We start from the raw sequence: 57,671 nt of genomic DNA on the forward strand, positions 1-57,671 counted from the left end.
GAGCGGGGTCGGGCCGGTGTACTGGCGGCAGCCGCAACGGGCCCACTCCTTCATTCCCGTGCCCATGCCGACCTTGCGCATGTGCTCCGCGTGACACGCCCCGGCTTTCCGGTCGTGCAGCGACAGATCGTGACCGCACCCGCACAACGCACTGGTCGCCGGGGCGTTGATGGCCTTGCCCTGAGCGGTGCGATGGCCGAAGCGGCCGACAATCCAGCCGATACCGAGCAATCCGGCACCGACGGCAAGGCTGAGCGGATCAAACATGAATCCACTATACGTACCTATATACGTATAGTTCTAGGAGTCCCACGCAATACCGCACGGGCGAACGCGAAAAGGGTTGATACCAGCACATTGTGACTTCACGAGGAATGTTCAACGTGAAACATGCGGGTTTCCAACCCTTCGGCGGCCCGGTGGAGCCGGGTTTCTAGCTCTCGTTCTTACCCGGCGGGAGCTCGCGCGGTCCGCGGTAGTCGATGGCCCGATGCTGCCGCGCCTCGAGCTCGCTCTGGTCGGGTGCGGCGGGAAGGCCGTAGCCGTGATCGATGTACTGGCCCGCCGGCAGCGCCGAGTAGCCGGGTGCGTATCCGGCGTGCTGATCCGCCACCGATGACGTGACGTGCTGGGCATACCGCGCCTGCGGGGCGCCCGGTGGCAGCTGGTATCCGCCCTGCGGCGCGTAGATCTGCTGCGGCTGCGCCGAATCCTCGGAGTCGACGGTCACCTTGCGCGTGCGGCGCAGCGTGAAGGTGATCTCCTCGGCCTCCTCGAACGCCTGTCGCACGGTGCGCAGTGGGCTGGTGGCGGTATCGATGGCATTGGCCACGAACGACGGCACCAGCGGTCGAATCCAGCGGGCGGCGGTATCGGTGAACGGCACCGTGCCGATAATCGGAAGTTCCAGTCCACCACCCTTGTTCGCGGGTGTCGGCTGCCCCGAGGCGGCCGGTGCCAGCGCGCCTCCCGTACTCCGCGGGGCGACGGCCCCGGGTGCGAGCTGGGCGGGCAGATTCGGCGACTGCGTCACGTTCCCCTCCTGATCTTCGGCCGATAGTCCGGCCGGTAGTTCGAGCGACCGCGTGTCTTGCAGTGCGGCGCGGTCGAATTCGCCCACCGCGCGGCGGCCGGAATCGGTGATGCCGATCTCCAGACCGCCGATGGCCGCGATGACGCGCTTGCGCTGCTGTTCGCGGTCGATGGCGATATCGGCGTGGCTGGCCAGTTTGGCCGTGGTGAGTTGTTGTTCGGCGCGCAGCTTTTCGACCTGGACCCGCGTTTCGGCGCGTTCGACCGCGATGGTGGTTTCGGCGGACTGTTCGACGCGGTCGGTCGCGGTGCGGAAGGCCACTCGCCGATCGAATGAGGTTTCGCCGCGCCACCAGCGCAGCAGCAGCGGCAGCAGGGCCAGCAGCGCCATCAGCAGGATGGTTCCGGTGCGCAGTGCGAGCGCACCCCCGTGTTCGGTGGTGTAGTCGTTCATGGCCACCCAGCGGGCTCCGAGGCCGCGGTCGCCCTCCGTGTAGGCGGCATCGCGTGCCTGTGTGAGGGCCGTCTCCTTATCGGCGACCCGGGTGTCGAGTGCTTCGATACGCCCCTCGGCGGTGCTCAACCGGCTCCGCGCGTCCGCGAGCATTTCGTTCGCGGTCCGCTCCTCGGGCCCACGCCCGGGCACCCCGGTAATCCGGTTCTGCGGGCATTCGGGATTCGGATTGAACTCGCAGCGCGCGGTCACCAGCGCGGCGTCGATATCGGTTTTCGCCTGGTTGATCTGCTGATCGAGGGTGATGCGATCGGCGCGGGCGGTATCGAGGTCCGCGCGGGCGGCGACCACGGTGGATACGGATTCGGTTCCGCGCCGGGCGGTCTCGTTCAGCAGCCGGTCCACGGTGCCGCCGAACAGTACGGTGCTCGCCAGCTCGGCGATCACCACACCCGCCATCGCGGCGACGCCGACGCGCACCCCGAATTCGGCGCGGCCCCGGCGGGATTCGTCGCGGGCGGGGGTCGGCGCGGTGGCCAGGGCCCGAGCGATCGCCCCGACCAGCAGGGTCGCGATCAATGCGATGAAGATGACGGCGAGCAGCGGCCAGCGCGCGGCCCCGGTGGCAATGGCGGTGACGCTGCCGGCGATGCCCGCGAACAGGGCCACCACCGCGCCGGTCAGTGCGTATCCGGACTGTTCGTGCCGGTCGGTGAGCTGGGCGTTACCCCCGCCCAACCAGGTGAGCAGCGCGCCGAACGTCTCTGCCGGGCGGGAGGTGTGGGAACTTTGGGCGGTCATGGGATCTCACATCCTCTAAGTCCCAGGGCGTTTCGGCATGGCGAAACTGTCGCTTGTTCGTTGTCTCAGCGTGACAGGCCGGGCCTGGTTCCACCGAGTGGGCCGGGAGCTATGTGGCCAGCCTCACAGCGGCGAGTTCCGGGCATGGTCAGTGCCGTCCGTCACCTCCGATCACCTCGGCAAATGTGACGTGACGCATATTCACTGTTAGCTGATGGTGTGCCAAATGGCACAGATCAGAAACGATTCCGTACGGTCGGAACGTTGCCATTCCCTGTCTTCCAGGCCGTCTCACATACCAGCCCCCCTGCCCGGAGAGTTAGCCACCTTACGTCCGGTTTATCTGAACTCATTGCGGGGAAACCTGTTTCGATGCAGGTGAGAGGCTCTTCCCCTACCCGATCCAGCCGTTCCCGCGCGCGACCCGCGCAACGACGGGCTAGTGGCGAACTCGACTGAAACGATGCCGCTCGCCTGCTTTACACTGGACAACGCGCAGGTAGTGGAGGATCGATGAAGAAGCCCAGCTAGACACTGTTATTAGTGCAACCTAAGTTGGTTGGGCTCAAGTCCTGACTTATCGTTTGCTCTTACGCCGAACGCGACAAGTTCGGCATTTCGCTCCACCAGCTGGGACCTGATCGGTACCCAGACTAAAGGGCGGAAAAGGCGCGGCAGGTAGCCAGCACGTAAGCGTTGGGTTACCGCCGAGCACTCGTATTCGACATCGATAACGGGTGAACAATTGGAGAGTTGACTGCACGGGACGACCATCAGCGCAGCTGGTCCTCGAAACGACCGGGCGCAGTCCGACGGAGGCATTCGACGAAGGCCGAAATTCTTCGAAGGCCTGTTTTTTGTGAAGGCAGAGGCATGACGCAACTTCCCGGCCACAGGTCCCCCACCGGCGGTGCCGGCTATGGGTACGGACCCCGCGGGCTCTATGATCCGGCGAACGAACACGACTCCTGTGGTGTCGCATTCGTCGTCGACATGCACGGCCGTCGCAGCCGCGACATCGTCGACAAGGCCATCACGGCCCTGCTGAACCTGGAGCACCGTGGTGCCGCAGGCGCCGAGCCCAATTCGGGCGACGGCGCGGGCATCCTGATCCAGCTGCCGGACAAGTTCTTCCGGGCAATCACGGATTTCGAGCTGCCCGCCGAGGGCTCGTACGCCTCCGGCATCGCCTTCCTCCCGCAGGCCCGCCGCGAAGCCGCGCGCGCCGCCTACGGCGTCGAGAAGATCGTCCGCGAAGAGGGCCTCGAGGTGCTCGGCTGGCGCGATGTGCCGATCGACGAATCCTCGCTGGGTGCGCTGGCGCGTGACGCCATGCCGACCTTCCGTCAGATCTTCATCGCCTCGCCCAAGGGCTCTTCCGAGCAGCTCGCCGGAATGGACCTGGAGCGGCGCGCCTACGTCGTCCGCAAGCGCATCGAGCATGAGCTCGGCAAGGCGGGCGCGGGCGAGGGTATCGGCAAGGAATCGGTGTACTTCCCGAGCCTTTCCGGTCAGACCTTCGTGTACAAGGGCATGTTCACCACCCCGCAGCTGCGCGCGTTCTACCTGGACCTCCAGGACGATCGCGTCGAGTCCGCGCTGGGAATCGTGCACTCGCGCTTCTCCACCAATACCTTCCCGTCGTGGCCGCTGGCACATCCGTTCCGCCGCGTCGCGCACAACGGTGAAATCAACACCGTCACCGGTAACGAGAACTGGATGCGCGCCCGTGAGGCGCTGCTGAAGTCCGACAAGTTCGGTACCGACTCCGAGGGCAACAACCGCCTCGAGAAGATCTTCCCGGTCTGCACCCCCGGTGCGTCCGATACCGCGCGGTTCGACGAGGTGCTGGAACTGCTGCACCTCGGTGGCCGCAGCCTGCAGCACGCCGTGCTCATGATGATTCCGGAGGCGTGGGAACGCCACGAGTCCATGAACGCTGAGCAGCGCGCCTTCTACCGCTACCACTCGTTCCTGATGGAGCCGTGGGACGGCCCGGCGTCGGTGTGCTTCTCCGACGGCACGGTCGTCGGCGCGGTGCTGGACCGCAATGGTCTGCGCCCGTCGCGTATCTGGGTGACCGATGACGGCCTGGTCGTCATGGCCTCTGAGGTCGGTGTCCTCGATATCGATCCCGCCCGCGTGGTCAAGAAGGCGCGGCTGCAGCCGGGCCGTATGTTCCTGGTCGACACCTCGCAGGGCCGCATCATCGCCGATGACGAGGTCAAGAACGAGCTGGCCAACGAGCACCCGTACCAGGAGTGGCTGGACCAGGGTCCGGTCAAGCTGAGCGATCTGGCCGACCGGCCGCACGAGCACATGTCGCACGACCGGGTGCTCATTCGCCAGCAGATCTTCGGGTACACCACCGAAGAGCTGAATATCCTGCTCGCGCCGATGGCCAAGACCGGCGGCGAAGCCCTGGGTTCGATGGGTACGGATACGCCGATCGCGGTGCTGTCCAACCGTTCCCGCATGCTGTTCGACTACTTCTCGCAGCTGTTCGCGCAGGTCACCAACCCGCCGCTGGATGCCATTCGCGAAGAGGTCGTCACCTCGCTGCGCAGCATGATCGGCCCGGAGGGCGACCTGCTGCACCCGACGGCCGACAGCTGCCGCCAGATCACGCTGACCCAGCCGATTCTGGACAATGACGAGCTGGCCAAGCTGGTCCACATCAATGACGACGGCTCGCGCCCCGAACTGCGGTCGGTCGTCGTGCACGGCCTGTACCCGGTCAAAAAGGGTGGCAAGGGTATTCGCAAGGCCATCGAGGCCGTGCAGAAGCAGGTCTCGGCGGCCATCGACGGCGGCGCGCGGATCATCGTGCTGTCCGACCGCGAATCCAACGAGAAGCTGGCGCCGATTCCGTCGCTGCTGCTGACCGCCGCCGTGCACCACCACCTGGTGCGCGAACGCACCCGCACCAAGGTCGGCCTGGTAGTGGAGGCCGGTGACGCCCGCGAGGTGCACCACATGGCCCTGCTGGTCGGCTTCGGCGCCGCCGCGATCAACCCGTACATGGCCTTCGAGTCCATCGAGGACATGCTCGAGCGCGGTGCGCTGGACCTCGGTACCGGCAGCATCGAGACCGACTTCAAGAAGGCCGTCGCCAACTACAACAAGGCCGCCGGCAAGGGTGTGCTGAAGGTGATGTCCAAGATGGGCATCTCCACCATCGCCTCCTACCGTGGCGCACAGCTGTTCCAGGTTGTCGGCCTGTCGCAGGATCTGTGCGACGAGTACTTCACCGGTCTGCGTTCGCCGCTGAACGGTATCGGTCTCGATGAGATCGCCGACGAGGTCGCGCAGCGGCACCGGCTGGCGTACCTGGAGAACCGCAATGAGCGCGCGCACCGCGAGCTCGAGGTCGGCGGCGAGTACCAGTGGCGTCGCGAGGGCGAGCTGCACCTGTTCAACCCGGACACGGTGTTCAAGCTCCAGCACGCCGCCCGCTCGGGCCAGTACTCGATCTTCAAGGAGTACACCAGGCTGGTCGACGACCAGTCCGAGCGCTTGGCCTCGCTGCGTGGCCTGTTCAAGTTCAAGTCCAAGGGCCGCAACCCGATTCCGATCGAGGAAGTCGAGCCCGCCAGCGAGATCGTGAAGCGCTTCTCGACCGGTGCGATGAGCTACGGCTCCATCTCCGCCGAGGCGCACGAAACCCTCGCGGTCGCCATGAACCGCCTCGGCGGTCGCTCCAATTCCGGTGAGGGCGGCGAGCATCCGGCCCGCTTCGAGCCGGAGGAAAACGGCGACTGGCGTCGGTCCGCGATCAAGCAGGTGGCATCGGGTCGCTTCGGTGTGACCGCGCACTACCTGACCAACTGCACCGATATCCAGATCAAGATGGCCCAGGGTGCCAAGCCCGGCGAGGGCGGCCAGCTGCCCGCGCACAAGGTGTACCCGTGGGTCGCCGAGGTCCGGCATTCGACGCCCGGTGTCGGCCTGATCTCGCCGCCGCCGCACCACGACATCTACTCCATCGAGGATCTGGCGCAGCTGATCCACGACCTGAAGAACGCGAACCCGCAGGCGCGGATTCACGTGAAACTGGTCGCGGAGCCCGGCGTCGGCACCGTCGCCGCGGGTGTATCCAAGGCGCACGCCGATGTGGTGCTCATCTCCGGCCACGACGGTGGCACCGGTGCCTCGCCGCTGACCTCGCTCAAGCACGCGGGTGGTCCGTGGGAGCTCGGCCTGGCCGAGACCCAGCAGACCCTGCTGCTCAACGGTCTGCGCGATCGGATCGTGGTGCAGGTCGACGGTCAGATGAAGACCGGCCGCGATGTCATGATCGCCGCGCTGCTGGGCGCCGAGGAGTACGGTTTCGCGACCGCTCCGCTGGTGGTCTCGGGTTGCATCATGATGCGGGTCTGCCACCTCGACACCTGCCCGGTCGGCATCGCGACGCAGAACCCCCTGCTGCGGGAACGCTTCACCGGTAAGCCGGAATTCGTCGAGAACTTCATGATGTTCATCGCCGAAGAGGTGCGTGAGCTGCTGGCGTCGCTGGGTCTGCGGACGCTCGACGAGGCCGTCGGCCGGGTCGACCTGCTCGACACCACCAAGGCCAAGGAGCACTGGAAGGCCAGCAAGCTGGATCTGTCGCCGATTCTGGACGATGTCGAAACGGCGTTCATGTACCAGGACCGTCGCCAGACCAAGACGCAGGACCACGGTCTGGATAAGGCTCTCGACAACCAGCTCATCACCCAGTCGCGGGACGCGCTGGAGCGTGGCAAGCCGGTCAAGTTCGAAACCAAGATCACGAACGTGAACCGCACCGTCGGCACCATGCTCGGCCACGAGGTGACCAAGCTGTACGGCGGCGCGGGCCTGCCCGACGACACCATCGACATCACGTTCACCGGTTCCGCCGGTAACTCGTTCGGTGCGTTCGTTCCGGCCGGTATTACGCTGCGGGTCTTCGGCGACGCCAACGACTATGTGGGCAAGGGCCTTTCGGGTGGGCGCATCGTGGTGCGGCCATCCCTGGATGCCCCGGCCGACTTCGTGGCGGAGCGCAACATCATCGCGGGCAACGTGATCCTGTTCGGTGCGACCAATGGCCAGGCGTTCATTCGCGGTGTCGTGGGTGAGCGCTTCGCGGTCCGCAACTCCGGCGCCACCACGGTCGTCGAGGGTGTGGGCGACCACGGCCTCGAGTACATGACCGGTGGCAAGGTGGTCATCCTCGGCGAGACCGGGCGCAACTTCGGCGCCGGTATGTCGGGCGGTGTGGCGTTCGTCTACAACCCGAACGGCACCTTCGAGAAGAATGTCTCGATCGACCAGGCCGACGCCATCGACGCGCTGTCCGGCGACGACTTCACCTGGCTGCACGACATTATCGAGGCCCATCGCAAGGAGACGGGTTCGGCTGTCGCCGAACGCATCCTGGGTGACTGGTCGCAGCAGGTGAATCACTTCGTCAAGGTTATGCCGCGCGAGTACAAGAAGGTCCTGCTCGCCATCTCCAACGCTGAGAAGTCCGGTCAGGATGTCGACGAAGCGATTATGGAGGCCGCTCGTGGTTAGTCACACCGGACCTTCGGGAGTGTCGACGAGGCGCTGCGACTATTCAAGGCCGCCCGTGGCTAACGTAGATCGCTGTAAGAACTTGCTGGTAGAGAATGTGTCAGGAGCTGTAAATGGGTGACGCACAGGGCTTCCTGAAGCACACGTCCCGGGAACTGCCGAAGCGTCGGCCCGTTCCGCTGCGCCTCATGGACTGGAAAGAGGTCTACGAGGAGAAGTTCCCGCACGAGACGCTGAAGAAGCAGGCCAGCCGCTGCATGGACTGCGGTATCCCGTTCTGCCACAACGGTTGCCCGCTCGGGAATCTGATTCCCGAGTGGAACGACCTGGTGTTCAAGGGTTCCTGGCGTGAGTCGATCGACCGGTTGCACGCGACCAATAACTTCCCGGAGTTCACCGGCCGCCTGTGCCCGGCTCCGTGTGAGTCCTCCTGCGTGCTCGGGATCAACCAGGATCCGGTGACCATCAAGCAGGTCGAGGTCGAGATCATCGAGAACGCCTTCGATGAGGGCTGGGTCACCCCGGTCTACCCGACTCGCCTGACCGGTAGGCGCATTGCCGTCGTCGGTTCCGGTCCGGCCGGTCTGGCCGCCGCGCAGCAGCTGACCCGCGCGGGCCACACCGTCACCGTCTTCGAGCGCGACGACCGCATCGGCGGTCTGCTGCGCTACGGCATTCCGGAATTCAAGATGGAGAAGCGCTTCATCGATCGCCGTCTCGCGCAGATGGAGGCCGAGGGCACCATCTTCAAGACCGGTGTGAATGTGGGCGTGGATATCACCGCCGAGCAGCTGCGCGAGACCTTCGACGCGGTGGTGCTCGCCGGTGGTGCGACCATCGCCCGTGACCTGCCGGTTCCGGGTCGCGACCTGGATGGCATCCACCAGGCCATGGAATTCCTGCCGCTGGCCAACCGCGTGCAGCTGGGCGACCCGATCACCGACGAGGAAGGCCTGCCCCGCATTCACGCGCGCGGCAAGAAGGTCATCATTGTCGGCGGCGGCGACACCGGCGCGGACTGCCTGGGCACCTCGCACCGTCAGGGTGCGGAGTCGGTCCACCAGTTCGAGATCATGCCGCGTCCGCCGGAGGAGCGTGCCGGTTCCACCCCGTGGCCGACCTACCCGCTCATGTACCGGGTGGCTTCGGCGCACGAGGAAGGCGGCGAGCGGCTGTTCTCCGTCAATACCGAGCGTTTCGTGGGCGAGGACGGCAAGGTCACCGGCCTGCAGGCACACGAGGTCCAGATGGTGAACGGCCGTTTCGAGAAGGTCGACGGCACCGACTTCACCCTCGAGGCCGATCTGGTGCTGCTGGCCATGGGCTTCGTCGGACCGCAGAAGAACGGTCTGCTCGAGGGTCTGGGCGTCGGCTACGACCAGCGCGGAAACGTCAAGCGCGATAACGCCTGGCAGTCCACCGTCCCCGGCGTCTTCGTCGCGGGCGATATGGGCCGCGGCCAGTCGCTCATCGTGTGGGCCATTGCCGAGGGTCGCGCCGCCGCCTCCGCGGTGGACAAGTACCTGGAGGGCGATACCGCCCTGCCGTCGCCGATCGCTCCGACGACGGTCGCCCAGCGCTGATCTTCGCGACGCCGGCCTGAACAGCTCGAAGCGCCCACGGACTCCGGTCCGTGGGCGCTTTGTTCGTTCGCGGGCTACTACTGAGGTTGAAGGCGTGATGTCGGAACAGCCCCCGTCATCCCGGCATGTATTTTGCCGGGATCCACTATTGCGGCGGTGTGGATTCCGGCCGTAAGCGCGCCGGAATGACGAAGGCGGCCGGGCGACATCGCAATGCCAACCTGTGCGTCAGCGCCTGGTGGCGATAACGCAGACGATGGTCGCGGTGGCTCCGGCGAGCAGTAGGACCGCGCTCGGGGAGCTGCGGTCGACGAGCACCCCACCCAGCAGCGCACCGACGGCGAGGGTGGCTTGGAAGGATGCGGTGAACAGCACCGACGCCGCCTGCGGGGAGTTGGGAAGGGCTTCGGCGAAACAGGTTTGGGTGGCGATCGGTACCGCACCGTAGCCGAGGCCCCACACCACCAGCAGCGCGACCGCCCCGATTTCCCACCGGCCCAGTAGCGGCAGGGCCACAGTTGCGACGGTGATCAGTGCCGCCGCGTAGGCGAGGGCGCTGCGCGGTCGGTGGGCGGCCAGGGTGCCGCCCACGAAGTTGCCGACCACACCCGCCGCCCCGTAGATCAACAGCGCGACGGTGATTGTGCGGGCGTCGATTTCGGTGACCTGCTCGAGGAAGGGGGTGATGTAGGTGTACGCACCGAAATGGGCGACGACGATGAGGACCGTTGCCAGGAGGGCGAATCGAGTGGCTGGGTGTTGGGCCGACGCGCGCAGGGAAGCGAAGCCGATCGACTCGTGAGCCGGTAGCGGCGGTAGTGCGATGAGCAGCAGGGCGAGGACTGTCGCGGCGAGAATGCCGAGCAGTACGAACGACATTCGCCAGCCGGACACACTGCCGATGAAGGTGCCCGCGGGGACACCGAGCACCGAGCCCAGCGGCACCGCCGCGAAGATCACGGAAGTGGCGCGGGCCTTCTTTTCCGGTGGGACCAGACGCGCGGCCAGACCGGCCGCGATCGACCAGTAGCCGCCGATGGTGATGCCGAGCAGGAAGCGGGATACCAGCAGCAGCCAGAACTGTGGGGCGGTCGCGGCGATCGCGTTGGCCAGCACCAGGAGCAGGGTGAAACCGCACAGCAACAGCTTCCGGTCGATCCGGGCGGCGGCGACCGTGACCAGGGGAGCGGCGACGGCGGCGATCAAGCCCGGCATGGTCATCATCAGGCCGGCCATACCGTCGGAGACGGTGAAATCGCCGCCGATCGAGGTCAAGAGGCCGATCGGCAGGATCTCGGTGGTGACGATCGAGAAGATGCCGAGGGTGACCGCGCCGACCGCGAGACCGCGCAGCAGTGGTGGTCTGGCAGTGGGGGAGACGAGTGCGGTGGACATGGGATTCAGTCCAGCAACTGCGTCGCGTGCGATCCGGCGGATTTCCGACGGCACCGTCCGCGCCCTGCGGCAGATTGCTATCGAGCCGGGTATGACCTGTGAGAGTTCTGTGGGAATGCTCTCGTTCGTGGCAGGGCGGGCCGGAGCGGGAATACGCTTCGGTCAACGATATTGCCGGGTTCGACGGAGATTCCTATGGAACCGCAATGGTGGCCCACACCGAATTCGCGCGCGGCCGATAATGATCGTGAACGGGCCGTCGAGGCGTTGAAGGTGCATTTTCAGGCCGGACGCATTCAGGCCGACGAGTTATCGGACCGAATAGGGTTGGCGCTCAACGCGCAAACGTTCGGAGATCTCAACCGCGCCATGGTGGATCTGCCGCCGGTCGGACTTCCCGTCGTGCCGATCGCCGGTCCGCCGCAGCATCTCCGAAAGCGCAATGGCCTCGGTATCGCCGCGCTGCTGTGTGGCTTCTTCGGATTCTTCTGCGGTATCCCGGCCGTCCTGGGTGTCGGGCTCGGTGTCGCTTCGCTGGTGGGTGACGGTGACAGCGATGACCGCGGGTTCGCCATCGCCGGCATTGTCATGAGCATGTTGTGGCTGGCGGCCTTCGCGATCCTGTTCACGTGAAGGCCACCAGCCGACTATCCGACTAGCCGATCTCGATTGTGACGGTTGTCGTTTCGGTCCGCGCGGGAAGCTTGCTGGTGTCGATCATCAGGATTTCGCCGGTGTCGGGGAGACCATTGGGCAGGGTCTTGGGCTTCAGGGTGAAGGGCGGCTGGTCGTTCGTGACGCCGTCCAGGCCGAAGTCGCTGTCATTGGCGATGTAGAGGGTGCGGCCGCCGTCGGTGGTGGCGATACCTTCGATCTTGTCGTGGCCGAAGAACTTTCCGTCGGCGTTCAATCCGGCGACGAGAGCCGCGAGATCGAGGTGCTGCTGCTTGTCGACGGGGGTGATACCCGCCTTTTGCAGCGCGGCGATACCGTCGGCGGTGGAGGTGAGGCCGACATAGGTCTCCACGCCCATCCCGCCGATCAGCAGACCGATCTTCGGGTCGTAGTGCGCGCCCGGCACCCGGGCCTGCGGGCCGATATCCGTGGCACCGGAGATATCGACGGTCCACAGCTTCTTATCGGCTTTGGGAGCCGCCTTGCCGTCGCGTTCGCCGACCACGAAGGTGGTATCGCTCAGGGCGGTGATCTCCGAGACGCCCAGCTTCGACTTCGGATTCTCCAGCGGGTACGCGAATTCCCGGACCGCCCGCGACTTCAGTTCGATGGTGACGATGCGGGTCATGGGCACCTCGCGGGCCGATTCCAGCCCCGGGGTACGCAGACCGCTCTGGATAACGCCCACCAGGGTGGTGCCGTCCGGAGTGACGGTCAGGCCCTCCATGCCCTGGTTCGGGGTGCGCTGGGACAGTTCGGCGGGTAGGCCGTTACCGGGGGAGAGGCGTTCGATCTCGGTGCCGGTTGCGTCGAAATGCACCAGGAACGGGCCGTATTCGTCGGAAACCCAGAAGGTGCCGTCGGGCAGCGCGACCAGACCCTCGGGATCGAGACCGTGATCGGTGGCCGGCTGGGGCGTGCCGCTCAGGTCCCGCATGGTCTCGCCGGTTTCCGCGCCGGTATCGATGACGCCGTTGAACGCGACGCCCGCGCGATTCTTCAGTTCGATGGTCGAGATCAGTTCCGCGCGATTGTCGACCAGGCGAAACCTGCCGATCTGCGGCACGAATTCCGGCATGGGGACGATCTTCTCGTTCTTGGCGGGACCGTCCACATTGGGGCCGCGGTCGGTGAGGCCGTAGAACTCACCGGGGGCGCCCGGCACCGGGGTGAGCGCGGAACCGAACGCACTGCCCTGGACCTCGACGCCGCCGAACGTGCCGAGGGCGGGAATGTCGGTGGTGAACAGGCGAACCGCGTCCGTAGTGGTGACGGTGAGCGTGTCGGTGCCGGTGTAGCCCGGCTGCGGCGTGTAGACCAGCGAACCGTCCACACCCCGAGCGAGGGTGCCGTGCTCCGGATCGGTGATGGCCACCGCCGCCGTACCGCCGGTCTTGGCGAGCAGGTCGTCGATGGTGATCGTCAACGGGTGATCTTTACCAGCGGTGAAATCCGCGCTGTCGTCGGAGGAGCAGGCGGCCACGACGGCCAAGGTGCAGATCAGAGTGGCCGCGGTCGTGGCGCGGGCGGCATGGCGAATTCTCACCAGCGTTGCCTACCGTGCCGAATCGACCGGCAGGTGGCCCTCGCCTGAACGTTCGGGGACAGCGTGTTCGATAGCACGCGGATCCTCCTGTTGTTCAGCGTCACTCCCGCAAATCGGACGTTTTGCGGGAGTTGGTGAGCGGGTACGCCTAGGGGGCTTTATCCTAGTCACCGGTGTGTCGCCGATCTCGTCGGTGCGGTCGGGCTGGTGTATCCAAGAACGGGCGGGGCTACCTGCGTTAACCCGGCGTGCACCGGAGCGTCATTGGACGCATGCACCATGATCGGGAAATCGGGACTGGATTGTCATGTCCCGGGCGGGCTTGAAGTGGAGCAGTATGCGGTTGAAGAAGATTGTCGCCGCTGCGGGGGCAGCGGCGAGCGTGTTGTCCGGCGTCGTGCTCGGTGGAAGTGGTTCCGCGATAGCGGATCCGGGCTGCCCGAGCCTCTATGTGGTTGCGGTTCCGGGTACCTGGGAGACCGGGTATGAGAAGGGCGTACAGCCCGGCATGTTGACCGGCGTAACCCGTGGTCTGCCCGCGAAGGTGGATTACGTCACCTACGCGGCGACCGCCTTCCCCTGGGAGGGCAATGTGTACGGGGCCTCCAAGAAGGAGGCCACCGATAATGCTCGCAATCTGGTGCGCGCCATGGCGTCCCGGTGCGGCGCGACCAAGATCGCGTTGGTCGGCTACAGCCAGGGTGCGGATGCGGCCGGTGATCTGGCCTCGGAGATCGGCAGCGGTCTCGGACCCGTCTCGCCGGATCGCCTCGCGGGTGTCGGACTGATCTCCGATCCGCGGCGTTCCATCGGCGATGTTCAGGTCGGCCCGCCCGCCCCGGGCGCCGGCGCGGGCGGCCCTCGGGTCGGCGGCTTCGGGTTCATCAGTGATCGGGTGCGCACCATTTGCGCCATCGGTGATCTGTACTGCTCGACCGAGGAAACCGATTTCGTCACCCGTTTCGCGGGTTTCCTCGCCCAGACCTCCAACCCCACCCCCACCAGCATTTGGCGGTACCAGTTGGAACTGGGCGCCATCATGACCGACCTGATGTCGCACGGCGGCCTGCCCGCGCTGCAGTCGCAGCTCACCGAGGACGCCAATCAGCAGCGCGCCAAGCAGCTGGAGAAGTTCTACGGCTCGGGCACGCACCACCTGTACGGCAGCTACCCGGTCGGCGGCGGCCAGACGGCCATCAGCTGGATGCACAACTGGATCGCGGGCATGGCGTAGGCACAGGCTCTGTGATCTCGAAGGCCGCTCCCTGACGGGAGCGGCCTTCGCTGTGAAATGGGGTTATGCCTAGGAGCGGAGGCTGCGGGGGAGGAGGTCCCAGACGTGGGCGTTCTCATTGATGGTGGCGGCGGTGCGGCGGCCGGTGCGGGAGAACAGGATTCGGGTGACCGAGCAGTAGTCGATCGGGAAGGTGAGGGGGCGGTCGAGGCCCAGGACGTCCTGGAGGAGGACGTTGATTACGCCGCCGTGGGCGAAGGCGACCACGGTATCGGCCGGGTCGGTGGCGGTGACAATGTTGTCCACCGCGGCCAGGACGCGGGCGCGGAAGGCGTCGCCGTCGATTTGTTCGGGTAGGTGTCCGGCCTTGATGCGGTCGTAGACCTCCTGGAATTCGCGCTGGGCGTCCTCGATGGGGATGTAGACCGGGAGGTCGCGGTCGTATTCGGCGAGGCCGTCGAAGAGGTCGATCTCCAGGCCCAGCTTCTCCGCCGTCGGACGCGCCGTCGCCCGCGCGCGCAGCTGCGGGCTGCTCACCACCCGCGTAATCCGATGCGGTGCGAGCACACCCGGCACGCGCCCGGCCTGCTGCACGCCGATCTCGGTGAGGTCGGGATCGGCCGGGGCGGAGGTGCCGAGAATGCGCTGCGGCTGGGCATGGCGGACGAGGATCAACTGCACGCCACCACTGTGCCGCACGCGGTGGGGGCGGCACAGCCGGGGTGGGGCCGGGCTTACTGTGCGGTACGGGGCTTCACGAGCGGGAACGGCAGGGTTTCGCGAATGCTGCGACCGGTGAGCAGCATGACCACGCGATCCACCCCGACACCGAGTCCGCCGGTGGGCGGCATGGCGTGTTCGAGGGCCTGGAGGAAGTCCTCGTCCAGTTCCATGGCCTCCGGGTCGCCGCCCGCCGACAGCATGGACTGCTCGGTGAGCCGTTTGCGCTGTTCGATGGGATCGGTCAATTCGCTGTAGGCGGTACCCAATTCGACACCCCAGGCCACCAGATCCCAGCGTTCGGTGACACCGGGTACATGCCGGTGGGCGCGGGTCAGCGGCGACACCGAGGTGGGGAAGTCGATATAGAAGGTGGGTTCCTCGGTCTTGGACTCCACCAGGTGCTCATACAGCTCCAGCACGAGTTGTCCCTCGTCCCAACCGATCTGGAACGGCACCCCGGCCTTGTCGCACAGGATGCGCAGCCGCTCCACATCCAGATCCGGCGTAACGGTTTCGCCCAGCGCCTCCGAGATCGCGCCGTGCACCGTCTTCACCGCCCAGTCCCCGGAGATATCCACCTCGACGAGCTCCGCGTCGGGTCCGGGCCGCAGCGCCACCATCTTCCCATTGGCCGCCACCGCCGCCGCCTGAATGAGCTGACGGCAGGCGTGCATCATGCGCTCGTAATCACTGTGTGCCTCATAGACTTCCAGCACGGTGAACTCGGGATTGTGGCTGTAGTCCACACCTTCGTTGCGGAAGACCCGACCGAGTTCGAACACCTTCTCCATACCGCCGACGCACAACCGCTTCAGGTACAGCTCCGGCGCGATGCGCAGATACAGGTCCAGGTCGTAGGCATTGATATGGGTGGTGAACGGGGTGGCGTTCGCGCCGCCGTGAACCTGTTGCAGCACCGGGGTTTCCACCTCCAGGAAGCCCCAGCCGTTCAGGGTGTCGCGCAGCGACCGCATCACCGCACTGCGCTTCTTCAGCAGATCCCGGGCCTCGGTATTGATGGCCATGTCCACGTACCGTTGCCGCACCCGGGCTTCCGGATCGGCCAGACCCTTCCACTTATCGGGCAGCGGGTGCAGGCATTTGCCGATCATCCGCCAGTCCTGCGCCAGCAGCGACAGTTCGCCGCGGCGGCTGCGGCCGATCTGCCCGCTCACCTCGATAAGGTCACCGAGATCGAAGAATTCGTCGAAGGCGGCGGCCCGTTCGGAGCCGACCCGGCCGCGGTCGATCATCAACTGGATCTCACCGGACCAGTCCCGTAGCAGCGCGAAGACCACCCCGCCGTAGTCGCGAATCCGCAAGAGCCGTCCGCACACTCGCACCGTGGTGCCCTGGGGTGAGCGGCGTGCCGCGTCGATGGTGTGGGTGGGCGGATAGGCCACCGGATACCCGTCGATACCCAGCGCCGCCATGCGCTCGAGCTTGTCCATCCGCACGCGCACCTGTTCGGGGCGGCGCGGCCCCTGATCCGCGGTATCGCGCTCGGCCACATCGGGGGTGCTGCCGTCGGCGTGCAGTCCGGACATGGTGTCCGGTACCGACGGTTGCAGACCAGTGTGCGTGGAGGCGTCGGGAGTTTTGCCGATACGCGGTAGGAAGCCCTCGGCGAGCGCGCTGGCCAGCGCCACCCGCGGCAGCTGGCGTCGGTCCTCGAACATGGAGAAGCGCGGCACCCAGACGGGCTGATACTTCACATTCGACCGGTACAGCGCCTCCAACTGCCACCAGCGGGAGAAGAACATGAGCACACTGCGCCACAGCCGCAGTACGGGTCCCGCGCCGATTCGGCCGCCCTCCTCGAACACCGCTCGGAAGACCGCGAAATTCAGCGAGATCCGGGTAATGCCGTACTGCTCGGAGTTCAGTGCCAGCTGCGAGATCATCAGTTCCATGATCCCGTTGGGGCCCTTGGGGTCTCGGCGCATGAGATCCAGTGACACGCCGGTGCGGCCCCACGGGATCAGCGACAGCATGCCGAGCACCCGGCCCTCGGAGACGGCGGCCTCGGTGGGGGCCCGGCCATTGCCGGAGCGCAGCGGTTCCACCGCCTCGACCAGCAGGCAGTCGCCGTCGAGCGGATCGCCCAGGCGGCCCAGGGCCATGGAGAAACCACGTTCGGTTTCGGTATCGCGCCAGGTGTCGGCGCGCGCGATGGTCGCCCGCATCTCGTCCGGCGAGAGTTCCGAATGGCGGCGCACCCGCACGACGACGCCGTGTTTGCGCAAACGGTTCGCCGCCTGCCGCACCTGTTTCATATCCGGTCCGGCCAGCGAGAAGGTGCGGGTCTCCAGAATGGCCTCGTCGCCCAACCGCAGCGCTGACAGTCCGGCCCGCCGGTAGGCCGTCGCGCCCGCCTCACTCGCGCCCATTACCGCCGGGGCCCAGCCGTACTTATCGCACATCCGCAGCCAGGCGTCGATGGCGTGCGGCCATGCCTGCTGCGCACCGATCGGATCACCGGAGGCCAGGCACACACCCAGTTCGACGCGATAGGTGAGTGCGGCTTTACCGCTGGGCGCGAACACCACCGCCTTATCGCGGCGGGTGGCGAAGTAGCCGAGCGAATCCTCCACATCGGAGCTCTTCAGCAGTCCGCGCAGCGCCGATTCGTCGATTCCGGTGAGCGCGTTGGCCGCTCGCTGCGACCGGAACAGGACGACCACCGCCGCCACCAGGGCCGCCGCGCCGAACAGGCCGAGCAGCAGGTTCACGAAATGTGGTGGATGCCCGTCGAAATTCTCATTGCTCACCAGAATGGTGGCGGTGACCCGCGATACGGACCACAGCGGTCGCTGCACACCGCCCGGCAGACTGCCCGGGAACAGTTCCACCAGGCCCCAGCCGACCACACAGCCGAGTGCCAGACCACCGGCCAGCACGCCCAGCGCGCGCCGCGCCGCGCCGCTGCGCACCCGGGTATAGAACTCCGGCCAGGCCGCGATCAGGACGGCGATGACGGTGCAGTGCACGATCAGTGCCGCCAGGGCGTGGTAATCGCGCTCCCCGATGAAGTCCAGCCAATTCGCCAGCGCGTACACCGCCATGTAGCCGACCAGCACCCACCACGCTATGCGTTTGCGGCTGGCCGTCGCGCCCGCCAGCAGCCCGACCATGAGCGCCCAGACGAGACTCGTGTCGGGGGCATCGAAGTAGTAGATGTCGATGTAGTGCCGCAGCCCGGATGTCAGATAGCGCAGGCCGGGCGAAATACTCCACAGCCCACAGAACACGGCGAACACGCCCAGTACGAACCCGGTGATATGTGGCACCTCACCGAACCGGCCGTGCCCGCGGTGCGGAACTTCCGGTGACCGCGCATCAGGTCTGTGCTCGGTGTCCTGGTGTTGCCGGTCCTGCGTCGAAGTCACCGCACCAGTGTGTCCTGTACGAGGCGCTCCTGTGGAGAAGGGCGGTCATCCGTGTCTTGTGAACCGCATCCGAACACCCGGTAGCGAAGCTGGGGCAAATTTGGAACAGGAGGTCCGACGGGTGAGGATGGACCCATGGCCGATCCATTCGATGTGCCGATCTCGGATGAAGTCATTCGACTCGGCCAATTCCTGAAGCTCGCGAACCTCATCGATTCCGGTGCGGAGGCCAAGACGGTCATCGCCGAGGGCCTCGTCCGGGTGAACGACGAGGTCGAGTTGCGGCGCGGCCGTCAGCTGTCGGCGGGTGACGTGGTCACGCTCGCCGGGCACCGGGCCCGGGTCGCGAACGGCTGACGGCCGTAACCGGTAGCTAGCTCTCGGCGCGCACCACGACACCGTCGTGGTCGCTGTAGAGCATGTCGCCCGGTACGAAGGTGACGCCGCCGAATTCGACCGGCACATCCTTATCGCCGGATCCGGTCTGGGTGCTCTTGCGCGGGTTGGTTCCCAGCGCCTTGACGCCGATATCGAGGGTGCGCAGGATGGCCGAATCGCGCACAGCCCCATTGACGATGACACCGGCCCAGCCGTTGTCCACGCCACGGCCCGCGATAATGTCGCCGACCAGTGCGGTGTGCACGCTCGCACCGCCGTCGACGACCAGCACCCGGCCCTCGCCCGGTTCGCTGAGTGTCTGCTTGACCAGCAGGTTGTCCTGGAAGCAGCGGATGGTCACAATGCGTCCGGCGAAGGCTTCGCGCCCGCCGAACTGGGTGAACTGGGTATCGCAGCTGCGGATCTCGGGGCCGATCTCATCGGCTAGGTCAGCGGTGGCAACATTCGCGGAATCGGTCACGAGGGCTATTTTGCCTCTCGGTTACTCGCGAGTATCCACGGCCCCGGAAGTTGGACGGGGTCGGCTTCGTCGGCGACCGTCCGGGTTGGCGGAATCAGGCGTTGGCGTCGGCGGAGTGGAATTCGGCGATCTGGGTGATCAGATTATTGGTCGAGCTCTTGACGGCGAGCTTCACGAACGGCTCGATGGTCTTGCCCAGCAGCTTGCCGGCGATCCCGCCCGGCACCTTGTAATCGACGATGGCGTCGACGGTGCTGGAGTTCGCGTCCTTGGCGTGGAACAGGAAGGTGGATTCGATTTCGAAGCCCTTGATGGATTTCACGCCGATGGCGAAATTCTCTTCGTGGCGGACGATCTCGATACGCGAATGCAGGGTGATGGGGCCGAGCTGAATGGTGCCGTCGAAGGTCGCTCCGACACCTTCGGTCTGCTCGGTGGTCGGGGTGAACTCGCTGATCTCATTGATGAATCGCGGCAGGTTGCGGTAGTCGTTCACATAGGCGAACGCGGATTCGGCCGGGGCGGCGCAGTCGGCGATGATCTTGACTTCGGTCATGGGCTCGACTGTAACGTGTTCTAGTTTTGCGCGCAGGGTGGCAATAGCCACACCCATTCTCAGGCCGTGACGGCGAGTGTAGCAGCGAGTCCGAAGACCACCGCCATCACCACAACCTCCAAAATGGCGCGACGTAACGAGGATTCGGCATCCATCCGATGATCGCCGGCAATGGGCACCCAGCGTTTGCGCCACCACCAGCCCAGCACCAGCAGGATGGCCAGCAGCAATGTCTTGGCGATCAGAATTCGGCCGTAACCGGTGGTCACCAAATCCGCCGGACCGCCGATTCGCACCAGGCCGTTGATGATTCCCGTCACGGTGACCGCCGCCAGCAAAGGCAGGGCCCATATCGAATACCGGGGCAGCAGTACCGCCCATTCGCCGCGCGTACGCACCACCAGTGCCAGCGCCAGTAGCAATCCGAACCAGGCGGCGGCCGCCAATGCGTGCACGGCGGCCAGTACCGAACCGAGTATCTGCTGCGACATATGCCCGGTGATCGGTCGCAGCGCGAGCGTGACCGCCGCGAATACCAGCACCAGATCCGAGGTCGCACGCTCCGGCAACCGGTAACCGAATGCGCTGTAGGCGGCCACCGCGCCGCTGCCGATGAGGATCGCGATGCCGATCTGGCCGCCGCTCACCTCGGTCAGGTACGTGCCGAACTGTCCGGCGCCGAGCTCGCCGACCGAAAGGGCGAGTACCTCGGTCGCTTCGAAGACCAGCATGGCGAATTCCAGTGCGATCCAGCATCCGGCGACAATGGTCAGGATGCGCCACGGCGGTTCCAGCCGGTCGTGCAGTCGCGGTAGCGCGGCCAGACCGAGCACCACCGCGCCCGCACAGTCGGCCAGGGCTCGGGCCGGGGCCTCCGGTTGCACCGGATCGTTCGCGGCCAGCAGCCAGGCGAGCAGGGCGCCCAGCAGGCTCACGGGGACGACCAGCAGCAACCACCGTCGGGTGGTGCCGCCGGTCGTATCCCGACGACGATCGGTGCGGTCGGACCGGCTCACGAACGCTGCTTGCCCCGCCCGCCCAGCAGTGCGAAGGCGAGTCCACCGCCGAACAGCACCACCGCGCCCACGACGAACACCCACAGCGGGAAACCGCCGCCCTCGTCATCGCCGGATCCGGCCTTGGCATTGGCCTTCGCGCCCGGCGTACCGGTGCCCTCCTTGGTCAGCGCGAAGGTGACCTTGCCGCTGACCGGGTGCCCGTCGGCCGAGGTGACGCGGTAGGCGATCTTGTATTCGCCGACCGGACCCAGTTCACCCACCGCGATGCTGATGGTGCGGCCATCGACGACCGGTTCACCCTTCGACCACAGATTGCCGTCCGGCCCGGTCACCGTCATGGACGGGTAGCTGGTCTGGAGGTCCTCGTTGAAGGTGACCGAGGCCTGCGCGGGGCCGACCTCGAGCTGTGCGCCCGCCTCCGGCACACTGCCCACCACCGCGGAGTGCGCACTCGCGGTTCCGGTGCCCAGCAAGGACATTCCGCCCACCAGCAGCCCGGCGACCACACCGGCGATCATGCGACGCATCATGAGCGACGCCCCCGAATCACAGCACCCAGACCCAGGGCCGCACCCAGCGCGCCGAGCGCCAGGCCCAGGCCGCCGAGCCAGCGCGCGGTGGTGTCGACCTCGTTGTCGTCTGCAGTGGTAGTGGTGTCGATCCGGTGGTGATCGCCGGTCTTGCTCGCGGCCAGGGCCACCGTCGGCGCGGGATGCTCGGGTTCGGCGCCGTCGGCGGTCTCCGGCTGATCCCAGGCCACGACCTTGCCGTCGCTGTAGGTCTGCGTGGCGGCGAACGTCACCGAATCCCGCTCGGGCAGTGCGCCCAGGGAGATGACGAAGCGCTGGAACTGACCCGGCCCCACCCCGGGATTGCCCGGTTCGGTGGTCCAGGTGACCGAGGTGGCCTCGCCCTTCTCATTGCGGGCCACCTCGGCGGCCCAGCCCGCGAGGGGTTCGGTCCGGGCGCTCTTCACATTCGGCAGGGTGACGGTGAGTTTCGTGGTGGACGCGGAATCCGATTCGGTCGGCACCTTGAAGGTGGCGACGGTGTAGCCGCCCTGGGTCGCGCCGGGCGCGTCCACGGTGACATGGGCGGCGGCGATACCGCTACCGAGCAGCGTGAGGCTCGCGGCCGCGGCGGCCGTGACGAGCGCACGCGGAATACAGGTGTGCATGAGGGGATGACCTTCTCTGCCAAAGGGTTCGGGTGAGTTTGCGAGTCAGCCCGTAACCGGTGGAGCACGCGGCCCGATCGCACCCACGCCGCGCAGGTGCTGAATCTGCCGCGCCGCACCGGGCCAGCGCATCGCCCCGACCCGCGGCGGGTCGGTGACGGGCCGGGTGGTCACCACCCGAACCGCCTGCGAGACAAGGCCGTACAGCCGCTCGGCCACAAGAATCAGGAGCGCGCAGGAAATCGCCGCCACCGCATGAGCGACGATCATCAACCGATCGGGCACCAAACCCGCTGCGGCAGCACCGTGCTCATGCCCGGTAAAGAGTGCTAGCGCACTGTGGCAGGCGAGCTGCCCGGCCATGAGCCACCCGGGTACGGCCCACCGCGATCGTGTCGGCAGCACCGACACCAATATCCCCGCCGCACCGGAAATCAGCAGCAGCAGTGCGAGACCGGCCGATCCGGGCGTATCGCCACCGGCGAACCCATGCGCTGCTACGGCGAGCGTGCCGACGGTCAAACCAACCAGGGTGCCCCGGACCCAGGACAATTCAGTGCGACGCCCGGTGCTCGACGCGCCGATCAGGTGCGCTCCGCCACGCCATGGCTGAACCCCTCGGCCGGGGTGTGTCCCCCGGCGGTCGGTTCGTCCACGGTGGCGCATTCCAAGACCGTCAGCGCACGCCGAGGCGCGCGAGCACGTCCGACTCGATGCCGGACAGTTCATTGGAGATGGAGGCGTGCACCGCGCGGCGGCGCTGCACCGGCATCTGGGCGGCGGTGCGGACGGCGGCGGTGAGGCTGTCGAGCCGGTCACGGATGGCGGTCGCGAAACCCTTCGTCTCGACGTCGGTGCTCTTCTGCTCCAATTCGCGCAGGGTCGCCTCGACATTGGTGATGCGGGCCTGCAGTTTCGCGCCGGGGCCGGAGTATTCGCTGAGCTGATCCAACCCGATACCGAGCTGCTGCGCCCGGCGATTGTCGAGCTGGCCGCGAATCATGGTCGCCGCGCGATACGCCAGCGGTGCGAGCACCGGCACCAGGATGCGCGCCACGCCGAGGTACTTGCGAATCTGAGCGGCACTGAACAGGTCCCGCTCGGCCTTGGCGGCGGCCTTCAGCGCGGCCTTCTCCTCGGCCTTGAACGCCGCGATCTGCGCCTTGGCGACCTTGTCCTGCGTCCGCGCCTCGGCCCGATGCTTCTTACGCTCATTGCGGGCCCCGAGCTTGGCCTCCATACCGGCCTTGTGCTTGAGGGCCTTCGCCTCGGCTCGGCGGCTGACCCGCTTCTTGCGCTTGGTGAACAACCCCATAGATGGCCTCCGTCATGCTGGTTCGCCATGGCAGCACAGGGCCGGGGGAAATGCCTGTCCGCCCATGTCACACAGTTTGCGCCCACAGTAGCTGGTCGAGAAGAGCGTCTGCGAGCGCTGTGCCGTTTATACCTGTCCGCGCGGCCCACCCGGCGGACCGCGCGCAGACGTGCGCACTCGCGCGGCGGTATTTCGACTTCGGCCGGTGCCTCCTCCACTTCGGGGTGAGGGCAGCCCCATCCGCAAAGGGCGTCGGGGAAGCGCCTGCACCTCCATCTTTACAGCCGACGGGGCCGTACCCAGGGGCGGGCGGGCAAGGGTGTCGGGGTCTCAAGCCATACTGCTAGGCGTGGATTCGGGCATCGGCGACCGAGCGGGTCGCGACAATCACGGCACTGCCGCAGACCGGCGTGACGCCGACGCGGCGTCCGTCGAGCCCGGTTCGCGGCGCGAGTCGGGGACGGGGCGGGGCGCTTTCGTCGACGCGCGCGCCCTGATCGGGTGCCGGCATCGGTTGCACCTCGACGCGATCCATCCGGGCGCGATGTCGGGTGTCTCCGAGGACTCCGGTGTGAAGCAGCGGCGTGAAGCCGCGGCCGCGCATCGGGAATCGGTGCGGGACACCCTCGTCGAGGCCGCGCCCCACCGCTGGCTCGTCATCGACCCGACCCTGACCGCCGCACAGCGCGCCGAAGCCACCATGGGCGCCTGCGAGTCGGGTGTCGAACGGATCTGGGGCGCACTGCTTCCGCAGGAACCCGATACCGGGCGGCGCGGCGGCTGCGAGATCCTGCTGCGCGACGACGACCGCGGCGGCTATATCCCGATCATCGTGGTCAATCACAAGGTCACCGACCCGCGCCAACCCGATCCGGCGGACTACCACCCGGTCACCAGCGATCTGTACCAATGGAATCCGCGCCCGGACAAGCATGTCCGCACCCGCCCGCAGCAGCGTGACCAGCAGCGCCTGGCTCACCTCTACCGCATGCTGCAACGCCACGGCCACGCCAGCCCGGCCCTGCTCGGCGGCGCGATCGGCTACCACTTCGACCGCATCCTGGTTCACGATCTCGGTCCCGTGCTCGACGACTACGACCGCCGCTACGCCGATCGGGTGGCAGTGGTGCGCGGCGAACTCCCCACCATCCCGTCGAAGGTGCCCGAATGCCGCCAGTGCGCCTGGTGGACCCGCACCGCCCCCGCCACGGCCGAACCGTCGGCGACGGAGACGGTGGACAACGCGGTCGACGCGCTCAATGGCGGTTGCGAGAAATGGCTCATCGCGCACCGCGATATCAGCCTGGTCGCACCGGGTTCGCGCGCCGACGTGCTGCGCCGCCACGGCGTCGAAACCATTGACGACCTGGCCGGATGGACCGGCGATGATCCGGATGACTGGCAGTACGAACCCTTCACCGAGGCCGTGGTCACCGCCCGTGCCTGGGCCACCGGCGCACCCCTGGTGCGGCGCGTGGACCGGGTGCAGGTCAAGCGCGCCGATGTCGAGGTCGATGTGGATCTGGAGAGCTTCCAGGAGCACGGCGCGTACCTGTGGGGCACCCTGCTCGACGGGGTATACCGCGGGTTCGTCACCTGGGATCCGCTGCCCACCCCCGACGAGGGCCGCTCCTTCGCCGAATTCTGGACCTGGCTCATGGGAGTGCGCGCCGAGGCCAAGGCGAACGGCAAAACCTTTGCCGCCTACTGCTATTCCCGTACCGCCGAGGACAAGTGGCTCTACGAGTCGGCGCGCCGCTTCGCCGGACAGCCGGGTGTGCCGACCGAGAAGCAGATCCAGCACTTCGTCGACGGCCCGCAGTGGGTGGATATGTTCCAGGCCGTCTCCGAGCAGTTCATCTGCCCGAACGGCAAGGGTCTCAAGAAGATCGCCCCCGTCGCGGGCTTCAACTGGCGCGATCCGGAGGCCGGGGGAGAGGCGTCCATGGCCTGGTACCGCCTGGCCGTCGGCTACGAGGGCGAACCCGATCTCACCCAGCGCACCCGCATTCTCGAATACAACGAGGACGACGTTCTCGCCACCAAAACCCTGCGCGACTGGATGACCGATCGCGCCGATGCCGAGGTTCCTTCCATCGCCGATTTCGCCCGTCGTACCATCACGACGTGACCGATCACGTCGAACAACTGGAGTTTCAGGCCGAGACGCATCAGCTTTTGGAGTTGATGATCCACTCGGTCTATTCGAACAAGGACACCTTCCTGCGGGAGCTGATCTCGAATGCCTCCGATGCCCTCGACAAACTGAGGCTGGAGTCGTTCCGGGACAAGGATCTCGAGGTGGATACCTCGGATCTGCGCATCGAGCTCGAGGTGGACAGGGATAGCCGCGTCCTCACCGTGCGCGATAACGGCATCGGCATGTCGCGCGCCGAAGTGGTGGACCTCATCGGCACCCTGGCCAAATCCGGGACCGCCGAACTGCGCAAACAGCTCCTCGAAACCAAGCCCGATCAGGCGGCCGAGGAACTCATCGGCCAGTTCGGTATCGGCTTCTACTCGACCTTCATGGTGGCCGACAAGGTCGCCCTGACCACCCGCAAGGCCGGTGAAACCACCGGCACCCGTTGGGAATCGGCTGCGGGCAGCTCCACCTACACCATCGAGGAGTTGGACGAGGCTCCGCAGGGCACCACGGTGACACTGCACCTCAAGCCCGCCGACGAGGACGACCACCTCTTCGACTACACGCAGGAGTGGAAGCTCCGCGAGATCGTCAAGAAGTACTCCGATTTCATCGCCTGGCCGGTCCGGATGGATGTCACCCGAACCATTATGGAGGGTGAGGGCGAGGAGAAGACCGAAAAGGAAATCACCGAAACCCAGACCCTGAACTCCCAGAAGGCGCTGTGGACCCGCCCCAAGAGCGAGGTCAGCGACGAGGAGTACAAGGAGTTCTACAAGCACGTCTCGCACGCCTGGGACGATCCGCTCGAGATCATCCCCATGAAGGCCGAGGGCACCTTCGAATACCAAGCGCTGCTGTTCATTCCGTCGCACGCGCCGTTCGACCTGTTCAACCGTGAGCACAAGCGCGGCGTGCAGCTGTACGTGCGCCGGGTGTTCATCATGGACAACTGCGAAGAACTGATGCCGGAGTATCTGCGCTTCGTCAAGGGCGTGGTGGACGCACAGGATCTGTCGCTCAATGTCTCCCGCGAGATCCTGCAGCAGGACCGGCAGATCCGGGCCATCCGCAAGCGCCTGGTCCGGAAGGTGCTGTCCACGGTCAAGGACATGCAGGGTGCCGCGTCGTCCGAGGATGGGGACAAGTCCAAGTACGACACCTTCTGGCAGGAGTTCGGCCGCGTCCTCAAGGAGGGCCTGCTCAACGATCAGGACAATCGCGAAACCATTCTGGGCGTCTCGTCGTTCGCCTCCACCAACTCCGAAGAGCAGCTCACCACGCTGGCCGAGTACGTGGAGCGCATGCAGGACGGCCAGAACGCGATCTACTACCTGACCGGCGAATCCCGGCAGCAGATCGAGAACTCGCCGCATATGGAGGCGCTGCGGGCCAAGGGCCTCGAGGTGCTGATCCTGACCGATCCCGTCGACGAGATGTGGGTCGGCGCGGTACCGGAATTCGACGGCAAGCCGTTCCAGTCCATTGCCAAGGGCGAGGTGGATCTGGAGACCGAGGACGAGAAAAAGGCCTCCGAGCAGCTGCGCGAACAGCAGGAGAAGGAATTCGCCGACGTCTTGACCTGGCTCCGGGAAACCCTGGACGAGGACGTGAAGGAGGTGCGCCTGACCAACCGGCTCACCACCTCACCCGCCTGCATCGTGGGCGATATGTACGACTTCACGCCGATGCTCGAGCGCATGTACCGCGCCTCCGGGCAGGACCTGCCGCACACCAAGCGGATTCTGGAACTCAATCCGGGGCATCCGCTGGTCACCGGCTTGCGGGACGCGTACGCCACGCATAAGGACGACGAGGGCACCGACCTCACCGAGACGGCCGAACTGCTCTACGGCACAGCCGTTCTCGCCGAAGGTGGCGAACTGAAGGATCCGGCGCAGTTCGCCCGCATCCTCGCCGAACGCCTCACCCGCACACTCTGATTCGTCGCGGGAGCGCCACGTCTCACACCGGGAACTTTCCGGTCGTGAGGCGTGGCGCACTTCACATAAGAGGCCCTTCGGTCGGTTATGTGTCCGGGGTCACTTTTGTGACGCCCGTAATGGTTTAGGGGATTCCGGGAACCCCGGTCGCGGGCGTACGTTGTACTTCTTGGTCGTAAGTTTTTCGTGTACGTGTATCTACATGCTCGCGCGGAACATTGTGCGGGCGTCGCTTCTCTTGCCGGGCAAGTAGTAAGTCGTCGTCTGGATCGATCGACCCGACCGTTGTGACCACGGCGGTCGAACGAAAACCCGGTCAGGAGAAGACACATGGTTCAAGGCACCGTCAAGTGGTTCAATGCCGAAAAGGGCTACGGCTTCATCGCTCACGAGGGCGGCGCGGACGTATTCGTGCACTACTCGGAGATCGAGGGCACCGGCTACCGCGGCCTCGAAGAGGGCGAACAGGTCTCCTTCGAGATCACCCAGGGCGCGAAGGGCCCCCAGGCATCGGCCGTCCGCAAGCACTGAGATAGCCAGCTGAAACACCAAGGCCCGCACCGGACTCCGGTGCGGGCCTTGGTCGTTCATGCTGTCAGCGCGGGGCCATGCGGAGCGCGCCATCCATGCGGATGGTCTCGCCATTGAGGTAGTCGTGCTCGGTGATGTACTGCGCGAGCTGCGCGTACTCGTCCGGGCGGCCCAGGCGGGACGGGAACGGCACGCCGGACTCGAGGCCCTTGCGGTACTCCTCGGTGACACCGGCGAGCATCGGGGTGTCGATGATGCCGGGGGCGATGGTGTTGACGCGAATACCGAACTGCGCCAGGTCACGTGCGGCCGGAATGGTCATACCGGCGACGCCGCCCTTGGAGGCGGAGTAGGCGATCTGGCCGATCTGGCCCTCGAATGCCGCGACGGACGCGGTATTGATGACCACGCCACGCTGGCCGTACTCGTCGACCGGCTCGGTCTTGGAGATGGCGTCGGCGGCCAGGCGCATCACATTGAACGAGCCGAGCAGGTTCACGGTGATGACCGTGCGGAACAGCTCCAGATCGTGCGGACCGTTCTTGGACAGGATGCGACCCGCCCAGCCCACACCGGCGCAGTTGACGACGACGCGCAGCGGCACACCCGATTCGACGACCGTGGCGACCGCGGCGGCCACCTCGTCACCGTTGGTGACATCGGTCGGGATCAGGGTGACACCGGCGGGAACGCTATCGCCGGCACGCTCGATCGACTGCGCCAGGTCGAGTCCGAACACGGTGGCGCCCAGGTCGGCGAAGCGCTTGGCGGTCGCGGCACCCAGACCGGAAGCGCCTCCGGTGACAATGGCGGCGGAGCCCGAAATCTCCACGGTGATTGGTCCTCTCCAACGTTGGACGGCCTCTCGCTGGCCTTCCGTCAATAGGCACGATAGTGGGGAGTCGCAGCGCGCCTGCGAGGGGACCACAGCAAGAAGACCGAACTGTTTGCGAACATTGGTGTTCGCCGAGTGGTACCGTCTCCGCATGAAGTCCCGCTCGGCCCGCTGGCTGTGCCCCTTCGGCCCGTCCCCCTCGGTGGTCGGCCGCCGGATTCTGGTAACCGGGGCGGCGCGCGGTATCGGCGCGGCGCTCGCCCGGCAATTGCACGCCAATGGCGCCCAGGTCGCGCTCCTGGGCATCGAACAGGACCTACTAGCGGAAGTGGCCGCCGACTGCGGTGACGCACCCTGGCGGTACTGCGATATCGGCGATCCGACGCAGGTGCAGCGGGTGGTGGAATCGCTGGTCGGCGAACTGGGTGGCTTGGATGCCGTGGTCGCCAATGCCGGTATCGCCCGGCAGCTTCCGATCATCGGCGGTGATCCGGCGGTGCTGGAGGAAACGCTCACCGTCAATGTGCTCGGCGTGTACTACACACTGCGGGCCGCCGGACCGCATATCAGCCATCCGAATGGCTATGTGCTGCTGGTGTGTTCGTTGGCCGCGGCCATTCACCTGCCCCTGGCGGGGGCCTACAGCGCCTCCAAGGCCGCCGCCGAGGCGCTCGGCAACACGCTGCGAATCGAATTGCGGCACACCGGAGCCCGGGTCGGCATCGCCTACTTCGCCGAACTCGACACCGATATGACCGCCACCGGTTTCGGCACCGAAGCCGCCCGCGCCATTCTCGGCCGCTCCACCGTGTCCGGCGTCGCCCCGCTCGGCCCGGCCATCGACGGTATGCAGCGCGCCCTGGCTCGCCGATCGCGGCGGGTGGTGTCACCCTATTGGGTGGGTGTGGTGGTCTGGTTCCGCGGCATCGGCCAATGGGCCGTCGATATGGCACTGCGCGGCGGCGTCGGCCCGGGCACCGAGATCGCCCGCACCGAAGTGGTTCCCTTCACCACCGATCAGCCCGCCCGCCCACGCAAACTGAAACGCCTCGCCTGACGACGGAGCCCGCATGACCGATTCGGCAGTCACCGCCCGCCTGCCCCGCGGCCGCCACGGCCTCCCCCGCGAGACCGTGGTCCGCGCGCAGCGGGATCGCATTCTGCTCGCCATGGCCGAGGCGATGGCCGAAAACGGTTATGTCGGAACACCCGTCGCATCCATCATCAAACGCGCCGGAGTGTCCCGGGAAACCTTCTACGAGCAATTCCGCTCCAAGGAGGACTGTTTCGAGGCCGCCTACGAGCGCGCCGTGGAACTGCTGCTCACCGGGCTGCTCGAAGTCACCGGCAATGCTCCCGATGACGAATCCCCGCAGCAGCGCATCGCCCGTGTCCTCACCGCCTACCTCGACGGCTTGGCGGCCCATCCCGCCTTCGCCCGCCTCTTCCTGGTCGAGGTCTACGCCGCCGGAAACGAGGCCATTACCCGCCGCACCACCCTGCAGGACACCTTCGTCGCCATTGTCGCCGATATTCTCGGCGCGGAAACCGAATCCCAGCGCTTCGCCTGCCAGACCCTGGTGGCCGCGCTCAGCGCCATGGTCACCGCCCGCATCGCCACCGACGACATCGACGGCCTGCGCGAACTGCGCGAGCCGCTACTGAACATGATCGGCCGCAGCGGCGACCTGTTCGGCAGCCCGGAGCCCCCCGGCCGCTGACCTCGTCATCCTGACGGGCTCATGGTCCCTTCGTCATCCTGACGGGCACGTGGACCCTTCGTCATCCCGACGGGCGATGGTCCCTCGTCATCCCGGCGAAAAGCACGCCGGGATGACGGGCTGGAGTGCGGGGTGACGGGCTGGAGTCGCGCCAGGATGACGGGGCTCAGTCGCCCGGATGACGGGCTCAGTCGTGCAGATCGGCTGCCAGCGGCTGCGGCTCGGTCGCTGGCTCGGTAGTCCGGTTGCGGCGCAGCGCGAGCAAGACGAGCCCCGCGAGCGCGGGCAGTCCGGCCGCGGCGAGAGCCGTTGCCGGTGTGCTCAATTGCGTCACCGTGCCCAAAAGCGTCAGCGCGCCGAAGTAGAGGAACAGTAGGCCGGAGCAGACAGCGAGCGTCCGCTCCGGAATGTGCTTACCCACGGTCACGCCGACCGCGATGGCCAGCCCACCGGCCGCCACCATGCCGGCGACCGAGCCGATCCATACAGCCAGCCAGCCGTTGTTGGACGCCAGCGCCATGGTCGCGAACATGGTGCGGTCGCCGAGTTCGGCCAGCATGAAGGCCGACAGCACCACGAAGAACGCCGATCGGGAGCTGGTCTGCGGGGTAATTGGTTCGGCGTCGCCGGAATCCGCGGCGGCGCCCCGACGCGGGAGCACCTCGCGCAAGGTCCACAGGCCCACAATGATCAGGATGGCGGCGGCGAACAACGAGATCACCTCGGTCGGCAGTGCCGCACCGAGGAAGTGTCCGACGCCCACCGCGATGAGATTCACGGCCACGCTGGCGGTGGCGATGGCGCTCAGCACCACCCACCAGCGGTAGCGCAGCGCGAAGGTCAGCGCCATGAGTTGTGATTTGTCGCCGAGTTCGGCGAGGAACAGCACACCGAAGGTCAGCAATAGTGTGGCGATCATCGTTCAGCTCCCAGGGCTCGGCCTGTCGGCTGAATGGAATGGACGCCTCCAGCCGACACCGCACCGTCAATCCGGATCGGTTGTCATTGGCCGAAGGTCTCGCCCACCGAGAGTTTCGGTTCACGCAGCCGGATCCACGCCGGGACCAGTATGTCGACTGCGCGATTGGGGGCTACTCCCCTTCGCTGTCCGCCACTGTACCCGGGCAAACCGGACTACGCCAATCCGACACACTCGAAATCGCAATGCGCGCAATAAGTTTGGGCCACCGCCCCAATAGTTTCGGGTGCCCTTACGCGGCCAGCAGCATAGCCAGAACCGCGGTGTCGGGGTCGCTGATCAAATCGACACCCACGCGCGAAACCAGCGAGGTGACGGTGCCGTCGCTATCGGTTTCCACCCAGGCGGCGCGGTGATCCAGACCCAGGTGCGGCAGTCCCGGGAGTAGTACGCAGCCCGATGCCGCGCCCACGCATTCGGGCAGGGACGGCCGGGTTTCGCGCGGCGGATGCAACATGATCAAGGCCGACGGCGTACGCGTGGCAAACCTTCCGGGCCGCAACGCCCGTTCGCCCATTACCGGCCCCTCCGCGATGACGAGTCCCACCGTCCCGGGCTCTGGATCGTCGGGGAGTTCCTCGCGGGTGCCGAAGACCGTCGAGGTGGGCAGCAGACCCGGCAGGCTGGCCACCCGCACCGCCAGGACCAGCAGCTGGGCCCATTCCTTGGTGGAATCCGGCCAGCGGCCGGAGATGAGAAATCCGCGCAGTGCGCCGCTGGCCTGGAACGGCGTCACACCGACTTGGCCGTCGTTCGTATTCATTACTGCCTCCCGAGCTCCCGAAATCGGGGCGGCCCTGCACGTGCTGCCTGGGAATACCAGGTTGTACCCGAACCGAACTGGCACACAAGTACCAGAGAGTGCTAGCAGTACGGCGGCTCGACGGGCAACGCGCGACTGGATGGACAGCACAGCTCTGCCGCGGGAATGGCAAAGGCCCGCGAACCAAGTGGTTCGCGGGCCCGAAAACCTCACCTATGAGGGCGTGCGCCCCCGCGGCATCAGCCGAAGACGAGTCCCTTGCCCTGCGAGACGGCGCGGGCGAAGCGGTCCTGCACGTCGGCCCAGTTGACGACGTTCCAGAACGCGGTCACGTAGTCGGCCTTGACGTTCTTGTACTGCAGGTAGAAGGCGTGCTCCCACATATCGACCTGCAGCAGCGGGATGATGCCCAGCGGCACATTGGCCTGCTGGTCGTACAGCTGGAAGGTCAGCAGCTTCTGGCCGAGGGTGTCGTAACCCAGGACGGCCCAACCGGAACCCTGCAGACCATTGGCGGCCGCGGTGAACTGCCCGCGGAACTTGTCGAACGACCCGAACTGGTCGTCAATCGCGGCGGCCAGCTCGCCGACCGGCTTGTCGCCGCCGTTCGGGGAGAGGTTCTTCCACCAGATGGAGTGGTTGGCGTGTCCACCGAGGTGGAACGCCAGATTCTTCTCGTTCAGGAAGATGGAGGCGTGATCGCCGGACTCACGAGCCGCTTCCAGCTTCTCCAGAGCGGCATTCGCGCCCGCGACGTACGCGGCGTGGTGCTTGGTGTGGTGGATCTCGTTGATCTGCCCGGAGATGTGCGGCTCCAGGGCGCTGTAGTCGTATTCCAGTTCTGGCAGCGTGTAAACAGCCACGATGTCCCTTCCTCAGTGTCGGGGCTGGTGTGCCCTCGCAAAAACTATCGAATGCACCCAACCATCATTCGTACACCCGCTCGGTTGCAACCTGGGGCGCTCCCCCCGGCATTCCCGTCTCCCCGAATATTTAGCGCCCGGCGGAGAGCCGTTGACAGTCGTGCACGCGTGCCGGCGGTTGGGTGCCGAGCCGATTTTGGGTGTCCCCGGCGAGTTACCCCGATTCTTACGAGATCAGTCGTTGCGTTTCCATGACCGATTCCTGGGGCTGTCGGACCGGTACTCACCCGCCTAGCATCTACCTATGTCGTGGTACGACGAACTCGTAGGGCGGGTGCGACTCCCGCAGCCGGTCATGGTGACGCCGGAGCAAGCGCTGGCCGGGCGGTCGGAACCGCTGGTGGTGCCGGAGAAACACTATGTCAGCGGGCACCCGCTCCGGCCGCCTTTCCCGGAAGGTATGCGGCTCGCGGTCGTCGGGATGGGCTGCTTCTGGGGTGCGGAGCAGGGGTACTGGCAGCTCGACGGTGTGTACAGCACCGCCGTCGGATACGCCGGGGGATACACCCCGAACCCCAGCTACGAGGAGACGTGCAGCGGGCGAACCGGCCACACCGAGGCCGTACTGGTGGTATTCGACCCCGAGGTCATCGACTACGGCCGAATCCTGAAGCAGTTCTGGGAGAACCACGATCCGACGCAGGGCATGCGGCAGGGCAATGACCGCGGCTCCCAATACCGTTCTGCCATCCTGACTCTCGACGACGGACAGGCCGAACTCGCGCACGAGACGGCGAGCGCCTACCAGAAACGATTGACCGAGGCCGGATTCGGGGCCATCACCACCGAGATCACCCCGCTGCCAGACCCTTCCGCCTTCTACTACGCGGAGGGCTACCACCAGCAGTACCTGGCCAAGAACCCCGGCGGATACTGCCCAGACCACGCCACCGGCGTCAGCTGCCTCCCCCGCCTCCCCGGGACTTCAGCGCCCGGCTGAGGGTCGCTGACCGTTGTGCACGCGTGCCAGCGGTTTGGGTGCCGAGCCGATTTCGGGCGTACCCGATGAGTTACCCCGATCCTTACGAGATCAGTTGTCGCCGAGTGGTCCCCGGCAGCTCGACCGAGCTGCCGGGGACCACTCAGCGCTTGGTTGCGACCCTAGAGCGGCGGGACGATATCCGGGCGCATGGTGCGGGGATCGCACCTGTTGTGCGCCTCCCACCAGCGCACGCCGCCCGCGATGAAGTCGGGGACGGGGATCTCGCAGCCGTGGTTGTCCTGAATGCTGACCTGCTCGAACCAGATTCGGATATCGAGTTCACGCGGGTCGACGCCCTCCTCCTGGGAGAACTCCAGGACGTGCGTCGGTGGGCGATCGCTGATGGTGGTGTCGAAGCTGAGTAGATCGCGCCACAGCGCCCAGCTGCTGTCGTCGAGATCGAAGAATTCCCAACCGTGCAGTGCGGCACCGCCGAAGCTGCGTACGGCGTCACCCAGGTTGTCGAGGGTGAGTGGGAGAATCTCCGGCTCCAGGGCGTCCCACTGCACGCGGCGGAACGACGTGGCGACCCGGCTGACGCCGGAGAGGGTGAGGAAGACATCGCAGTCGGCGGGCGGTGGCCCGTCGATCGGCAGTGTCAGTACATCGAGTTCCAGCTTTAGCTGCGCGTTTGCGGGTTCGACCTGCATGCCGAGGCAGGTCGCCTCCGACAAGGCGGTATTGAGTCCGGTGGTGTCCAGTCCGTCGAGTAGCCCCCTGCTCGTGTTCATAGCGTCAGGCTACCGAGAATGCCTGCTCGAACCAGGGATTTTGAGGGAACCGATCAAGCGGGCGGCGCGTCCAAATAGATGTCCGGCCGGTTGCTCCGGCATGTGGAGGGGATTTACCGGGGCGGCCGGCCGGACAATTGAGACAGGTCTCAACCTGTGGATCAGGTTGTGGATTATGTGGATAACCCGCCCGCTCGGGGCCGGTACCGGACGCCCGAGCGGAATGGAACTGCCCGACCGCCGCATGCCCGTGGCAGGATCGACAGTGTGACAAGTCCGGACATCCCCTCGGTATCGATCGACGCGGTGCCCGCGCAATTCGATGACGCGCAGCCGCGGGCGGCGACCGGCGCCGTGCCCGGCGTGCTGCTCGACGTCCGCGAGGACGACGAATGGCAGCTCGGACACGCACCCGGAGCCATTCACATCCCCATGGTCGATGTGCCCGCCCGGATCGACGAACTCGACTACGACACCCAGATCTACGTCGTCTGCCGCCAGGGTGGACGGTCCATTCAGGTGGTGAAGTACCTCGAGCACGTCGGCTTCGAGGCCGTGAACGTGGCCGGCGGGATGGTGGCGTGGCAGCAGGCCGGGCGACCGCTTGCCGCCGCGGGTGACCACCAGGCGAAGATCTACTGATGAACGGGGGAGACCGGTGAGTGTGCCGTCCCGGCCGCGATCGGATACGCGATCGCCGGTGGTGCAGCCCTGTGCCCGCTGCGGCGCGCGCTGGACCGTGCAGGGCACCCCGCTGCACTGGTGCCCGCGTTGCCGCGGGGTGCTGCTCTCACCCGCGCCGATCGACTCCCCAGCCGGACGGCGCAATTACCGGTGGGTGGCTCGACCGCCCGGCCGCAAGAACCGTCCCGCGCAGGCCGCGCGGCGGCCGGTTTCCTGGTCGACGCCGCGCTATCCGCAGATTCCGCGCTGGGGACTACACGAAATGCCCCCGCGCGATGCCACCGCGCAATCAGGACGGCTCGAACGGCTGTCCGCCCACGTCCCGCTACTGCTGACCCTGACCGCGGGCATCTTCATCGCCGCCGGTCTCGCCGAATTCGGGCGCTACGCCATCCTGCTGCGCAATCGCACCCGGCTCATCGAACCCTGGCTGCTGACGACCTCCGATGTCACGGTGTACTTCACCGCCCTGCTCGCCCTGGTATCGGCGCTGATCACGGCCGTCGCGGTGGTGGGTCGGCTGATCGAGGTCCGGCGCGCGGCGTATACCGCTGCCGGGAAACGAGATCCGCGTTCGCCGACCACGCTGGCGCTGGGTTGTCTGGTGCCGGGCGCGAATCTGCTGTGGCCGGGCGTCTTCCTGACCGAGGTGGTGCGGGTGCGGCAGGATCCGCGTCTGCTGAAGCCGGTTCGAATCTGGTGGGGCGTCTGGATTTTCAACGCCTTCATGGTGGTCGGTGCGCTGCTGTGGCGGATTCCGGGCACGCTGCAGGCCCAGGCCGACGGGGTGCTGTGGACCGCCGTCGCCGATCTGGTCGCCGCCGCCGTCGCCGTGCTCACGCTGTGGGTGGTGCGCGGTGGTGCGGGTCTGGATCTGCGTGGACGCCCGCATTCGATCAAGCGGTGGACCATCGCGACCACACCGGCCGAACCCGTGATCGAACCCGTCCGCCCGTGTGGATCCGCCGAACGCGCGCCGCTGGCTGCCGTCGGGAATGATGAGTCAGACGAAACCGACAAGGCGGGTGAGCTCGAAAATCCGGTCGGGACGCCGGAATCCGAGCAAGAGGAGGTAATGGCGAAGTGAGCCAGGCCAGTCGTGCGCCGTTCGTGGTCGCGCATCGGGGCGCCTCGGCGGCGCGACCCGAACACACCCTCGCCGCGTACGAACTAGCACTGCGGGAAGGCGCGGACGGCGTCGAATGCGATGTGCGCCTGACCAAGGACGGCCACCTGGTGTGCGTGCACGACCGCACGGTCGACCGCACCTCCTCCGGCACCGGCGCGGTCAGCGAAATGACCCTCGCCGAACTCGAAGCGCTCGACTACGGGGCCGATGGCGAACCCGCCGGACTGCTCACCCTGGCCCAACTCATCGAGCTGGTGCTGGACTGGAAGAGCCGCCCCACCAAACTTTTCATCGAAACCAAGCACCCCGTCCGGTACGGCGCGCTGGTCGAAACCACGCTGCTGACCGAACTGCAGCGCTACGGCATCGCCGCCCCCGCCTCGGCCGACCATTCCCGCGCCGTGGTGATGTCCTTCGCCGCCACCGCGGTCTGGCGCATCCGCCGCGCCGCGCCGCTGCTTCCCACCGTGTTGCTCGGCGAATCGTCGCTGTACCTCTCGGGCGGCGCGGCCACCACCGTCGGCGCCACCGCCGTCGGCCCTTCCGTCCGGACCCTGCGCGAACATCCGGACCTGGTCGACAAGGCCGCCGCCGCGGGCCGCGCCACCTACTGCTGGACCGTCGACGATCCCGATGACATTCGCCTCTGCGCCGATCTCGGCGTCAGCTGGATCGCCACCAACCACCCCGGCCGCACGAAATCCCTACTCGCGGCGGCCTGATCGCGCATCGGGGGTGCACGACCGGCCGCGGCGACTGGCACAACCGAGTGGGGGATTCGATATGCGAAGGCTACGAGGGTTTTTCATCGAAACGGCGTTTATAATGCTGGCGGCGCTGGCCACCTCGGTGATCCTGTCGTTCGTATTCGAGGTCGATGGAACATGGCTGACCGTCGTGTCGGTATCGGTGGGCATGATCCTGGGTAAGACGGTCAGCGCCGCCGTGTGTGCCCGCCCAGCCGGAGCGAAGCGGAGTGGGCCGCCACCGGCCGTGTAGTTTTTGGACCCATGGGTAAGAGCAAGCGCAACAGTCCCAAGCCGGATAGCAATCGGGCGCAGAAGCTGGCCGAGCGCCGCGCCGCGCAGGAGCAGGCTGCCAAGACGGTCACGCGGCCGTTCGAGGGGCTGGCCGCGGAATGCGATCTGGTCGCGCTACGGGAGTTCGTGCCGTCGGCGACCGCGACACTGAAGCTGTCGCCGAATATCGCCCCGGAGCGCCCCGTCGTTCTCGCCACCGTGCTGCCCGGTGCCGTCGCGGCGCTGGTGCGCGCCGGGGACGAGCCGACCGGATTCGTCGGTGTGCAGGTGCAGTTCCAGTCCGCCGATCCGTCCGCTGATCTGGCCGGTTCGATTCTGTGGACGCAGTCCGCCGAACCGGGTGAATCGCTGGCGCACGCCACCGTCGACGGGGTGCCGGGCCTGGCCGATGTACTCGATCCGGGTGCGGCACTGGATATCACCGTGCATCAGGACTTCAACTGGTGGGTTCCGGAGGGTGTCACCCCGGACCCGCAGGTGGCCGCCACCATCGAGCAGGCGAATCAGGCGATTATGACCTCGGCGCGCCTCGAGCTGGGCGCGGACGCCGTCGGCGCGGCCTGGTGGGTGGACGCGGGCGAGAAGGCGCATCTGCGCTGGGTGCGGCCGGAGGACGAGGACGCGCTCATGCTGGCGCTGGCCCGGGTGCACGCCGCCGGTCACCTGCATCTGGGTGAGGGTTCGCGGTTCGCGGGTTCGTTCCGTACCCATGGCGTGCTGGTGCCGGTATTCGATCTGGACCCGGAGCGGCACGCCAACGAATGGGTGGCCGGTGCGACCGAATTCGGTGCGCGGCTGTCGGCGGCGCTCGCGAATACGGAGCCGATGACCAGTGCCGAGCGGCGCTCCCGCGACGGACTGCGTTCCCGGCAGGTCACGCTGCGCTGAACCGCAGGTCGCAGACGTGTTTCCAGGCCCGGAATTTTTACCGGAGAATTTTTTGAAAAACCCTCATTTCTAACCTCTGTCTCGGTTAGGTTCTCATCACCCCTCGAGGTCGGGGGCGGTGAGAACCCCTCACCGAGTTGGTTAGAGATTGAGGAAATATCATGGAAGCGATCCTGGAACTCATCACCGGTCTTCTCGGCAGCCTCAGCGCTGAGTAAGCAAGGCCTACCATCAGGTAGATAAAACGGCAGGCTCGGTCCAGCGCAAGGGACCGAGCCTGCCGTTCTGCTATTCGTTCGGGAAAGTCCCGAATTAGAGGTGGCCACCCGCCGTGGACGGCGCGCCGGAGGCATCCGACGGACCACTCATCTCGCGGGAAACGAAATTCTCCAGGTCGAACAGATTCGAGGCGGCCCGCTCGGCGACATTGACGAGGGTGGTCATATGGGCGACCTCCTCGACCTGCTCCTTCAGGAACCACTGCATGAACTGTTCGCCCAGGTAGTCGCCCTCTTCGCGGGCGGTGCTGGCGAGCTGGACGATCTGATCGGTGACCGCCTTCTCCTGCGCCAGCGCCAGTGCGAGCGCTTCCTTCGCATTCGAGAATTGCGACTTCGCGGCGTCGACGTCGGAGAATTCGACATTGATATCGCGATCGAGGAAGTACTGCACGATCATCATTGCGTGATTGCGCTCTTCCACGGCCTGCTTGTAGAAATGCTTCGCCAGCACGGGCAGATCCGCATTGTCGAACCACACCGCCATGGCGATGTACTGGTGTTCGGCGTTGAATTCGTTCCGGATCTGGTCGTGCAGCAGTGCGTGGAACTTGCTGCGCTGAGTCTTGGCTTGGCTGGACATAGACATGACATTAACGCTGGTCAGACTGCCTGTCATCCAAGTGCAGCCTTATTGAGTGCAGCCTTATTGAGGCAAGTATTGCCTCAATAAGGCTGCCCTTATTGGGTCTAATCGGCGGTTGTGAGCAGTTCGCCGGGTATCGGTTTGTCGTCGGCGAGGGCCTCGAAGAACTGACTCGCCCTCTCCTTGTCCCACAACAGCACATTGCCGACATCCGTGTCGATGAATCCGCCGATCGGCACCGTGGTGGCGATGGGATCGGCGCGCAGGGCCCAACCCAGGCGGGCCAGATCCCAGACATGCGCGCCCCTGTCGACCTTCAGCGACTTGGTCAAGCCCTGTAGCAGCGGCCACGCCCGGAACGGGTTGGCGAGGGTGCTCGCGCCGGTCGCCTTCTTCAGCAGGGCGGCCATGAACAGGCGCTGATTGTTCATACGATCCAGATCGGCCAGCGCGGTCGCGCGACTGCGCACGAAGCCCAGGGAGTTCGCGCCGTTGAGGTGCTGGCAGCCCGCCGGGAGATTGATTCCCGCGAGGGGGTCGTCGATGGCATTGGGCAGGCACATATCGATACCGCCGACCGCGTCCACGATATCGGCGAAACCACCGAACCCGATCTGTGCGTAATGGTCGATCCGCAGGCCGGTAGCGATCTCCACGGTCTGAGTCAGCAGTTGGGGGCCGCCGAAGGCGAAGGCGGAATTGAGCTTGTCCCTGCCGTAGCCGGGAATGCTCACGTACGAGTCGCGCGGCAGGCTCACCAGCGTGGGGGAACCGGACTTCGGAATGTGGATCAAGATAATGGTGTCGGTCCGTTCCGAGCCGACCTCGCCACCGGTCGCCAACTCCCGCTCTTGCTCCGGAGTCAGCCCGGACCGGCTGTCCGAACCCACCAGCAGCCAATTCGTTCCGGGCGTGTCGCCGACCCGATCCGCGTAACCCGGGAGCGCGTCGATGCGGACCAGATTGTTCTCGACATAGAAGGCCGCGGCGAACGGGAGGATGAGCAGCAGGATCAGTAGCGCCAGGAACCAGCGGCCCCAGTGGCGTTTACGTCTGGGGCGCGGCTCCCGCGGTGGTTTGCCGCCGCCGCGTTTGGTGCGCGGCAGGGACGGTGGGGGTGGCGTGCCTTCCCGGTAGGGGCGCGGACGCTGGGTGGGGGCATGCGTGGGTGCGCCCGAATCCCGGTCCGCCGCACCGAGTTTGCGAGTGGCACGGTTCTGGACCGGCATAGCCGCGCGCGGCGGCTGTCCCTGGCCCCGGCGACGGTCGGCCTCCGGGGGACGCGCGTTCGGGTTGCGCTGCGGCTGCGGATTGCGCGCGTTCGGGTTGCGCGGGGGTGGCGGGTTGCGTGGCGGCTGTGGGGCGCGCGCCGGATTCTGGCGTGGCGGCGGCGCCGGATTGCCGTACCTGGATTCGCCTGGATGTGGCAGCGGTCGCTGCGGATGTGCCGGGGGCTGGCCCGCCCGGCCCGGCGGTGGCTCCCGGCGCATCCGTGCATTGTGCCGGGGGTCGTCGCCGTTCATCACTGAGACTGTACTTATTCACCGACCCGGGCGGTTCATCTCGATGTCGTCACGGCAGCCAGGAGACCTGTCCACGCAAGAACGTGTACCCGATATAGGCGACCGTATCGATGAGCGCGTGTGCCAGCAGCAGCGGCCACAGCCGCCCGGTGCGTTGCCAGTATCGGCCGAATATCACGCCCATCACCAGGTTGCCGATACCCCCGCCGAGACCCTGGTACAGGTGATAGCTGCCCCGCAGCACGGCCGACGCCACCAGTGACCGGTTCTCCGACCACCCCAGCGCCCGCAATCGCGAAATCAGCCATGCGACAACGAGAATCTCCTCGGCCGCCGAATTCGCCCACGCCGACAACACCAGTACCGGCAGCCGCCACCAGTGCTCCAGCGAACTGGGCACGATGGTCACGCTGATTCCCATTGCGTGCGCTACCAGGTACAGCGCCAAACCCGGCAGCCCGATCACCGCCGCCAGGACCAGTCCGGGCAGGACGTCACCGCGCCACCGCATCCGGGCCAGTCCGATCGCTCGCGGCCCGATCCCGCTGCGCCACAACAGATAAAGCCCCAGCGCCGCCCACCCCAGCAGGCGCGCCACACTCAGCAGCTGAAATAGCAGGTCGATAACCGACTGTGCCGCCCGTGGCGCGTTCAACGCCACGGTCTGCCCGCCGACCCCACCCGGCGACAGCGCACTCTCGATGAGCGACAGCGCCGCATTGGCCCCACTCAGCCCGAAGGTGACCACCAGGACGACAAGAATTTCGAGCCGTATAGCCCGCTTCTCCCGCTCGGACGCGGGCGCTGGCCACACGGGCGGGGAATCAGCCGAAACCATGCTGGCCAATGTAAGCGCCGGGTGGTGTCCGCCCGGCACCGGCGGAGCCGAGGCAATCCCCGCCATAGCTCTCGCCCAGGGGCAATCGGACCGATCCGCTGAGAAGGTCAGCGCGCGCGGCGCAGGCCCGTGCGTACGCCGCAGCCCGCCAGGGCGCGGACGGCGCGGCTGAGGGCCTCGATGTCGTCGGCGGGGAACTCGAAGGGGAGGCGGATGTCATGGTCCTGCTCGGCGGCTTCGACCCGGAGCGTGACGCCGTAGCGGTCGATGGCGAGGGGGTGGATGAGCGAGCCGCGGCGCAGGTGGGCGGGGATGCGGCGGGCGAGTTGGTCGATGACATCGCCGTGGTCGGCCTGCAGGTGTTGCAGCCAGGCGCCTTCCATTTCGCAGAAGGGATCGGGGCGGGCGGCGCGCAGGCCGTCGCGGTCGACCGCTTCCGCGCCGGTGGAGTCGGCGAGGACGGCGGAGTCCACGACCAGGCGCAGCAGGGTGGTGGTGTGGCCGACATCGAGGAGATTGGGGTGCGGGTGGTCCTCGGCGACATGGGTGGCCAGGGCGCGCTGGGCATGGGCGGGGATGGCCCGAACCCAACCGCGCAGCCAGACGAGGGCGCGTACGGGTTCGCGCAGCACCAGGGGAGCGTGGTCGGTGAGTTCCAGAACCGCGGGGGAACCGACGCTGCCGCCATTGGCGACGAGCATGGCGGCGGTGGAGGTCATGGGCACCGCGATGACCGCGTCGCCGCACTGGCGCAGCAGGTGCACCGAGGTGGGGATGGGGTCGAGGCCGGGCAACGCCAGCATGGCCTGCTCGGCGTGGGAGCAGGCGCTGTGCACGCGTTCGGCGGTATTCGGGGCGACTGCGGTCGGTGCCGGGTGGGGCATACACACCTCCGATAGGAATTAGGTAACCCTAAGCTAAGTGACGCACGTCGCTAGCGCAACTGGTAGCCCGGTGGAACCGGTGGCAGACGCTGTGGTGGATGCGATGGGTGTGATCGCTACGGTGAACCCGTGCCGCACGATCCCCACCCCGCGCCCGAGCCGATTCCGCTGTCGCTCTCGGTGCCCCCGCGCCCGGCTCGGGGGCTCACCGACGGCTTGGTTCGCGCTGTGTCGAGCGAGCCGGGGTCCCAGGTGTTGGATCTGGACGCGTCCGATACCTCCGTCGCCGAATTCCTGGTTCGGGTCGTCCATTCCGAGGGCGGTTTCGTGGCCCGGACCTCCTCGGGCGAACGCGCGGTCGCGATTATCGCCGCCACCGTCGCGGCCCTCATGGGCGAGGACATTCACGCGGCACTCACCGCACCCGATCTCGCCTTCCTGATCGGTCTGAAACCACCTGCCGTGGAAGCGCTGCGCGAGGTACTGCTCGCCATCGAGACCGATGATCAGGCGGGGGTCAACGCTGCGCTCGCGGTCCTGACCACCGCCGCCCGGCAGTAGGGGTTCCACCGCGGATCTCGCGATGGCTGGGCGTGCCGGTGATCGCCAGTGAATGGCTACAAGATCGCCGTCGGTAGGTGCCGCAAGAAAAGTTGCCTGGTCAGCCACTCGTTAGGGTTCGCGTGCTCGCAATCGCGGAAGTGATGCGGCGCACGCAAGTAATCTCGTTACCGTGCCGCGCATTGCGTACTTCGGGCCGTCGGGAACTTTCACCGAGATGGCCCTCGCGAAATTGGAGTCCGTCGGAGCTTTCGACGGGCCGGTCGAACGTGTCCCCGCACCCAGTCAGGCGGCGACCATCGAGCTGGTTCGGGCCGGGAGCGTCGAGGGCGCGGTGGTACCCATCGAGAGTTCGGTGGAGGGTTCCATCGCGGTGACGCTGGATGCGTTGGCGCTGGGACCGCGGGTGCAGATCGTTGCCGAGACCGAGCTCGATGTGGCGTTCACGATTGTCGGGCGGCCGGGAATCGAACTCGCCGACGTGAAAACGGTCGCCGCCTATCCGGTTGCCGCCGCCCAGGTGCGAATGTGGTTGGCGCACCGGCTGCCCGAGGCGGAGATGTTCACGTCGGCATCGAATGCGGCTGCCGCCGAGGATGTGGCGGCGGGCCACGCCGATGCCGCCGTTTCCACCGCTTTGGCCGGGCAGCGGCTCGGGTTGGCGGTACTCGCCGACGGGGTGGCCGACCATGATCAGGCCGTTACCCGGTTCGTGCTGGTGACTCGGCCGCAGGCCGCGCCGCCACGCACGGGTACCGATCGCACCTCCATCGTGCTGGAACTCGCCAATGAACCCGGTTCGCTCATGCGCGCCTTCGCCGAATTCGCTACGCGCGGTATAGATCTCACCCGCATCGAGTCTCGGCCGACCCGTACCGGCATGGGCACCTACCGGTTCTATCTGGACTGTGTCGGACATATCGACGACGCCGCCGTCGCCGAGGCGCTGAAGGCGCTGCACCGCACCGCCGCTCGGATTCGCTTCCTCGGATCCTGGCCCGCGACCTCGGCGTCCGGCGCACCGCCGCCGTCGGACGAACCGGCGGCGGCCTGGCTGGCCGATCTGAAGAAGGGGGTGGCGGACCTGTGACAGGGAAACTGATCCTGGTACGACACGGCGAGACCGAAGGCAATGTCGCGAAGATTCTCGATACCCGGCTACCGGGACTGCCGCTGACCGAACGCGGTGTGGCACAGGCGAAGACATTCGGTGCCGCCCTGACCACCCGGCCGCGGCGACTATTTTCCTCCGAGGCGCTGCGCGCTCGCCAGACCGGCGGCTGTATCGAAGCCGCCACCGGGGTGCCGCTGGAGGTGCTCGAAGGATTGCAGGAGGTGCAGCTCGGCGACCTGGAGGGACTGAACACCTCGGACGCGCACGAAATCTTCCAGGATGTCTATCACCAGTGGCATGTGGGAGATCTCGGCGAGCGGGTACCGGGCGGCGAAACCGGACACGAGGTGCTCGAACGCTACGTCCCCGAACTGGAACGCCTACGCGCGGAGTACCTCACCGGGGGCGATGCCGGTGATCTCATCCTGGTCAGCCACGGCGCGGCCATGCGCCTGGTATCGCGTGAACTGACCGGTGTGCCAAGACTTTTCGCGGCCAATAATCACCTCGACAATACCGAGACGATCGAACTGCTACCCACCGCGCACGGCGGGTGGGAGTGCACACGCTGGGGGCGCTACACGCCGCCGTTCGGCGAGGACATCTCGCCGATCAGCGACGACCCGATGGGGTAGAGCCATTACCCGGTCGGGAACTCTTGCCGCAGCGGCAGTTCCGCGATCAGGTCACTCAGCGCACTGCGCAGCCGGGCCGGGGCGCCGCTGCTGAACGATGTCCACTCGGTGCCGTCGTCGGCGCGGCTGGCTGTCGCGAGGAAGCGGCCGTGGCGGGTGTTGTAGACGGCAATGTGATTATCGGCGACATCCCGGGTGCCGTCGCCGTAGCGCACGGCGACGATCTCGGCATGTGAATACACCTGCACCAGGGCGGATGCGAGGGCTTGGGCATCACGGGGCGGATTGCAGACGCGGGCAAGGCGGTTCGCGGTCTCATTCGCGTCGCCGGTGTCGTCGAAGATGGGGACCAGATCTTCGGTGGGGGCATTCGTTCCGCCGAGTTCGAGCGGTTCGAACGGGCCGAGCGCAGCGATCACGGTGCCCGGAAGATCATGTCCCGCTTCAGCTATGACGTAGGAATCCGGTCCGCGCAGCGCGACCACCTCGAAGTCGTCGCCCTTGGCCAGGCAGCAGCGGTTGACCTGCTCGTTCACATACCAGCGCAGGGCTAGTACCCAGTGCGGCCGGTTCAGGACCCGAAGCCGTTGCGCCAGTTCCGGATGCACCGCATCGCCATCGAGTAGATCGCGCGCGGCGAGGGTGGCGGCCGCCGCCTGCATGGCGCGGTCGTGATCGGCGGCATTGTCGTAGCGGCCGAGGGCGTTCAGCACCACCGGCAGCTCGTCGAGTTCCAGTTTCTCCAGCAGGAACTGCATTTCGTCGAGCGAGACCGTAACCGCCCCCAGCAGGGACGGTCCCCGGCCAGCGCCGAGCACTGTCACCGGGCGGGCTCCGGTTCGGCCCCGATAACGGCGGGCGCGATGACCCGGCCGTCCGCGAAATGCTCGACCGAGCGCCCGTAGGTATTGCCGTCGCGGGTCTGTTCGTCCTCGTCGTTCGCCTGGTTACCCAGTAGCGGGTTGACGGCGTTCGCCGAACGCACCGGTGCGGCCCCATCCACCCGGGCCGGGGCGGTGGCCTCGACCATCGGTGCGGCGGAAGGCGTTGCGCCACCACCGAATCCGGTACCCGCGCCCCAACCCTCCGGCACCCGAAGTGCTCCGGCCCCATTGCCGATGCTGATATTCGCGCCACCGCCGAACGACACGGCATGCGTTGCCACGGCGGCCCCGCCGGCTCCGACGCCGATGGCGGCCATTCCGGCCTGCCCACCGGTCGGCATCGAGTTCACCCCCGCCGCGGGTGCGAAAGCATTGGTGGCCGCCGAGATAGCGGTTCCGGCCACATTGCCCGCGGTGCTGACACCGGAGGTCGCCACCGTTGCGGCGAACTGCGCACCCTGCGATACCGCGCTCATCACGCCCGGATTATTGGCCAGTGCGGCGGCAGCGGCCAGTGCGGTCTGCACCGGGTTTCCACCTTCGCCGAATGCCTGCGCCGCGGCGGCCGGATCGGCCGATCCCGCACCGAGGGCAATGGGCGGCGGCACGAAGAATTCACCGGGCGTGGTGACGAGGGCGGTGGTGGCGGCCTCATAGGTCTCCATCACCAGCGCCGCCCGAATATCGAGTGCGAGCTTGGCCGCCTCGGCCGCTTCGGCGGTGCCGTTCAGCGCGCCGCCAGTGGAATACGCCGCGACCCGGGCGGTTTCGACTACCACGATCTCGGGCAGACTCGGCATGGCGATGGATGCCACGGTGTACGCGGTGGCGTTGGCTGCGGTTTTGGCGGCCAGGGTGGCCGCCATGACGCCCTGCTGTTCGGCCCACACCGTGAATCCGCCGAGGCGGCCCAGCACATTGAGTCCGTTGATGCCCTGTAGTCCGACGCCGACCTCGGCCATGACCCGCGCGACGGTGGCGGTGGCATCCACGTACGCGGCGGTGAGCGCGCCCCACGAACTGGAGGCGGCGGCAATGGGGATGGCGTGTGCGCCCGCGTTCAAGGTGATCGAGTTGATCTCGGCCATGCGCGGCAGCCAGAACACGCCGGTGATTCCCAGGGTCATGCGTCTTCTCCCCTTCAGACCTGAATCGAGGCGATGCCGACGGCGCGGATCGCGTCCTGCGCCAGATATTGCGCGAGCTGACTGCGTAGCGTCGCCGCGGCGTGGTGCAGTTCCAACACACCCTGCGCGACAGCACGGTCATGGCTCAGCGCGGCATGGTTGAAATGGCCCGCGGCCAGGAATGACACTTCCTCGGTACCCGATGGCAGCACGTGGGTGGCCGGTCCGGCCGCCGCGGCGACGGCGGCCAACCGCTCGGCGAGTAGGTCGAGCTCTGCTGCCGCCGCGAGGACAACTTCCGGCTGCACGAGAACGTGACCCACCATGCTCGAGCGCTCCTTCCGCGACTGGCACCGAGAGACCCCACCGGTCCCGTCGAAAGATTGGACGCGCCGCACCCCCGATCGGTTCCAGCAAATCTCGAGCATCCGTGCGGCGTCAGCCCCATCCCAGCTGATGAAGGCGGTCGTCGTCAATCCCGAAATAGTGCGCTATCTCGTGAATCACTGTGATTGCCACCTCCTCGACCACCTCTTCTTCGGTGTGGCACATGCCGAGGATGGGCTCGCGGTAGATGGTGATGGTGTCCGGTAACGCGCCGCCGTAGTGGCTGAAGTCCCGATCGGTCAGCGCGATCCCGTAGTACAGGCCGAGCAGGTGTGGATCCTCTTCGCTGCGGGGTTCGATGAGAATCACCACATTGTCGATGGCCTGCGACAACTCGCGGGGAATGAGGTCGAGGGCATCGCCGACCAGTTCCTCGAAACGGTCGTCGGACATGGAGACCGGCATGGTTATCCGATCACCGCGGCTGCGGAATGACCGGCGGGGCGGCACCCGGCAGCGGTGGCGGGGTGTAGCGGCCGTTGTTCGGCGGCGGGACGGGGGCCTGACCGTCGATGAGGATATCGCCGCGCGCCGAGCCGGTGATGGCCGCGAAGCCCTCCTGGTCCGCACCCTTGCCGACCATGCAATTGAGGCTGTGGCTCCCGGCCAGCCAGCTGCGGGTGTCGAGGAAGTCCCAGAACAGGGTCAGCGTCTTGTTGCGCAGCGCGTCGGCGGAGCCGAGGTAGTTGTTGGAGTCGGTGGCGCACTGCTCCTCCATGAACTTGTCCTGCTCGTCCTTACTGGGCGTATTGCCGGAGAAGCGGGCGGACAGGTCCACGACGGAGATGATTTCGAAGGCGTGCGGCTGACTGCAATCCACCTGATCGGTGGGCAGATTGCGGTTGATGCCGATGCAGCTGCCGACCTCGTAGATCTTGGACTGATTGCTCTCGCGCACGGTGCCGGTGGTGGGCTGGGTGGCCACGCCCGCGCTGGCGGCGACCTGGAGTCCGCAGCGCAGCGTGCGCTCCCCGGCCCTCCAGCCCGCTTCGCCCGGGTTGATCAGGCCGACCACGAATTTGCCGCGCGGGTCGAGCTTGCCGCCGAGGTAGCGCTGGGCGGCGCTGACGCAGTGCTCGTCGCGCAGTTCGGAGAAGCGCAGCGAATCGGGGAAGCGTGAGCCGGAGCCGAATTCGCGACCCGGATATTTGCTCAGGTCGATATCGGCGGTGACCTCGAACAGGTGCTTACCGGCGCAGTCCACCTTCTGCAGATCGCTGGCATTGGACTTGCCCCAGGTGAGGCAGTCGCCCTGCTTGGCTGTCCCGAACGCCGCACCCGCGACCGCACCGGTCGGCTGCGCCCCACCCGGGTTGTGCGCCTCCACCTTTCCGTGGTTGAACCCGGAGACGAACAGCGTCACCAGGGCCGCCACCACGGCCCCGACCGCCACCGCGAGCAGACCCCAGCGCAGGGTCGGCGCGGATAGCGGCCCCCGATCGACGGCGGAGCGGACGGGCGTCAGCAACCGGCCGAGGGCACTCGGGGCCCGACGAACGGGCGGCTTGGACCGCTGCGGTTCTGGAGGCACATGTGAGGACATCGCGCTCCATCATTGCAGCGCGGAGCCGCCGCTCGCCACGTCCGGCTGGGACACCCGCGGATTTCCGGCGGCGCACCTGCCACTCCGGTGGCCGCAACCTCCCCTTTCCGGTGGACGCGACCCGGTAATTCCGGCGGATACGACCCCGTCATTCCGGCGGATACGACCCGTCATTCCGGCGTGCTTTTGGCCGGAATCCACCGCATAGGTTGAGGCGTAGCGGGTGTGGATCCCGGCCAAAAGCACGCCGGGATGACGAGTGGGTCTCGTGCCGGGGACGACGAATGGGGCTGCATGCCGGGATGGCGAACGGCTGCCCCTCAGAATGACGAGCGGGGGCCGCATGTCGGGATGGCGGACGGCTGCCCACCAGGATGACGAGTGGCTGCCCGCCGGGATGGACGGCTGCATGCCGGCCGAGTGGCTGCGTGCCGGGCTTGACGCGGCGCGTGCCGGTTGGCCAAGAGCTACGACGCGATCAGATCCGCCGCCTTCTCCCCGATCAGCACCGCTGGTGCGTGGGTGTGGCCGCGGAGGCTGATCGGCATGACCGAGGTGTCGGCTACGCGGAGGTTGTGTAGGCCGCGGACGCGGAGTTCGGGGTCGACTACGCCGGTGTCGTCGGCGCTCATGCGGCAGGTGCCCATGGGGTGGTAGAGGGTGTGGGAGTGGTCTTCCAGGCAGCGGCGGAGGATTTCGTCCATGGGGGTGTCGGCGGGGACGGCGGGTTGCATGAGATCGCCGATATGCTCCTCGAGGGCGGGCATATGGGCCAGGTCCACGCAGGCACGCAGGCCGGCGAGCAGGGCGGCGCGGTCGCGGCCCTCGGGGTCGGTGCAGTAGTGCGGATCGATGAGCGGTGCGGCGAAGGGATCGGCGGACGACAGTGCGACCGAGCCGGTGCTGGCGGGTCTGAGCAGGATCGCGGCGAGGGTGATGGCGTGGCCGTCGGCCTCGACGAGTCCCTCACCGATGTAGGGGGCCGGGCCGAAGATCAGCTCGAGGTCGGGCAGTTCCAGATCCTCGCGGCTGCGGATGAAGCCGTACGCCTCACCGACATTGGAGGTCAGCATGCCGCGTCGTCGTAGCAGGTAGTTGACCAGTTCGGTGGATCTCTCGGCGGTGAAGAGGCTGCCGCCGCGGGTGCGGTACACAATCGGCGCGGCCAGATGGTCGCGCAGATTACGGCCCACCTCGGGGCTGTGGTGCACCACCGGAATCCCCAGGGCGGACAGCTGTTCCGCATTGCCGACCCCCGAAAGCATCAGCAGCGCGGGACTGTTCACCGCACCGCCGGACAGGATCACCTCACGGCGCGCATGCAGCCGGTGCAGCTGCGCGCCGCGCCGGTATTCGACGCCGACGGCGCGCTTGCCGTCGAAGAGCACCCGCGTGACCTGGGCGTCGGTCATGACCTCGAGATCGCGATGGCGCTGTAGCGCGGGCCGCAGATAGGCGTCGGCGGTCCCCCAGCGCGCACCGCGCTTCTGAGTCACCATGGTCTCCGAGAACCCCTGCGGCTGATTGGTATTGGCGCGCTCGATGGGGTGTCCGGCCTCGCTGGCGGCCTGCAGGAAGTCTCGCGTGAGTGCCCGCGGACTGCGCTGTTTCGAGATATGCAGCGGCCCTTCGCTGCCCTCGCCGGTTCCGGTCGCACCCTCGACCTGCTCCATCCGGCGGAAGTACGGCAGTACTTCCTGGAACGACCAGCCGGGTCCGCCGTGCTCGGCCCATTCGTCGTAGTCGGCCGCGAATCCGCGCACCCACATCATGGCGTTCATATTCGAGGACCCGCCGAGCATTTTGCCGCGCGGCCAGTACACGCGGCGTCCGCTCAGCCGCGGCTGCGGTTCGGTGAAGTACTTCCAGTCGTTCGGCCCCTGGAACAGTTTGGAGAATCCGACCGGGATGCGAATGAACTTGTCCTTATCGGCCGATCCGGCTTCCAGCACCGCGACGCTGGTGCCGGACCGCTCACTCAATCGCGCGGCCAGCGCCGCACCGGCTGATCCCGCGCCGACGACAATGAAATCGACTGTGTCCGGGGTGGTTTCGGGCATGGTGACTCCTCGGGAACATCGCGCCTACTGGTCAGCGCCTGCCATCACTATCGGTCGGCAGGCCCGAAGCGGATCGGGAAATCGCCGAATCCATACCGCTTCTCCGGTCAACCCCTGCTGGTTCCCGAGATTGCGGTCGCGATGTCACGTCGGCCCTCGTCATTCTGACGTGCTCGTTCCCATCATTCCGGCGTGCGTCCGGCCGAAATCCGCACTCCCCGCGAATCCTGATCAGGAAGAAACGCAACAACTGATCTCGGAAGGTTCGGGGTAACTCATCGGGTACGCCCGAAATCGACTCGGCACCCAACCGGCGGCACGCGTGCACGACTGTCAACGGCTCGCAGCCGCGCGCTGAAAATTCGGGGAGGCGGGGGAGGGGAGCTCTCAGCCGGGCGCTGAATATTCGGGGAGGCGGGGGAGACTAGGCTTACTCCCCATGATCGACCTTCGATTCCTGCGGGAGAATCCCGATGTGGTCCGCGCCTCGCAGCGGGCTCGCGGTGAGGACCCGGCCCTGGTGGATGCCCTGCTCGAGGTGGACGCCGCCCGTCGTGCGGCTGTCGCCAACGCGGATGGTTTGCGCGCCGAGCACAAGGCCCTGGGTAAGAAGGTCGGCAAGGCTTCCCCGGAGGAGCGGCCCGCGCTGCTGGCTCGCGGCGGCGAGCTGTCGGCGCTGGTGAAGGCGGCGGAGGCGGCCGAGAATGCCGCGGACGCCGACCTCGAGGCCGCCCAGCGGGCGCTGTCGAATGTGGTGCAGGAGGGTGCTCCGGCGGGCGGCGAGGACGATTACATCGTGCTCGACCACGTCGGGACCCCGCGCGAATTCGATTTCGAGCCCAAGGACCACCTGGAACTCGGTGAGTCGCTCGGTCTGATCGATATGGAGCGCGGCGCGAAGGTGTCGGGCGCTCGTTTCTACTTCCTCACCGGGTTCGGCGCGCTGTTGCAGCTGGGTCTGCTCCAGCTTGCCGCGCAGAAGGCGACCGCCAACGGTTTCACCATGATGATCCCGCCGGTGCTGGTGCGCCCGGAGGTCATGCAGGGCACCGGTTTCCTGGGTCAGCACGCCGCCGAGGTCTACCACCTGGAAGAGGACGACCTGTACCTGGTCGGCACCTCGGAGGTACCCCTCGCCGGTTATCACATGGGCGAGATTCTGGATCTGAGCGCGGGTCCGAAGCGCTACGCCGGTTGGTCGTCGTGCTTCCGCCGCGAGGCGGGCAGCTACGGCAAGGACACCCGCGGCATTATTCGCGTGCATCAGTTCGACAAGGTCGAGATGTTCGTCTATGCCAAGCCGGAGGATGCGGACGCCGAACACCAGCGGCTGCTGGCGTGGGAGCGGGAAATGCTCGCCGCCGTCGGTGTGCCCTATCGCGTGATCGATGTGGCGGCCGGTGATCTCGGTAGCTCGGCGGCACGCAAATTCGACTGTGAGGGTTGGGTTCCGACCCAGCAGACCTACCGCGAGCTCACCTCGACCTCGAACTGCACTACCTTCCAGGGGCGGCGGCTCAATGTCCGCTACCGCGACGAGAACAACAAGCCGCAGACCGCCGCCACGCTGAACGGCACCCTGGCCACCACGCGCTGGATTGTGGCGATTCTGGAGAACCACCAGCAGGCGGACGGTTCGGTGCGAGTGCCCGCCGCGCTGGTCCCGTTTGTCGGCACCGAAGTCTTGGAGCCGAAGCGCTGAGCACGAAAGTTCGCACGGTAACCGGTAGTTCGCGCATCCGCCAGGCGATTCGGTCGGTTGTGTCTACCGCTGGCAACAACTGTGTCTAGGCTAGGCAGCGTGCGAGGAATCGGGTCTCGCGGCGATACCCGAACGCGGGTGCGAACCGCATCGGCGCTGGCGACGGCAATGGTCATGGCTCGGACCACCGGGGCGTTCTACGTCATGGGCGGGGTCCTGGGTCTGACGATCACTGCCATCGCTCCGGGCGATGAGGGCAATCGACCGCTGGTGGCAATCGCGGCGTTCATCGCGCTGCTACTCGGGCTCAGTCTGTTGATCTGGGGCCCGCGGATGCCGCATTCCGCGCATCACGTGTACGTGGGTGTCGCGACCGTGCTGGTGACCATCGCGGTGTACTGGTTCCCGAATACCGTCGGCGCGATCACCTTGGCGGCCTTCTATGTCTTCGTCGCCTGCGATGCGGCCATCTTCTTTTCCTGGCGCCTATTGACGGCACACCTGGCCTTCGCGGTGGTGTGCTGTCTGTGGGTGGTGCCGTCGCGCGGGTTGCCGTGGTGGTCGGGCATCATTCCGTCCGGCATTACGGTCGGAATTGGCATTGTGGTCGGCATCCTCACCCGGATGGCCGCCGATGCCGATATCGATGTGTTGACGGGTCTGTTGAATCGGCGCGGATTCGATCGGGCGCTGAATGTGGCCATCGCGCAGGCGGGTCGGACCGGGCAGGGTCTGGCGCTGGTGCTGGTGGACCTCGATCGTTTCCAGAAGATCAATGACCATCTCGGGCATCGGGCCGGTGACGCGGTGCTGCAGCGGGTGGGCGATACCTGGGCGAAGCTATTGACGCCGGACCAGCGATTGGCGCGCTACGGCGGCGACGCGTTCGCGCTGCTGCTACCGAATACCACCGAGCAGGCCGCGATTCTCCTGACCGAGCAATTGCGGGCCGCGGTGACCACCGGATGCTCCGCGGGTGTGACCTCTTGGCAGCCGGGCGAATCCGGGTCGCTGCTGGTGAGTCGCGCCGATGTGGGTCTGTACCGAGCCAAGCAGGCGGGCCGCAATCGCACGGTGCTGGAATCGTCACGCCAGCTGCCCCTCGCGGTGGAGCTGCGCGAGGCCATCGACCGCGGCGCACTGGATGTGCAGTACCAGCCGATCGTCACCCTCGGCGAGGCCGGTGCGAAAGCCGTTGGGGTGGAGGCGCTGCTGCGCTGGTCCTCGCACGCTCAGCCGGAGGTGACCACCGAGGGTCTGATTCGCGTCGCCGAGGAGTACGACCTCATTGCCGATCTGGACGAGCTGGTCTTGCGCCGGGCCTGCGCGGACGCGGCCCGATTGCAGGAGACCTTCGCGCAGCTGGATCTGACGCTGAATGTGAATGTGAGCGGTCTGGAATTGGCCCAGGCCGAATACGCGGATCGGGTCGCCGGGATTCTCGCCGACTCCGGCTGGCCGGCCGATCAGCTGGTCCTCGAGGTGACCGAGAGTGAACTGGCCGCCGAATCCGAGACCGCCATCGCCAATCTGCACAAGCTGCGCGAGCGTGGTGTGCGTATCGCCATCGACGATTTCGGCACCGGCTATTCGTCCTTGAGCCGCCTGGCCACGCTGCCGAGCGACATCCTGAAGGTGGATCAGTCGTTCGTGGCGTCCATTCGCTCCGATTCTCCGGCTCCGCCGCTGCTGGGAGTTATCGCGGCGCTGAGCAAATCCCTGGATCTGCAGGTGATCGCGGAGGGCGTGGAGACCGAATATCAGGCGGCGGTGCTGACCGAACTCGGATTCGCCCTGGCGCAGGGCTATCACTACAGCGATTCGCAGCCGGTCACCGAACTCATCAATGACCTCAACGAGCGCAGCGGGCTGGTCGGGGCGAGTAGCGAGCCCAGTACCAATGGCTGGATTCCGGTCGAAAATCCCCTTGACTGAGCCGGCGTCGGGGACGACGCTGAGATCATGCGTTTGATCCACTACGCCTGTTGATTCGTAAGCCTGGCGCGCACCCGGGTCCGGGGTACCGGACTCGCGGTGCGCGCGGTGCTGTTCCGCGGCTCCGCCGACCTCATCCCGCTCTACGCGCTCTACGCCCTGCTCTTCGCCGACCACGGGCTCAGTACCGCGCAGATCTCCGGACTGTTGGCCATCTGGTCGACGACCTCGTTCCTGTTGGAGGTGCCGTCCGGCGCGTGGGCTGACACGGTGTCGCGGCGTGGGCTGCTGATTCTCAGTGGTGTGCTGCTGGTTGCGGGCTTCGCCATGTGGACGGTGTTCCCGTCGTATCTCGGCTTCGCGCTGGGTTTCGTGCTGTGGGGTACGTCGGGTGCGCTGATGTCGGGCACCTTCGAGGCGCTCGTCTACGACGAACTCGCCGCGCGCGGGGAGACCTCGGACTACCCGCGCATCATGGGTTGCACCCGCGCCGCCTCCGAATCCGCGGCCCTGATCGCCATTGTGGCCGCTGCACCGCTGTTCGCCTGGGGCGGTTACGCATTGGTCGGTTGGACCAGTGTCGCGATCGCGGGCCTGCACGCCCTGCTGGCCTGCACGCTGCCCAGTGCGCCGAAGGTGGTGTCGGCGGAAGAGGCGCAGGAACTCGCGGAATCCGATGACGGCGCCGAATCCGCCGATGCCGATCCTGTTGGGCTGCTGGGTGATCGGGGATCGGTAGCATCCGTGCCGGTCGATGCGGGTGTGGATTCTGGCCTCGAACCCTCCGGAACGACGGGTGCGAAGGCGGCGGCTGCTGGGAAGACGGGTGCCGCGGACAATGGAATGACGGGTGCGGTGGCGGCTGAAACCACCGTCCCGGTGCGGGCGGGCGGTTCAGCCATTGCCCGCTACCTGCTCATGCTCCGCACTGGCCTCCGAGAAGCGGTGCGGGTCAAAGCCGTTCGCCACGGCGTCTTCCTCGCCTCGGTGCTGTACGGTATGACCGCCTTCGACGAGTACTTCGCCCTACTCGCGGGAGACGCGGGCGTCACCCCCTCTGTAACAGCCCTACTGGTCGCCCTCACCGTCATGGGCGCTCTCGTCGGTTCCGCCCTGGCCGGTCGCACCGAGGCCATGCGTGCGCGCACCATGGCCACCGCTCTGGCCATCGGCGGCGTCCTCTTCATCGCCGGTGCCCTACTGGCGGGCCTGGCCGTCCACCGCCCCGAAGCCGTCTACCCCCTGACCGCCCTGGGCTTCTCGGCCATCGGTATCGCCTACGGCATCGTCTACAACGCGGGCGTAGTGGCGTCGGCCCGCCTCCAGGACGCCATCGAAGGCCCGGCCCGAGCCACGGTCACCTCGGTCTCCGGCCTGCTCGAGGAGGTGTTCTCCCTGGCGGTCTTCGGGTTCGTGGCCCTGGCCTCCCTCTGGCTCCCGATCGCGCCCATCGTCGCTTTACTCGGTGTCCCGATGCTCGTCGCGGCCGTGCTGGTCCCGGCATGGCTCCCGCCGCGTTCAGGTGAGTCGCGAGGGAACGGTGCAGCTTGATCGTGCCGGGATTCAGAGTGCGTACAACGGCCGCAGCGGACCGTCGTGCACATTGCGTTGGCGCAGTTCGGTGGCCAACTTGGCGGCGGTCACGAAGTCGCCGTCGTCATGCAGCACGACGAGTCCGTGGTGCGCGGCAGTGGCACAGACTTCCAGATCGACAACCGACAGGGATTGGTGATTGCCGTGTTCTGCCGCGCGCCACTGCAATCCGGCGATCCAGTGCCCGGCTGATTTCGGAACGCTGACATCACCATGAAGGGCGTCGAACATCGCGCGGTAGTCGGCGTACTCCTTCAGGTTGCGGGCTGAACGGAGGAACTCGACTCGCTGTGGATAGCAGGAGCGCAGTTCGCCGTCGACAGTCGGCTGGTGCCAGAGTTCGTGGAGTTTCGGGTCTCGGAGCAGGCGCCACAGCGCTGAGGAATCGAGCAGGTACCCGATCACGGACGATGCGGCTCCTTCTCCGCCCTGTGGGCGGTCTCGGCGCTCTCCAGGTCCCAGGTCTGGGCCAGCTGAAAGTAATGGTCATATGCGACGGTGCGGGACAGGCGTTCGTTGTACTCCCGTAGCGCTGCGGCAACTGCGGCAGTCTTGGTTCGGTGACCACCTAGCCGCTTCGCTGTTTCGAGGGCGTCGTCGTCGATCTCGAGGTGAGTTAATGACATCGGACTCTCCTGTACAGAAGTTTGCCGCATGAGTAAGGATTATTGTACATATCGGAGTCAGTGGGCGCGGAATCTGAACGATCGACCGAGCGCCGCCGTCGTCTGCTGAACAGCGCCGGTGGTCCAGATTGGGAGATAGGGAGATCATGGTCGGCGCTTGGCGTTGACCGGCTGACCTGATCGCCAAGAGTGCGCTCGCTGTGCGCACCGGTGCCCGGTGCAGAATCGGGCGATGGTGCGACGGCGGATCGGGTTGGTGCTGGGCGGGTGTATCGGCGCGGCGGTCGCCGGGCAGGCGCGGATCAATGGGGCGCTGGGGGAGCGGTTGGGGGATGGGGTTGCCGCGGCGGTGATCAGCTTCGGTACCGGACTGGTTGTGTTGGCGGTGGCGTTCGCGGTGAGTGGGCGGTTGCGGGCCGGGCTGGGGGAGGTGTGGCGGGCGCTGGGTGCCGGGCGGCTGCGGTGGTGGCAGTTGCTGGGTGGGCTGTGCGGGGCGTTCTTCGTTGCCTGCCAAGGGCTTACGGTGGCCGCGATCGGGGTTACGGCATTCACGGTGGCGGTGGTGGCGGGGCAGTTGGTGAGCAGCCTGGTGGTGGATCGCCTGGGGGTGGGGCCGAACGGCCGGACACCGGTCACGCTCATGCGGGCCGGGGGTGCCGGATTGGCGCTGGTGGCGGTGGTGCTGGCGGCGACGGGACGGTCCAGCGACGGCGGGGCGCTGTCGATGCCCGCCGGGCTGGGCGGCCCGAAGGTGTTGTTGATCGTGCTGCCAGTGCTCGCGGGGTTGGGATTGGCGTGGCA

At 66.7% G+C, this 57,671-nt stretch carries 53 protein-coding genes (1 of these 53 running past the window's edge); 23 read left to right on the forward strand and 30 right to left on the reverse strand.

The window, feature by feature from the left end:
• Positions 1-267 (reverse strand): hypothetical protein (locus NU1_RS01595; RefSeq protein ID WP_067516595.1); only part of this gene is annotated, 267 nt, incomplete at its 3' end.
• 166 nt (positions 268-433) lie between these two features.
• Positions 434-2,287, reverse strand: a complete 1,854-nt coding sequence (locus tag NU1_RS01600) for a DUF4407 domain-containing protein (protein ID WP_067516597.1) — start codon at positions 2,285-2,287, stop codon at positions 434-436.
• 873 nt (positions 2,288-3,160) lie between these two features.
• On the opposite strand from NU1_RS01600, the gene gltB reads away from it, so the two are divergent.
• Entirely contained in the window at positions 3,161-7,828 is a 4,668-nt protein-coding gene (gene gltB / locus NU1_RS01605) for a glutamate synthase large subunit (protein ID WP_067516599.1), read from the forward strand.
• A gap of 113 nt (positions 7,829-7,941) precedes the next feature.
• Positions 7,942-9,411 (forward strand): glutamate synthase subunit beta, encoded by a 1,470-nt coding sequence (locus NU1_RS01610; RefSeq protein ID WP_067516601.1) that lies wholly within the window; start codon positions 7,942-7,944, stop codon positions 9,409-9,411.
• Positions 9,412-9,639: 228 nt separating this feature from the next.
• Here NU1_RS01610 and NU1_RS01615 read toward each other — a convergent pair whose 3' ends face one another.
• Complete coding sequence (locus NU1_RS01615; protein WP_157551934.1) at positions 9,640-10,806, reverse strand: MFS transporter; 1,167 nt, start codon at positions 10,804-10,806, stop codon at positions 9,640-9,642.
• Positions 10,807-11,001: 195 nt separating this feature from the next.
• Between NU1_RS01615 and NU1_RS01620 the strand changes: the two genes are divergently transcribed.
• Positions 11,002-11,439, forward strand: coding sequence for a DUF1707 and DUF4190 domain-containing protein (locus NU1_RS01620; protein ID WP_067516603.1), 438 nt, complete (start codon positions 11,002-11,004; stop codon positions 11,437-11,439).
• A 22-nt stretch (positions 11,440-11,461) separates the two neighbouring features.
• On the opposite strand, the gene NU1_RS01625 is transcribed toward NU1_RS01620, so the two are convergent.
• Entirely contained in the window at positions 11,462-13,027 is a 1,566-nt protein-coding gene (locus NU1_RS01625; protein ID WP_245719900.1) for an esterase-like activity of phytase family protein, read from the reverse strand.
• A gap of 337 nt (positions 13,028-13,364) precedes the next feature.
• On the opposite strand from NU1_RS01625, the gene NU1_RS01630 reads away from it, so the two are divergent.
• Positions 13,365-14,261, forward strand: a complete 897-nt coding sequence (locus NU1_RS01630) for a cutinase family protein (protein WP_084520898.1) — start codon at positions 13,365-13,367, stop codon at positions 14,259-14,261.
• 69 nt (positions 14,262-14,330) lie between these two features.
• On the opposite strand, the gene NU1_RS01635 is transcribed toward NU1_RS01630, so the two are convergent.
• On the reverse strand, positions 14,331-14,942 hold the full coding sequence (locus tag NU1_RS01635) for a histidine phosphatase family protein (protein ID WP_067516605.1): 612 nt from the start codon (positions 14,940-14,942) through the stop codon (positions 14,331-14,333).
• Positions 14,943-14,995: 53 nt separating this feature from the next.
• Positions 14,996-18,373, reverse strand: coding sequence for a bifunctional lysylphosphatidylglycerol synthetase/lysine--tRNA ligase LysX (gene lysX / locus NU1_RS01640; protein WP_067516607.1), 3,378 nt, complete (start codon positions 18,371-18,373; stop codon positions 14,996-14,998).
• A gap of 135 nt (positions 18,374-18,508) precedes the next feature.
• Here lysX and NU1_RS01645 point away from each other — a divergent pair, with 135 nt between their 5' ends.
• Positions 18,509-18,730 carry an RNA-binding S4 domain-containing protein gene (locus NU1_RS01645; RefSeq protein ID WP_067516608.1) on the forward strand — a complete coding sequence of 74 codons (222 nt, stop codon included), beginning with the start codon at positions 18,509-18,511 and terminating at the stop codon, positions 18,728-18,730.
• 16 nt (positions 18,731-18,746) lie between these two features.
• On the opposite strand, the gene rraA is transcribed toward NU1_RS01645, so the two are convergent.
• The 7 genes from rraA to NU1_RS01680 all read right to left on the reverse strand — a co-directional run bounded on the left by rraA (position 18,747) and on the right by NU1_RS01680 (position 23,299).
• The gene (gene rraA / locus NU1_RS01650; protein ID WP_067516610.1) at positions 18,747-19,232 is read right to left on the reverse strand and encodes a ribonuclease E activity regulator RraA; all 486 of its coding nucleotides are present in this window, start codon (positions 19,230-19,232) and stop codon (positions 18,747-18,749) included.
• A gap of 94 nt (positions 19,233-19,326) precedes the next feature.
• Complete coding sequence (locus tag NU1_RS01655) at positions 19,327-19,788, reverse strand: SRPBCC family protein (protein ID WP_067516751.1); 462 nt, start codon at positions 19,786-19,788, stop codon at positions 19,327-19,329.
• A gap of 59 nt (positions 19,789-19,847) precedes the next feature.
• Positions 19,848-20,804, reverse strand: a complete 957-nt coding sequence (locus NU1_RS01660) for a CopD family protein (protein ID WP_084520884.1) — start codon at positions 20,802-20,804, stop codon at positions 19,848-19,850.
• On the reverse strand, positions 20,801-21,334 hold the full coding sequence (locus NU1_RS01665) for a copper resistance CopC family protein (RefSeq protein WP_371859751.1): 534 nt from the start codon (positions 21,332-21,334) through the stop codon (positions 20,801-20,803). The genes NU1_RS01660 and NU1_RS01665 overlap by 4 nt, the downstream gene beginning before the upstream one ends.
• A complete protein-coding gene (locus NU1_RS01670; RefSeq protein ID WP_067516614.1) occupies positions 21,334-21,984 on the reverse strand; it encodes a YcnI family copper-binding membrane protein in 651 nt (216 codons plus the stop codon). The genes NU1_RS01665 and NU1_RS01670 overlap by 1 nt, the downstream gene beginning before the upstream one ends.
• Positions 21,985-22,029: 45 nt before the next feature.
• Entirely contained in the window at positions 22,030-22,506 is a 477-nt protein-coding gene (locus tag NU1_RS01675; RefSeq protein WP_157551935.1) for a hypothetical protein, read from the reverse strand.
• 154 nt (positions 22,507-22,660) lie between these two features.
• On the reverse strand, positions 22,661-23,299 hold the full coding sequence (locus tag NU1_RS01680; protein ID WP_067516616.1) for a DUF6474 family protein: 639 nt from the start codon (positions 23,297-23,299) through the stop codon (positions 22,661-22,663).
• A 493-nt stretch (positions 23,300-23,792) separates the two neighbouring features.
• On the opposite strand from NU1_RS01680, the gene NU1_RS01685 reads away from it, so the two are divergent.
• The 3 genes from NU1_RS01685 (at position 23,793) to NU1_RS01695 (ending at position 27,919) form a co-directional block, all read left to right on the forward strand.
• Complete coding sequence (locus NU1_RS01685; protein WP_245719908.1) at positions 23,793-25,430, forward strand: TM0106 family RecB-like putative nuclease; 1,638 nt, start codon at positions 23,793-23,795, stop codon at positions 25,428-25,430.
• Positions 25,427-27,388 (forward strand): molecular chaperone HtpG, encoded by a 1,962-nt coding sequence (gene htpG, locus NU1_RS01690; RefSeq protein ID WP_067516619.1) that lies wholly within the window; start codon positions 25,427-25,429, stop codon positions 27,386-27,388. The genes NU1_RS01685 and htpG overlap by 4 nt, the downstream gene beginning before the upstream one ends.
• A 330-nt stretch (positions 27,389-27,718) precedes the next feature.
• Positions 27,719-27,919: a cold-shock protein gene (locus NU1_RS01695; protein ID WP_067516621.1), complete on the forward strand. Its 201-nt coding sequence runs from the start codon at positions 27,719-27,721 to the stop codon at positions 27,917-27,919.
• 64 nt (positions 27,920-27,983) lie between these two features.
• On the opposite strand, the gene NU1_RS01700 is transcribed toward NU1_RS01695, so the two are convergent.
• A complete protein-coding gene (locus NU1_RS01700) occupies positions 27,984-28,751 on the reverse strand; it encodes an SDR family NAD(P)-dependent oxidoreductase (protein WP_067516623.1) in 768 nt (255 codons plus the stop codon).
• Between the two features lie 154 nt (positions 28,752-28,905).
• On the opposite strand from NU1_RS01700, the gene NU1_RS01705 reads away from it, so the two are divergent.
• Positions 28,906-29,811, forward strand: a complete 906-nt coding sequence (locus NU1_RS01705) for an SDR family NAD(P)-dependent oxidoreductase (RefSeq protein WP_067516759.1) — start codon at positions 28,906-28,908, stop codon at positions 29,809-29,811.
• A 13-nt stretch (positions 29,812-29,824) separates the two neighbouring features.
• Positions 29,825-30,475, forward strand: a complete 651-nt coding sequence (locus NU1_RS01710) for a TetR/AcrR family transcriptional regulator (protein ID WP_067516626.1) — start codon at positions 29,825-29,827, stop codon at positions 30,473-30,475.
• Between the two features lie 187 nt (positions 30,476-30,662).
• Here the strand turns inward: NU1_RS01710 and NU1_RS01715 are convergent, their stop codons facing one another.
• The 3 genes from NU1_RS01715 to NU1_RS01725 all read right to left on the reverse strand — a co-directional run bounded on the left by NU1_RS01715 (position 30,663) and on the right by NU1_RS01725 (position 33,080).
• Positions 30,663-31,394 carry a TMEM165/GDT1 family protein gene (locus tag NU1_RS01715; RefSeq protein ID WP_067516628.1) on the reverse strand — a complete coding sequence of 244 codons (732 nt, stop codon included), beginning with the start codon at positions 31,392-31,394 and terminating at the stop codon, positions 30,663-30,665.
• Positions 31,395-31,686: 292 nt separating this feature from the next.
• Positions 31,687-32,217 (reverse strand): peptidase, encoded by a 531-nt coding sequence (locus tag NU1_RS01720; protein ID WP_067516630.1) that lies wholly within the window; start codon positions 32,215-32,217, stop codon positions 31,687-31,689.
• A 239-nt stretch (positions 32,218-32,456) separates the two neighbouring features.
• Positions 32,457-33,080, reverse strand: coding sequence for a superoxide dismutase (locus tag NU1_RS01725; protein ID WP_067516632.1), 624 nt, complete (start codon positions 33,078-33,080; stop codon positions 32,457-32,459).
• A gap of 304 nt (positions 33,081-33,384) precedes the next feature.
• Here NU1_RS01725 and msrA point away from each other — a divergent pair, with 304 nt between their 5' ends.
• Positions 33,385-34,080, forward strand: a complete 696-nt coding sequence (gene msrA, locus NU1_RS01730; protein WP_067516634.1) for a peptide-methionine (S)-S-oxide reductase MsrA — start codon at positions 33,385-33,387, stop codon at positions 34,078-34,080.
• Between the two features lie 161 nt (positions 34,081-34,241).
• Here msrA and NU1_RS01735 read toward each other — a convergent pair whose 3' ends face one another.
• A complete protein-coding gene (locus NU1_RS01735) occupies positions 34,242-34,853 on the reverse strand; it encodes a hypothetical protein (protein ID WP_067516636.1) in 612 nt (203 codons plus the stop codon).
• 267 nt (positions 34,854-35,120) lie between these two features.
• Between NU1_RS01735 and NU1_RS01740 the strand changes: the two genes are divergently transcribed.
• From NU1_RS01740 to NU1_RS01755, 5 genes are all read left to right on the forward strand, one after another.
• Positions 35,121-35,495 carry a rhodanese-like domain-containing protein gene (locus NU1_RS01740; RefSeq protein ID WP_157551936.1) on the forward strand — a complete coding sequence of 125 codons (375 nt, stop codon included), beginning with the start codon at positions 35,121-35,123 and terminating at the stop codon, positions 35,493-35,495.
• A 16-nt stretch (positions 35,496-35,511) separates the two neighbouring features.
• Positions 35,512-36,624, forward strand: coding sequence for a DUF4328 domain-containing protein (locus tag NU1_RS01745; RefSeq protein ID WP_245719902.1), 1,113 nt, complete (start codon positions 35,512-35,514; stop codon positions 36,622-36,624).
• On the forward strand, positions 36,621-37,388 hold the full coding sequence (locus NU1_RS01750) for a glycerophosphodiester phosphodiesterase (protein ID WP_067516638.1): 768 nt from the start codon (positions 36,621-36,623) through the stop codon (positions 37,386-37,388). The genes NU1_RS01745 and NU1_RS01750 overlap by 4 nt, the downstream gene beginning before the upstream one ends.
• Before the next feature lie 61 nt (positions 37,389-37,449).
• A complete protein-coding gene (locus tag NU1_RS41050) occupies positions 37,450-37,665 on the forward strand; it encodes a hypothetical protein (RefSeq protein ID WP_157551937.1) in 216 nt (71 codons plus the stop codon).
• 11 nt (positions 37,666-37,676) lie between these two features.
• A complete protein-coding gene (locus NU1_RS01755) occupies positions 37,677-38,594 on the forward strand; it encodes a DUF5926 family protein (RefSeq protein ID WP_067516640.1) in 918 nt (305 codons plus the stop codon).
• Between the two features lie 312 nt (positions 38,595-38,906).
• Here NU1_RS01755 and NU1_RS01760 read toward each other — a convergent pair whose 3' ends face one another.
• The 4 genes from NU1_RS01760 to NU1_RS01775 all read right to left on the reverse strand — a co-directional run bounded on the left by NU1_RS01760 (position 38,907) and on the right by NU1_RS01775 (position 42,703).
• On the reverse strand, positions 38,907-39,455 hold the full coding sequence (locus NU1_RS01760) for a ferritin (protein ID WP_067516642.1): 549 nt from the start codon (positions 39,453-39,455) through the stop codon (positions 38,907-38,909).
• A gap of 107 nt (positions 39,456-39,562) precedes the next feature.
• Entirely contained in the window at positions 39,563-40,981 is a 1,419-nt protein-coding gene (locus NU1_RS01765; protein WP_067516644.1) for an LCP family protein, read from the reverse strand.
• A 49-nt stretch (positions 40,982-41,030) separates the two neighbouring features.
• Positions 41,031-41,819 carry a CPBP family intramembrane glutamic endopeptidase gene (locus NU1_RS01770; RefSeq protein ID WP_067516764.1) on the reverse strand — a complete coding sequence of 263 codons (789 nt, stop codon included), beginning with the start codon at positions 41,817-41,819 and terminating at the stop codon, positions 41,031-41,033.
• A gap of 107 nt (positions 41,820-41,926) precedes the next feature.
• Positions 41,927-42,703, reverse strand: coding sequence for a DUF2470 domain-containing protein (locus tag NU1_RS01775; RefSeq protein ID WP_067516646.1), 777 nt, complete (start codon positions 42,701-42,703; stop codon positions 41,927-41,929).
• A gap of 129 nt (positions 42,704-42,832) precedes the next feature.
• Between NU1_RS01775 and NU1_RS01780 the strand changes: the two genes are divergently transcribed.
• The 3 genes from NU1_RS01780 to NU1_RS01790 all read left to right on the forward strand — a co-directional run bounded on the left by NU1_RS01780 (position 42,833) and on the right by NU1_RS01790 (position 45,013).
• Positions 42,833-43,264, forward strand: a complete 432-nt coding sequence (locus NU1_RS01780; protein WP_067516648.1) for a hypothetical protein — start codon at positions 42,833-42,835, stop codon at positions 43,262-43,264.
• A 172-nt stretch (positions 43,265-43,436) separates the two neighbouring features.
• Positions 43,437-44,354 (forward strand): prephenate dehydratase, encoded by a 918-nt coding sequence (pheA, locus tag NU1_RS01785; RefSeq protein ID WP_067516649.1) that lies wholly within the window; start codon positions 43,437-43,439, stop codon positions 44,352-44,354.
• Positions 44,351-45,013 carry a histidine phosphatase family protein gene (locus tag NU1_RS01790; protein ID WP_067516652.1) on the forward strand — a complete coding sequence of 221 codons (663 nt, stop codon included), beginning with the start codon at positions 44,351-44,353 and terminating at the stop codon, positions 45,011-45,013. The genes pheA and NU1_RS01790 overlap by 4 nt, the downstream gene beginning before the upstream one ends.
• A 5-nt stretch (positions 45,014-45,018) precedes the next feature.
• Here NU1_RS01790 and NU1_RS01795 read toward each other — a convergent pair whose 3' ends face one another.
• The 6 genes from NU1_RS01795 to NU1_RS01820 all read right to left on the reverse strand — a co-directional run bounded on the left by NU1_RS01795 (position 45,019) and on the right by NU1_RS01820 (position 51,014).
• Positions 45,019-45,837 carry an ESX secretion-associated protein EspG gene (locus NU1_RS01795; RefSeq protein ID WP_067516653.1) on the reverse strand — a complete coding sequence of 273 codons (819 nt, stop codon included), beginning with the start codon at positions 45,835-45,837 and terminating at the stop codon, positions 45,019-45,021.
• Positions 45,834-47,024 (reverse strand): PPE domain-containing protein, encoded by a 1,191-nt coding sequence (locus tag NU1_RS01800; protein WP_067516655.1) that lies wholly within the window; start codon positions 47,022-47,024, stop codon positions 45,834-45,836. Before NU1_RS01800 ends, NU1_RS01795 begins: the two co-directional genes overlap by 4 nt.
• Positions 47,025-47,038: 14 nt before the next feature.
• Positions 47,039-47,350 carry a PE domain-containing protein gene (locus NU1_RS01805; RefSeq protein ID WP_067516657.1) on the reverse strand — a complete coding sequence of 104 codons (312 nt, stop codon included), beginning with the start codon at positions 47,348-47,350 and terminating at the stop codon, positions 47,039-47,041.
• A gap of 112 nt (positions 47,351-47,462) precedes the next feature.
• Positions 47,463-47,816: a metallopeptidase family protein gene (locus NU1_RS01810; RefSeq protein ID WP_067516659.1), complete on the reverse strand. Its 354-nt coding sequence runs from the start codon at positions 47,814-47,816 to the stop codon at positions 47,463-47,465.
• A gap of 10 nt (positions 47,817-47,826) precedes the next feature.
• Positions 47,827-48,879, reverse strand: coding sequence for a septum formation family protein (locus NU1_RS01815; RefSeq protein ID WP_067516661.1), 1,053 nt, complete (start codon positions 48,877-48,879; stop codon positions 47,827-47,829).
• Positions 48,880-49,421: 542 nt separating this feature from the next.
• Positions 49,422-51,014 (reverse strand): GMC family oxidoreductase, encoded by a 1,593-nt coding sequence (locus NU1_RS01820; protein ID WP_067516663.1) that lies wholly within the window; start codon positions 51,012-51,014, stop codon positions 49,422-49,424.
• A 439-nt stretch (positions 51,015-51,453) separates the two neighbouring features.
• Between NU1_RS01820 and serS the strand changes: the two genes are divergently transcribed.
• From serS to NU1_RS01835, 3 genes are all read left to right on the forward strand, one after another.
• Positions 51,454-52,716 (forward strand): serine--tRNA ligase, encoded by a 1,263-nt coding sequence (serS, locus tag NU1_RS01825; RefSeq protein ID WP_067516664.1) that lies wholly within the window; start codon positions 51,454-51,456, stop codon positions 52,714-52,716.
• A gap of 138 nt (positions 52,717-52,854) precedes the next feature.
• Positions 52,855-54,651 (forward strand): putative bifunctional diguanylate cyclase/phosphodiesterase, encoded by a 1,797-nt coding sequence (locus NU1_RS01830; protein ID WP_245719903.1) that lies wholly within the window; start codon positions 52,855-52,857, stop codon positions 54,649-54,651.
• A gap of 99 nt (positions 54,652-54,750) precedes the next feature.
• Entirely contained in the window at positions 54,751-56,202 is a 1,452-nt protein-coding gene (locus tag NU1_RS01835; protein WP_245719904.1) for an MFS transporter, read from the forward strand.
• Between the two features lie 12 nt (positions 56,203-56,214).
• Here the strand turns inward: NU1_RS01835 and NU1_RS01840 are convergent, their stop codons facing one another.
• Together NU1_RS01840 and NU1_RS01845 are read right to left on the reverse strand one after the other, a co-directional pair.
• Entirely contained in the window at positions 56,215-56,649 is a 435-nt protein-coding gene (locus NU1_RS01840; RefSeq protein WP_067516667.1) for a PIN domain-containing protein, read from the reverse strand.
• Positions 56,646-56,870 (reverse strand): type II toxin-antitoxin system VapB family antitoxin, encoded by a 225-nt coding sequence (locus NU1_RS01845; RefSeq protein WP_067516767.1) that lies wholly within the window; start codon positions 56,868-56,870, stop codon positions 56,646-56,648. The genes NU1_RS01840 and NU1_RS01845 overlap by 4 nt, the downstream gene beginning before the upstream one ends.
• Positions 56,871-57,102: 232 nt before the next feature.
• Here NU1_RS01845 and NU1_RS01850 point away from each other — a divergent pair, with 232 nt between their 5' ends.
• Positions 57,103-57,671: the 5' portion of a DMT family transporter gene (locus NU1_RS01850; RefSeq protein ID WP_067516769.1), read on the forward strand. The gene runs 388 nt beyond the window's last position; 569 of the gene's 957 nt are visible here — the first part of the coding sequence; its start codon is at positions 57,103-57,105; its stop codon lies off the right edge, out of view.

Origin of the sequence: Nocardia uniformis NBRC 13702 (assembly GCF_001613345.1) — a bacterium.
GTDB classification, from domain to species: Bacteria; Actinomycetota; Actinomycetes; order Mycobacteriales; family Mycobacteriaceae; genus Nocardia; species Nocardia uniformis.

Bases quoted from the DNA above. Each gene is read 5' to 3' on its own strand.
- NU1_RS01600 (WP_067516597.1), bottom strand. From the start codon at position 2,287: ATGACCGCCCAAAGTTCCCACACCTCCCGCCCGGCAGAGACGTTCGGC.
- gltB (WP_067516599.1), top strand. From the start codon at position 3,161: ATGACGCAACTTCCCGGCCACAGGTCCCCCACCGGCGGTGCCGGCTAT.
- NU1_RS01610 (WP_067516601.1), top strand. From the start codon at position 7,942: ATGGGTGACGCACAGGGCTTCCTGAAGCACACGTCCCGGGAACTGCCG.
- NU1_RS01615 (WP_157551934.1), bottom strand. From the start codon at position 10,806: ATGTCCACCGCACTCGTCTCCCCCACTGCCAGACCACCACTGCTGCGC.
- NU1_RS01620 (WP_067516603.1), top strand. From the start codon at position 11,002: ATGGAACCGCAATGGTGGCCCACACCGAATTCGCGCGCGGCCGATAAT.
- NU1_RS01630 (WP_084520898.1), top strand. From the start codon at position 13,365: ATGCGGTTGAAGAAGATTGTCGCCGCTGCGGGGGCAGCGGCGAGCGTG.
- NU1_RS01645 (WP_067516608.1), top strand. From the start codon at position 18,509: ATGGCCGATCCATTCGATGTGCCGATCTCGGATGAAGTCATTCGACTC.
- NU1_RS01655 (WP_067516751.1), bottom strand. From the start codon at position 19,788: ATGACCGAAGTCAAGATCATCGCCGACTGCGCCGCCCCGGCCGAATCC.
- NU1_RS01665 (WP_371859751.1), bottom strand. From the start codon at position 21,334: ATGCGTCGCATGATCGCCGGTGTGGTCGCCGGGCTGCTGGTGGGCGGA.
- NU1_RS01670 (WP_067516614.1), bottom strand. From the start codon at position 21,984: ATGCACACCTGTATTCCGCGTGCGCTCGTCACGGCCGCCGCGGCCGCG.
- NU1_RS01680 (WP_067516616.1), bottom strand. From the start codon at position 23,299: ATGGGGTTGTTCACCAAGCGCAAGAAGCGGGTCAGCCGCCGAGCCGAG.
- NU1_RS01695 (WP_067516621.1), top strand. From the start codon at position 27,719: ATGGTTCAAGGCACCGTCAAGTGGTTCAATGCCGAAAAGGGCTACGGC.
- NU1_RS01705 (WP_067516759.1), top strand. From the start codon at position 28,906: ATGAAGTCCCGCTCGGCCCGCTGGCTGTGCCCCTTCGGCCCGTCCCCC.
- NU1_RS01710 (WP_067516626.1), top strand. From the start codon at position 29,825: ATGACCGATTCGGCAGTCACCGCCCGCCTGCCCCGCGGCCGCCACGGC.
- NU1_RS01715 (WP_067516628.1), bottom strand. From the start codon at position 31,394: ATGATCGCCACACTATTGCTGACCTTCGGTGTGCTGTTCCTCGCCGAA.
- NU1_RS01720 (WP_067516630.1), bottom strand. From the start codon at position 32,217: ATGAATACGAACGACGGCCAAGTCGGTGTGACGCCGTTCCAGGCCAGC.
- msrA (WP_067516634.1), top strand. From the start codon at position 33,385: ATGTCGTGGTACGACGAACTCGTAGGGCGGGTGCGACTCCCGCAGCCG.
- NU1_RS01735 (WP_067516636.1), bottom strand. From the start codon at position 34,853: ATGAACACGAGCAGGGGGCTACTCGACGGACTGGACACCACCGGACTC.
- NU1_RS41050 (WP_157551937.1), top strand. From the start codon at position 37,450: ATGCGAAGGCTACGAGGGTTTTTCATCGAAACGGCGTTTATAATGCTG.
- NU1_RS01755 (WP_067516640.1), top strand. From the start codon at position 37,677: ATGGGTAAGAGCAAGCGCAACAGTCCCAAGCCGGATAGCAATCGGGCG.
- NU1_RS01760 (WP_067516642.1), bottom strand. From the start codon at position 39,455: ATGTCCAGCCAAGCCAAGACTCAGCGCAGCAAGTTCCACGCACTGCTG.
- NU1_RS01765 (WP_067516644.1), bottom strand. From the start codon at position 40,981: ATGAACGGCGACGACCCCCGGCACAATGCACGGATGCGCCGGGAGCCA.
- NU1_RS01770 (WP_067516764.1), bottom strand. From the start codon at position 41,819: ATGGTTTCGGCTGATTCCCCGCCCGTGTGGCCAGCGCCCGCGTCCGAG.
- NU1_RS01775 (WP_067516646.1), bottom strand. From the start codon at position 42,703: ATGCCCCACCCGGCACCGACCGCAGTCGCCCCGAATACCGCCGAACGC.
- NU1_RS01800 (WP_067516655.1), bottom strand. From the start codon at position 47,024: ATGACCCTGGGAATCACCGGCGTGTTCTGGCTGCCGCGCATGGCCGAG.
- NU1_RS01805 (WP_067516657.1), bottom strand. From the start codon at position 47,350: ATGGTGGGTCACGTTCTCGTGCAGCCGGAAGTTGTCCTCGCGGCGGCA.
- NU1_RS01810 (WP_067516659.1), bottom strand. From the start codon at position 47,816: ATGCCGGTCTCCATGTCCGACGACCGTTTCGAGGAACTGGTCGGCGAT.
- NU1_RS01820 (WP_067516663.1), bottom strand. From the start codon at position 51,014: ATGCCCGAAACCACCCCGGACACAGTCGATTTCATTGTCGTCGGCGCG.
- serS (WP_067516664.1), top strand. From the start codon at position 51,454: ATGATCGACCTTCGATTCCTGCGGGAGAATCCCGATGTGGTCCGCGCC.
- NU1_RS01845 (WP_067516767.1), bottom strand. From the start codon at position 56,870: ATGTCATTAACTCACCTCGAGATCGACGACGACGCCCTCGAAACAGCG.